Annotated in this window: 44 protein-coding genes; 30 read left to right on the forward strand and 14 right to left on the reverse strand. The window is 71.6% G+C overall.

The genetic code is table 11. From position 1 onward, the window contains the following. The first annotated feature begins 110 nt into the window (after positions 1–110). From E1281_RS06190 to E1281_RS06200, 3 genes are read left to right on the forward strand one after another with little or no spacing between them, the layout of a single operon-like run. Positions 111–731 (forward strand): nucleotidyltransferase, encoded by a 621-nt coding sequence (locus tag E1281_RS06190; RefSeq protein ID WP_243716648.1) that lies wholly within the window; start codon positions 111–113, stop codon positions 729–731. A gap of 17 nt (positions 732–748) precedes the next feature. After that, positions 749–994, forward strand: coding sequence for a BON domain-containing protein (locus E1281_RS06195; RefSeq protein ID WP_131876173.1), 246 nt, complete (start codon positions 749–751; stop codon positions 992–994). Continuing rightward, complete coding sequence (locus tag E1281_RS06200; RefSeq protein WP_131876174.1) at positions 991–1,752, forward strand: metallophosphoesterase; 762 nt, start codon at positions 991–993, stop codon at positions 1,750–1,752. The genes E1281_RS06195 and E1281_RS06200 overlap by 4 nt, the downstream gene beginning before the upstream one ends. A gap of 81 nt (positions 1,753–1,833) precedes the next feature. Here E1281_RS06200 and E1281_RS06205 read toward each other — a convergent pair whose 3' ends face one another. Both E1281_RS06205 and E1281_RS06210 read right to left on the reverse strand, forming a co-directional pair. Further along, positions 1,834–2,853, reverse strand: coding sequence for a DNA topoisomerase IB (locus E1281_RS06205; RefSeq protein ID WP_131876175.1), 1,020 nt, complete (start codon positions 2,851–2,853; stop codon positions 1,834–1,836). A 30-nt stretch (positions 2,854–2,883) separates the two neighbouring features. Beyond that, a complete protein-coding gene (locus E1281_RS06210) occupies positions 2,884–3,732 on the reverse strand; it encodes an SDR family oxidoreductase (RefSeq protein ID WP_131876176.1) in 849 nt (282 codons plus the stop codon). 161 nt (positions 3,733–3,893) lie between these two features. Between E1281_RS06210 and E1281_RS06215 the strand changes: the two genes are divergently transcribed. Next, positions 3,894–4,667, forward strand: coding sequence for an SDR family NAD(P)-dependent oxidoreductase (locus tag E1281_RS06215; protein WP_131876177.1), 774 nt, complete (start codon positions 3,894–3,896; stop codon positions 4,665–4,667). Positions 4,668–4,675: 8 nt separating this feature from the next. Further along, complete coding sequence (locus E1281_RS06220) at positions 4,676–5,488, forward strand: crotonase/enoyl-CoA hydratase family protein (protein ID WP_131876178.1); 813 nt, start codon at positions 4,676–4,678, stop codon at positions 5,486–5,488. Positions 5,489–5,597: 109 nt separating this feature from the next. Here the strand turns inward: E1281_RS06220 and E1281_RS06225 are convergent, their stop codons facing one another. Then, positions 5,598–6,905 carry an FAD-binding oxidoreductase gene (locus E1281_RS06225; protein WP_131876179.1) on the reverse strand — a complete coding sequence of 436 codons (1,308 nt, stop codon included), beginning with the start codon at positions 6,903–6,905 and terminating at the stop codon, positions 5,598–5,600. A 125-nt stretch (positions 6,906–7,030) separates the two neighbouring features. Between E1281_RS06225 and E1281_RS06230 the strand changes: the two genes are divergently transcribed. From E1281_RS06230 to E1281_RS06245, 4 genes are all read left to right on the forward strand, one after another. Further along, the gene (locus tag E1281_RS06230; RefSeq protein WP_131876180.1) at positions 7,031–9,994 is read left to right on the forward strand and encodes an AfsR/SARP family transcriptional regulator; all 2,964 of its coding nucleotides are present in this window, start codon (positions 7,031–7,033) and stop codon (positions 9,992–9,994) included. Between the two features lie 349 nt (positions 9,995–10,343). Continuing rightward, positions 10,344–11,240: an N-acetylmuramoyl-L-alanine amidase gene (locus E1281_RS42795; RefSeq protein WP_207943130.1), complete on the forward strand. Its 897-nt coding sequence runs from the start codon at positions 10,344–10,346 to the stop codon at positions 11,238–11,240. 110 nt (positions 11,241–11,350) lie between these two features. Then, a complete protein-coding gene (locus E1281_RS06240) occupies positions 11,351–11,911 on the forward strand; it encodes a TetR/AcrR family transcriptional regulator (RefSeq protein WP_131876181.1) in 561 nt (186 codons plus the stop codon). Between the two features lie 74 nt (positions 11,912–11,985). Next, positions 11,986–14,139 carry an MMPL family transporter gene (locus tag E1281_RS06245; protein ID WP_131876182.1) on the forward strand — a complete coding sequence of 718 codons (2,154 nt, stop codon included), beginning with the start codon at positions 11,986–11,988 and terminating at the stop codon, positions 14,137–14,139. Positions 14,140–14,150: 11 nt separating this feature from the next. Here E1281_RS06245 and E1281_RS06250 read toward each other — a convergent pair whose 3' ends face one another. Beyond that, on the reverse strand, positions 14,151–15,113 hold the full coding sequence (locus tag E1281_RS06250; RefSeq protein ID WP_207943131.1) for an NADP-dependent oxidoreductase: 963 nt from the start codon (positions 15,111–15,113) through the stop codon (positions 14,151–14,153). An 83-nt stretch (positions 15,114–15,196) separates the two neighbouring features. Between E1281_RS06250 and E1281_RS06255 the strand changes: the two genes are divergently transcribed. Next, entirely contained in the window at positions 15,197–16,264 is a 1,068-nt protein-coding gene (locus tag E1281_RS06255) for an AraC family transcriptional regulator (RefSeq protein ID WP_131876183.1), read from the forward strand. A 214-nt stretch (positions 16,265–16,478) separates the two neighbouring features. Here the strand turns inward: E1281_RS06255 and arfB are convergent, their stop codons facing one another. After that, positions 16,479–16,904, reverse strand: a complete 426-nt coding sequence (arfB, locus tag E1281_RS06260) for an alternative ribosome rescue aminoacyl-tRNA hydrolase ArfB (protein WP_131876184.1) — start codon at positions 16,902–16,904, stop codon at positions 16,479–16,481. Positions 16,905–16,994: 90 nt separating this feature from the next. Between arfB and E1281_RS06265 the strand changes: the two genes are divergently transcribed. Next, positions 16,995–17,822, forward strand: a complete 828-nt coding sequence (locus E1281_RS06265; protein ID WP_131876185.1) for an oxygenase MpaB family protein — start codon at positions 16,995–16,997, stop codon at positions 17,820–17,822. Positions 17,823–18,388: 566 nt separating this feature from the next. Here E1281_RS06265 and E1281_RS06270 read toward each other — a convergent pair. From E1281_RS06270 to E1281_RS06285, 4 genes are all read right to left on the reverse strand, one after another. Next, positions 18,389–19,969 carry a HAMP domain-containing sensor histidine kinase gene (locus E1281_RS06270; protein ID WP_131876186.1) on the reverse strand — a complete coding sequence of 527 codons (1,581 nt, stop codon included), beginning with the start codon at positions 19,967–19,969 and terminating at the stop codon, positions 18,389–18,391. After that, on the reverse strand, positions 19,969–20,700 hold the full coding sequence (locus E1281_RS06275) for a response regulator transcription factor (protein ID WP_131876187.1): 732 nt from the start codon (positions 20,698–20,700) through the stop codon (positions 19,969–19,971). The genes E1281_RS06270 and E1281_RS06275 overlap by 1 nt, the downstream gene beginning before the upstream one ends. 168 nt (positions 20,701–20,868) lie before the next feature. Then, positions 20,869–21,399 (reverse strand): peptide deformylase, encoded by a 531-nt coding sequence (gene def / locus E1281_RS06280; RefSeq protein ID WP_131876188.1) that lies wholly within the window; start codon positions 21,397–21,399, stop codon positions 20,869–20,871. 102 nt (positions 21,400–21,501) lie between these two features. Further along, positions 21,502–22,578 (reverse strand): DivIVA domain-containing protein, encoded by a 1,077-nt coding sequence (locus E1281_RS06285; RefSeq protein ID WP_131876189.1) that lies wholly within the window; start codon positions 22,576–22,578, stop codon positions 21,502–21,504. A gap of 281 nt (positions 22,579–22,859) precedes the next feature. Between E1281_RS06285 and E1281_RS06290 the strand changes: the two genes are divergently transcribed. From E1281_RS06290 to pstB, 10 genes are all read left to right on the forward strand, one after another. After that, on the forward strand, positions 22,860–23,399 hold the full coding sequence (locus tag E1281_RS06290; protein ID WP_131876190.1) for a gamma carbonic anhydrase family protein: 540 nt from the start codon (positions 22,860–22,862) through the stop codon (positions 23,397–23,399). A gap of 72 nt (positions 23,400–23,471) precedes the next feature. Further along, the gene (locus tag E1281_RS42535) at positions 23,472–27,527 is read left to right on the forward strand and encodes an AAA family ATPase (RefSeq protein WP_131876191.1); all 4,056 of its coding nucleotides are present in this window, start codon (positions 23,472–23,474) and stop codon (positions 27,525–27,527) included. A 280-nt stretch (positions 27,528–27,807) separates the two neighbouring features. Then, positions 27,808–27,999: a hypothetical protein gene (locus E1281_RS06300; protein ID WP_347813270.1), complete on the forward strand. Its 192-nt coding sequence runs from the start codon at positions 27,808–27,810 to the stop codon at positions 27,997–27,999. Positions 28,000–28,358: 359 nt separating this feature from the next. After that, complete coding sequence (locus E1281_RS06305; protein ID WP_131876192.1) at positions 28,359–28,976, forward strand: DUF47 family protein; 618 nt, start codon at positions 28,359–28,361, stop codon at positions 28,974–28,976. Continuing rightward, positions 28,973–30,181: an inorganic phosphate transporter gene (locus E1281_RS06310; RefSeq protein ID WP_243716650.1), complete on the forward strand. Its 1,209-nt coding sequence runs from the start codon at positions 28,973–28,975 to the stop codon at positions 30,179–30,181. The genes E1281_RS06305 and E1281_RS06310 overlap by 4 nt, the downstream gene beginning before the upstream one ends. A gap of 189 nt (positions 30,182–30,370) precedes the next feature. Next, entirely contained in the window at positions 30,371–31,246 is an 876-nt protein-coding gene (gene mshD, locus E1281_RS06315) for a mycothiol synthase (protein ID WP_207943132.1), read from the forward strand. Between the two features lie 351 nt (positions 31,247–31,597). Next, a complete protein-coding gene (gene pstS, locus E1281_RS06320) occupies positions 31,598–32,608 on the forward strand; it encodes a phosphate ABC transporter substrate-binding protein PstS (RefSeq protein WP_243716651.1) in 1,011 nt (336 codons plus the stop codon). A 92-nt stretch (positions 32,609–32,700) separates the two neighbouring features. Beyond that, positions 32,701–33,678, forward strand: a complete 978-nt coding sequence (gene pstC, locus E1281_RS06325; protein WP_131876195.1) for a phosphate ABC transporter permease subunit PstC — start codon at positions 32,701–32,703, stop codon at positions 33,676–33,678. After that, positions 33,675–34,583, forward strand: a complete 909-nt coding sequence (gene pstA / locus E1281_RS06330; RefSeq protein WP_131876196.1) for a phosphate ABC transporter permease PstA — start codon at positions 33,675–33,677, stop codon at positions 34,581–34,583. The genes pstC and pstA overlap by 4 nt, the downstream gene beginning before the upstream one ends. Before the next feature lie 20 nt (positions 34,584–34,603). Next, a complete protein-coding gene (gene pstB, locus E1281_RS06335; protein WP_131876197.1) occupies positions 34,604–35,380 on the forward strand; it encodes a phosphate ABC transporter ATP-binding protein PstB in 777 nt (258 codons plus the stop codon). Positions 35,381–35,585: 205 nt separating this feature from the next. Here the strand turns inward: pstB and E1281_RS06340 are convergent, their stop codons facing one another. From E1281_RS06340 to E1281_RS06355, 4 genes are all read right to left on the reverse strand, one after another. Beyond that, a complete protein-coding gene (locus E1281_RS06340) occupies positions 35,586–37,001 on the reverse strand; it encodes an amidase (protein WP_131876198.1) in 1,416 nt (471 codons plus the stop codon). A gap of 12 nt (positions 37,002–37,013) precedes the next feature. Next, a complete protein-coding gene (locus E1281_RS06345) occupies positions 37,014–38,501 on the reverse strand; it encodes an NAD(P)/FAD-dependent oxidoreductase (protein WP_131876199.1) in 1,488 nt (495 codons plus the stop codon). A gap of 123 nt (positions 38,502–38,624) precedes the next feature. Further along, positions 38,625–39,218, reverse strand: a complete 594-nt coding sequence (locus E1281_RS06350; protein ID WP_131876200.1) for a TetR/AcrR family transcriptional regulator — start codon at positions 39,216–39,218, stop codon at positions 38,625–38,627. 54 nt (positions 39,219–39,272) lie between these two features. Next, positions 39,273–39,989 (reverse strand): response regulator transcription factor, encoded by a 717-nt coding sequence (locus tag E1281_RS06355; RefSeq protein ID WP_131876201.1) that lies wholly within the window; start codon positions 39,987–39,989, stop codon positions 39,273–39,275. 218 nt (positions 39,990–40,207) lie between these two features. On the opposite strand from E1281_RS06355, the gene E1281_RS06360 reads away from it, so the two are divergent. The 9 genes from E1281_RS06360 to E1281_RS06400 all read left to right on the forward strand — a co-directional run bounded on the left by E1281_RS06360 (position 40,208) and on the right by E1281_RS06400 (position 46,404). Then, a complete protein-coding gene (locus E1281_RS06360; protein ID WP_131876202.1) occupies positions 40,208–40,468 on the forward strand; it encodes a MoaD/ThiS family protein in 261 nt (86 codons plus the stop codon). Between the two features lie 112 nt (positions 40,469–40,580). Further along, positions 40,581–41,288, forward strand: coding sequence for a DUF2993 domain-containing protein (locus E1281_RS06365; protein WP_131876203.1), 708 nt, complete (start codon positions 40,581–40,583; stop codon positions 41,286–41,288). 61 nt (positions 41,289–41,349) lie between these two features. Beyond that, positions 41,350–41,865, forward strand: coding sequence for a sigma-70 family RNA polymerase sigma factor (locus E1281_RS06370; protein WP_131876204.1), 516 nt, complete (start codon positions 41,350–41,352; stop codon positions 41,863–41,865). Further along, complete coding sequence (locus E1281_RS06375; protein WP_131876205.1) at positions 41,862–42,584, forward strand: zf-HC2 domain-containing protein; 723 nt, start codon at positions 41,862–41,864, stop codon at positions 42,582–42,584. Before E1281_RS06370 ends, E1281_RS06375 begins: the two co-directional genes overlap by 4 nt. A gap of 81 nt (positions 42,585–42,665) precedes the next feature. Beyond that, positions 42,666–43,094 (forward strand): thioredoxin family protein, encoded by a 429-nt coding sequence (locus tag E1281_RS06380; RefSeq protein WP_131876206.1) that lies wholly within the window; start codon positions 42,666–42,668, stop codon positions 43,092–43,094. A 251-nt stretch (positions 43,095–43,345) separates the two neighbouring features. Next, on the forward strand, positions 43,346–43,780 hold the full coding sequence (locus tag E1281_RS06385) for a DUF4395 domain-containing protein (RefSeq protein WP_131876207.1): 435 nt from the start codon (positions 43,346–43,348) through the stop codon (positions 43,778–43,780). Then, a complete protein-coding gene (locus tag E1281_RS06390) occupies positions 43,777–44,616 on the forward strand; it encodes a sulfurtransferase (protein WP_131876208.1) in 840 nt (279 codons plus the stop codon). Before E1281_RS06385 ends, E1281_RS06390 begins: the two co-directional genes overlap by 4 nt. Before the next feature lie 60 nt (positions 44,617–44,676). Next, the gene (locus E1281_RS06395) at positions 44,677–44,985 is read left to right on the forward strand and encodes a DUF1416 domain-containing protein (protein WP_131876209.1); all 309 of its coding nucleotides are present in this window, start codon (positions 44,677–44,679) and stop codon (positions 44,983–44,985) included. A gap of 117 nt (positions 44,986–45,102) precedes the next feature. After that, positions 45,103–46,404: a hypothetical protein gene (locus E1281_RS06400; RefSeq protein ID WP_131876210.1), complete on the forward strand. Its 1,302-nt coding sequence runs from the start codon at positions 45,103–45,105 to the stop codon at positions 46,402–46,404. Here E1281_RS06400 and E1281_RS06405 read toward each other — a convergent pair. After that, entirely contained in the window at positions 46,292–46,888 is a 597-nt protein-coding gene (locus E1281_RS06405; RefSeq protein WP_131876211.1) for a hypothetical protein, read from the reverse strand. The genes E1281_RS06400 and E1281_RS06405 overlap by 113 nt on opposite strands. Between the last annotated feature and the right edge of the window lie 102 nt (positions 46,889–46,990).

Here is a 46,990-nt window from a genome sequence, read left to right on the forward strand (position 1 = left end):
ACCCAGTCCCCGCCTGGCCGGGGCCAGGGGCGGGGAGCGGGGAGGCATGAGCTGCGTGTTGTCGGGTACCGGCGTCGCAACCGTTGTCGACCAGGAATCGCGTGGGGGTTGTGCCGACGGAACCCGAGCTCATGGGCCGCGGGTCCGGTACCGCGGGGCCGGGCCCCGGATCGGGCGGCGTGGCGGCCGGGCTGCTGCTGAGCCTGAAGCGTGCCGCCGCAGCGCTGAGGGACGCCGGCATCGGGTACGCGCTCGCGGGCGGGTTCGCCGCCTACGCGCACGGCGCGGCCGTGTCGACGCACGACGTCGACTTCGTGGTGCGTGAGCGCGACGTCCAGGCGGCACTGGACGCGCTCGAAGGCGTGGGCATGACGCATCTGGAGAGTCCGGAGAACTGGCTGGAGAAGGCGTACGACGGCGAACACCTCGTCGACCTGATCCACACCCCGTCCGGGCGTCCGGTGGACGGGGAACTGCTCGGCCGCGCGGAGGAGATGACGGTCGGGGCGGTGTTCATGCCGGTCCTGCCCGCCACCGATCTGGTGGTCATGCGGCTGCTGGCGTTCACCGAGACCGCCTGCGACTTCAGCGGGTTCCTGCACGTGAGCCGGGCGCTGAGGGAGCAGGTGGACTGGCGGCAGGTCGCCGCGGAGACCGCCCGGTCCCCGTACGCCTACGCCTTCCTGACCCTGCTCACCCGGCTCGGCGTCATCGAGGAGGGTGTCCTGTGACCGAGAGGGGCCATGGCATGACGGATCTGCCCGGGTACGTGTCCGCGCACATCCAGGAGAGGCTCGCGACCGAGGCGTACGAGCTGGGGATCCGCGTCGACGTCCGCGGCGACGTGGTGCATCTTCGCGGCGAGGTGGTGAGCGAGGAGCAGCGGCGGGACGTCGAGGACGCCGCCCGCGCCGCCGCCGAGGGACGTGAGGTCTGCAACGAGGTGCATGTCGTCGCGGTCGGCGAGCCGGACGGGGAAGAGAGGCTTTCATGATCCGCGTGGCCGCGGCGGGGGACCTGCACGTCGGGCCCGAGGTCGCCGGGACGTACCGGCCGCATCTGTCCGCGCTGGCCGACCAGGCGGACGTCTTCCTGGTCGCCGGCGACCTGACCAGGCACGGGACGGTCGAGGAAGGCCGGGTGGCCGCGGGCGAACTGCGCGACGCGGGCGTCCCGGTGGTCGCGGTCCTCGGCAACCACGACTACCACTCCGACGCGGAAGAGGAGATCGCCGACGTGCTGCGCGACGCCGGGGTGACGGTCCTGGAAGGGGACGGGACGGTCCTGGACTGCGGCGGGACGAGGCTCGGCATCGCCGGCGGCAAGGGATTCGGCGGCGGATTCGAGGGCAAGTGCGCCGGCGACTTCGGCGAGCCGGAGATGAAGGCCTTCGTCAAGCCCACCAAGGACTTCGCCGCACGGCTGGGCACGGCGCTCCTCGAACTGGACGCCGACGTCATCATCAGCCTGACCCACTACTCACCCGCCGAGGACACCCTCCAAGGCGAGCCACTGGAGATCTATCCCTTCCTCGGCAGCTACCTGATGGGCGAGGCGATCGACTCGGCCGGTGCCGACCTGGCCGTGCACGGTCACGCGCACAAGGGCACGGAGAAGGGCCTCACACCGGGTGGGGTGCGGGTGAGGAACGTCGCTCTGCCCGTCCTCCAGCACGCCTACGCGCTGTACCACCTGGACAGACCTGAGGTCATCGCCCGGCAACGCGCCAGGGAGAGCGTCTCCGCTTGGTGAAGCCACGATCCCGATACGGGGGCCGGTGGGCCGGCGATCGCGAGATCTCGTGGAGGGGAGGGATCTCGCGATCGTCCACCATCAGCCCGCAGAGCGGAGCATGTCCAGGACGGCCTGCTCGGCGGGCCCCTGTGTGGCGAGTTCCCCCTCCGCGGTCTCCACGCCCAGTTCGCTCAAGGCGGGCGCGATCGTACGGCCGTCCTCGTACAGGTCGATGACGCGCGGGTCGATGTAGGACGCCCGCGCCACGGCCGGGGTGTTGCCCAGATAGGCGGCGACCTCCTTCACGACACGGACGACGGCTCGCTTCCGCGCGGTGTCGCTGCTCCCGGCGCGAACCGACACGGCGAGCCCGACCGCCGCGAGGACGGTCGCGTGCCAGGTGCGGAAGTCCTTGGCGGTGAAGTCGCCGCCGGTGACCTCCCGGATGAAGTCGTTGATGTCGGTGGTCGTGACGTTGTGCCAGCCGCCGCGGGTGCGGTACGCGAGCAGTTCGGGGGAGTCGTCGCGGCGGCGTTTGAGGCCGCTGACGACCTTGCACACGTCCTCCTCCGCGACCGACTGGTATCTCTCCTTCGAGCCCTTGCCCGGGTACTCGAAGGCGACCTCGCGGCGCCGGCAGGTGACATGCTCGCGCAGGACGGTGGCGAGCCCGAACGTGCCGTTCTCCGACGCGTAGGACTCCCCGCCGATCCGGAAGAATCCGAGGTCGATGAGGCGGACGGCGGCGGCGAGGACGCGTTCCCGGGCGTAGCCCCGTCCGGCCAGGTGCTCGGTGAGCGTGGTGCGCACCTTGGGCAGCCGGTCGGCGAGCTCCAGGACGTGTTCGTGCTTCTCCTCGTCGCGCTGCTCGCGCCATGCCTGGTGGTAGAGGTACTGGCGCCGTCCGGCCGCGTCCGTGCCGGTCGCCTGGATGTGGCCGTCCGCGTCGGGGCAGATCCACACGTCCGTCCAGGCGGGCGGGATCACGAGCGACTTGATCCGCTCCTTCTCGGACGGGTCGTCCAAGGGACGGCCGTCGAGACCGAGATACGTGAAGCCCTTGCCGCTTTTCCGCCGTCCGAAGCCGGGCTCGCCAGGGTCACTGCGGCGCAACTTCATCTGGCGCGACTCCATCTCGTGGGACCCGTCTCAACCCGGATGGATCTCGCCGCCTGCGGGCACCAGCGTCTGCCCGGTGTAGTACGACGACAGGCGGTTGGACGCGAAGAACACGTAGGAAGGCGCGACCTCGTCGGGATCGGCGGGCCGCCCCATCGGCGCGTTCTGCCCGAAGCTTTCGACGCGTTCCTCGTCGAACGTGGCGGGGATGAGCGGCGTCCACACGGGGCCTGGGGCGACGCAGTTGACGCGGATCTCACGGTCCATGAGGTTCTGCGCGAGGCACTCCATGAGCGTCATCGCGGCCGCCTTGCTGGCGGAGTAGTCGATGAGCGTCTTGTTGCCGCGCAGCCCGTTGATGGACCCGGTGATGACGATGGACGATCCGGGTCCCAGGTGGTCGAGGGCCTGCTGGACGGTCCAGAACAGCGCGAAGACGTTCACCTCGAACGTCCGGCGGAGCTGCGCGTCGTCGATCTCGCGGACGTCCTTCACCGGCGTCTGCGTGCCGTGGTGCAGGACGAGGACGTCCAGCCCGCCGAGGGCGCGGACGGTGTGCTCGACGACCTCGCGGCAGTGCCGTTCCTCGCCCATGTCGCCGCCGAACGTGGCGCAGCGGCGCCCGGCCGCCTCGACCAGGCGCGCGGTGTGGCGGGCGTCGTCGTCCTCCTCCAGGTACGTGATGGCGACGTCGGCGCCCTCCTTGGCGAACGCGACGGCGGTGGCGCGCCCGATGCCGGAGTCGCCGCCGGTGATAAGTGCGCGGCGGTCCCTCAGCAGGCCGCTTCCCGTGTAGTCGCGCATCTCGTCGCGCGGTTCGGGGGCCATGTCCCCGGTCCGTCCCGGGTACGGCTGGCTCTGTGGCGGTCGTTCGCTCATGGGAGGCGGGTGCCCCGAGGCGGCCGGAGGAAACGTTCCCCTATTGTGACTCTTGGGTAACAACGCGGCTCCGCGATCAGCAGGGGTGTGAGCAGAGCGCGCGGTGACTTCTGGGTAACATCATCCGAACCACATTCGGTCCCTGACGTAAGGTGCTGCTTATGGACCTGAACGGAGTTTCCGCCGTCGTATCCGGTGGTGCGAGCGGCCTCGGCGAGGCCACCGTCCGATCGCTGGCCGCCGAAGGCGCCAAGGTGGTCATCGCCGACCTGAACGAGGACAAGGGCAAGGCACTCGCCGACGAGGTCGGCGGCGTCTTCGTCAAGACGGACGTGTCGGACGAGGGACAGGTGCAGGCCGCCGTCCAGGCCGCCGTCGACACCGGCAAGCCGCTGCGCGTCATCGTCAACAGCGCCGGCATCGGGTGGGCGTCGCGGACCGTGAACCGCGACGGCTCCCCGCACGACCTCGCCTCGTACGAGACCGTCATCCGCATCAACCTGATCGGGACCTTCAACCTGATGCGGATCGGCGCCGCCGCCATTTCCAAGACCGAGCCCGCCGACGCCGACGGCGCCCGCGGCGTGGTGGTCAACACCGCGTCCGTCGCCGGTCTCGAAGGCCAGACCGGGCAGCTCGCCTACTCGGCGTCCAAGGGCGGCATCATCGGCATGACGCTCCCGGCCGCGCGCGACCTCGCCGCGATCGGCGTCCGGGTCAACACCATCTGCCCCGGCATCATCGACACCCCGATCTACGGCGAGGGCGAGGCCGCGGACGCGTTCAAGGCCAAGCTCGCCGCGCCCGTGCCGTTCCCGAAGCGGATGGGCAAGGCGTCGGAGTTCGCGCACCTCGTCAAGTCCCTCATCGAGAACGACTACATGAACGGCGAGACCATCCGTTTCGACGGTGGCATCCGCTTCCAGCCGAAGTGAGGCACTGAATGACCGACGCTGTATCGTCCGAGGGGGGACGACCCCCCACGCCCCCCGGAAACGCGGCTGTTCTTACGGAAGAGGACGGTGCCGTCCTCGTCATCACCATCAACCGTCCCGAGGCCCGCAACGCGGTGAACGGCGCGGTGGCGCAGGGCATCGCGGCGGCCGTCGAGGAGCTCGACTCCCGCAAGGACCTGTCCATCGGCGTCCTCACCGGCGCGGGCGGGACGTTCTGCTCGGGCATGGACCTCAAGGGCTTCCTGACGGGCGACAACCCGATCGTCGAGGGACGCGGGTTCGCCGGCATCACCGAGCGTCCCGCGGCCAAGCCGCTGATCGCCGCCGTCGAGGGCTACGCGCTCGCGGGCGGCTGCGAGGTCGCGCTGTCCTGCGACATGGTCGTGGCCTCCCGGGAGGCCCAGTTCGGGCTGCCCGAGCCGAAGCGCGGCCTGGTGGCGGGGGGCGGCGGCCTGCTGCGACTGCCGAAGCGCATCCCGTTCCACATCGCCATGGAGATCGCCCTCACCGGCGAGAAGTACCCGGCGGAGCGGATGGCCGAGCTCGGGTTCGTCAACCGGCTCACCGAGCCGGGCGGCGCGCTCGCGGCGGCCAAGGAGCTGGCCCTGAAGGTCGCCGAGAACGCTCCGCTGGCGCTCGCGGCCACCAAGAGGATCATCGTCGAGTCCGCGGACTGGACGTCGGCCGAGGCGTGGAAGAAGCAGCAGGAGATCACCATCCCGGTCTTCGGGTCCAAGGACGCCCAGGAGGGACCGGCGGCCTTCGCCGAGAAGCGCAAGCCGAACTGGAAGGGCGAGTAGTCCCGCCGCCCGACCGCCCGAGGCGCCCGGAACCGATCGGTTCCGGGCGCCTCGGCGTCTGTGGCGCAGGCGCCCGGCGGCCGGGTCGTGCCCGCCGGGTGACCGGTCCTCAGGCGAGGACGGGGAAGTTGCTGCGGAGGACGCCGTGCGGGTCGCGGGCGCGCTTCAGCACGCGGAGCCGGTCGAGTACGCCGGGCGTGAAGGCGTTCGCCGCGCGCTCCCCCGGGGCGAGGAGGGTGAACGGCTTGCGGCCGGTCGTGTACGGGACGAGGGTGTTCGCGATCTCGTGCTGGCGGGCGCGCACCGCCGTCCCGCCGTCCTCGCCGGGGACGCCGAACATGTAGAGCGCGAACGGCTCGTCCAGGTGCCCGGCGGGGGTGCCGGAGGGGCGGGCCAGCGCGCCGCCGAGGTGCCGCAGCTGGACGCTGAGCAGCGGATCGACAGGACGTTCCAGCAGCGCGGCGGCCACCTCGCCGGTCAGTTCCGTCAGGAGTTCCGCGCGGGACCGCCCGGGACCGGGGTCGGTCGGCTCGGCGGTGATCGTTCCCAGGTCCGCGACCGGCAGCGCGGCGCGGGAATCGGAGATCCTGCCGGTGATCTTGTCGAGCGGGCGCAGGAGCGCCTCGGCCTCCGCCCCCGCGCCGAGGAAGGCGCTGTCGATCGCCACGAGCGGAGCCGCGCCCGGGAGGTTCAGAAGTTCGTACCAGGCGGTCAGCTCGTCCGGCGCCCCCTCGGTGATCTCGCGGTAGGCGTCAAGGACCGCCGGCGCCTGCTCGGCGGGCCACAGCATCCGGCCGCCGTGGAGGCGCGGCGCCGGGTGCAGGGCGAACTCGACGGCGGTGACGATCGCGAAGTCGCCGCCACCGCCGCGCAGTGCCCAGAACAGATCCCGGTCGGTTTCGGACGTCACCCGTGCGCGGGAGCCGTCGGCGTCCACGACGTCGAACGCGCGGACGGCGGCCGACGCCCATCCGTGCTTGCGGCCGAACCAGCTCAGCCCGCCGCCGAGCGTGTAGCCGGTGACGGTCACCACCGGGCTGCTGCCCGCGAGCCCGGTCAGGCCGTGCGGGCCGGCCACCTCCAGGACGCGTCCCCAGGTGACGCCGGCGCCCGCGCGGGCGATCCGCTCGTCCGGGCGGATCTCCAGCTCGTCCAGGCGGGTGGTGCGGAGCAGGATCACCTCTCCGAGGTCGCCGGACGCGCCGTGGCCGCTCGGCTGCGTCGCGACGGTCAGCCCGGCGAGCCGGGCATGTCGGACGAGCGCGGCCACGTCGTCGGCGTCGGCGGCCTCGACCACCGCCCGGACGGGTTGATCCACCGCGAGGTTCCAGGGCCGTCGTGCCGCCTCGAAGCCACCGTCGCCCGCCGTGAAGACCCGGCCCCTGACCGCGCCGCGCAGTTCGTCCCCGATGTTCATGGCCTCTCCTCTTCGCCGTCGATGGGTCCACGGTGCCCGCAGGCGGCTGGGATCGGGCTGGGATCGAGTTGAGGTGCCCGTAGGCTGAGGATCCGGACGATGCGGAAGGGCGGTCAGGAGGGCGGATGGCGGCGGGACCGGAGTTCCGGCTGTTCGGCCCCTTCGAGGTCGCGGACGGCTCGGGACGAGTGCTCGACCTCGGCACGCGCAAGCAGCGTGAGCTGGCGGCGATGCTGGCGATCGAGACCGGCCGCGTCGTCTCCCTGGACCGGCTGATCGACGAGCTGTGGGCAGGTGAGCCGCCCGCACGCGCGACCCGGACGCTCCAGGCCTACATCGCGCACCTTCGCAAGGTCCTGGAACCCGATCGCGCGCCTCGGACACCGCCGTCGGTCCTGCTCACCCGCGAGCCCGGCTACCAGCTCGCCGTCCCGCCCGGACAGGTCGACCTGTGGCGATTCACGGCCTGGGTGGACGAGGGGCACGCGGCTCTCGCCCTCGGGGCGCACGCGGAGGCCGTCGAGATCCTGGACAGGGCCCTCGGCCTGTGGCGCGGTGACCCTCTCGGCGAGTTCGCCGACCGGGAGTTCGCCCGGCCGGTCCGCACCCGGCTCACCGAACTGCGCGCGGCCGCCCAGGAGGACCGGTTCGACGCGCGGTCGGCACTCGGCGAGTCCGCGTCCCTGATTCCCGGGCTGGAGGCGCTCGTCGAGGACGGGCCCTACCGGGAACGCGCGTGGTCGCTGCTCGTCCTCGCCCTCTACCGGGCCGGGCGCCAGGCCGACGCCCTCGCCGCGCTGCGCCGCGTCCGGGCCCGCCTCTCGGACGACCTCGGGCTACGTCCGGGACCGGAGTTGCAGGACCTGGAACGCTCGGTATTCGACCAGTCGCCCGCCCTTCGGCTCCCATCGCGCGAGCTCCCTCCCGAGCCCCCGCGTGCGGCGGCGGCCCGGCCGGCGGAACCGGTCGGGGACGGCCTCGTCGCGCGGTCGGCGCAGATGGCGCTGATCGAGCGGCGGCTCGGTGAGGTACGGCGTGGCCGCGGCGGCGCCGTCCTGGTGACCGGGGAAGCGGGGATCGGCAAGACCCGGCTCGTCCGGGCCGCCGCCGACCTGGCCGCGGCCCGCGGCTTCCGGCTCGCCTGGGGACGCTGCGCGGACGGCACGGCCCCCGCCTTCTGGCCGTGGCGGCAGATCGTCCGGGAGGCCGGGGACGAGTCCGGCCTGCTCTCGATGGAGACCCTCTCTCCGCGGCAGGATCCCGGCGCCGCGCTGTTCGCCCTGTACGAAGAGGTCTTGGACGTCCTGACGAGCGATGAGACCCCGCTGGCGGTCGTCCTGGACGATCTGCACTGGGCGGACGTGTCGTCGCTGCGCCTCCTGACCTTCGTGGCGGACGCGGCCGCCCGGCACCGGTTGCTCGTCCTCGTCACGAGCCGTCCCGAACCGGGCGACCACCCGGATGCCCTCCGCGACACCCTGGCCGCGCTGTCGCGGTCGGCCGAACGCGTTGATCTCGGCCCGTTCACCGCAGGCGATGTCGCGTCCTACCTGCGCGCCAAGGGCGTCAGCGAGGAGCCCGGCCTTGCGGAGCGGCTGCTGGCGAGGACGGGCGGCAACCCCTTTTACCTCGGCGAGGTCCTGCGCCTGCGCGGCAGCGAGGGGACCGTCCCGAGCGGTGCGCGGGACGTCATCGAACGCCGTGCCGCCCGGCTGCCCGAGGAGACGCGGACCCTCCTGCACGCCGCCGCGGTCGCCGGACGCGACGTCGGCGTCGACCTCCTGGAGGCCGTCACGGACAGCACGCCCGAGCAGGTCATGGCCGCGATGGAGCCGGCCGTCGCGACCGGCCTGCTGGTCGAGCCGCCCGAGGGGTCCGAGCCCGGTGGGTCAACCCCCGCCGGCGCCGAGTACCGGTTCGCGCACGCCCTCGTCCGGGAGGCGCTCTACGCGGGGCTGGGCCGGCTCGAACGGTCCCGGCTGCACCTGCGCGTCGGGGAGGCGCTCGAACCCGTCCTCCCCGAGGCGGAGTCGGCCACGCTGGCGCACCACTTCGCGCAGGCCGCCAAGTTGGGCGGTGCGGACAAGGCCGTCAAGCACGCCTCACGCGCGGCCCGGCACGCGACCGGCCAGCTCGCGCACACCGAGGCCGCCGACCTCTGGGCGCTGGCCCTGTCCGCCCTCCCGCCCGGCAGGGACGCCGAACGGGCCCGGATCCTCACCGAGCTGGGGCAGGCACGCCGCACCGTCGGACGGCCGGAGCAGGCGCGCCGCGACTGGGAGGAGGCGATCCGGATCGCGCGGGACATCGGCGACCGGGACGCGCTGATCCCGGCGGTCGCCGCGATCGGCGGGCCGTCCCTGTGGAACTGGCGACCGTACGGCGTCGTCGACGCGGAGATGGTCGCGACCATCGAGGGCCTGCTGAACGGTCCGCTCCCCGATGCCGGCAGGGCGGCGCTGCTCGGCGCCCTGGCCCTCGAACTCCACTACGGCCCGCGCAGCGCGGAGGGCGAACGCTTCGCCGCCGAGGCCGTCGAGCTGGCCAGGACGACCGGGGACGGCCCGCTCCTCGCCCGCACGCTGAACAACTACCTGCTCGCGGCGTTCCGCCCCGGCCGCAACGCGGCGCGGCGCGCGGCGGCGGAGGAACTGGCGCACCTGCCCGGCCTTCCGGTCAGCGGCGAGGTGATGGCGCGCGTCTTCCTGATGTCGTGCCTGCTGCGCGACGGGGACCTGCCCGGCTGGGACCGCGAGCTGGCACGCTGCGGGACTCTGCTGGACAGGACGCCCCGTCCGGAACTGGAGTCGATGGTCCGGGTCGCGCAGACCGCGCGCAGCACCCTTGACGGCCGGTGGGACGAGGCGGAGGAGCTGCTCGCGCACGACATGCGGTCGGCTCGACGCTCTGGGGCGGCCGGTTCCGGCGCCTGGTCACTACGTTCACGTGCCGCCGCGCCCAGGGCCGTGTCCCGGAGATGCTGGACGAGCTGGTGGCCACCGCCGGGGAACCCGGCCTGGTCCCGCTGCGTCCCGTCGCCGTCCTGGCGACCGTGGAGGCGGACCGCCCCGCGATGGCCCGCGAGCTGATCGCCCGGTGGGGGACCGAAATCCCCGATGACTGGGTCGGGGATTTCCTCATCCCGGTCTGGGGTTTGGTCGCGGCCCGCCTGGGCACCCCGGACCCCCGTGATCTCTATCACCGTCTCGTCCCGTACGCCGACCAGTTCGTCGTCGCCGGCATGGGCACCGCCTGCTGGGGGCTCCACACGCCTTGTCCAGGCGGAACTGGCGCGCCGCCTGGGAGACGGCCCCGCCGCCCAAGCTCATGCCCATGCCGCTCATAAAGCGCACAAAACGCACGGTTTTGGCTACTGGGCGTCGCTTGGCGCTGGAGGCCCGTAGGCTCGTCCACCAAATCGACCCCCCGGGGGAGGCCATGGACATCATCAGCCGGGCGGAATGGGGCGCCCGGGCACCCGGCTCCCGAAGCTCGGTCGGCTGGTCGCAGCGGACCGAGTTCATCGTGCACTACTCCGAAGGCCCGACCAGCCAGTCCGTGCGCGGCATCCAGGACTTCCACATGGACGGCAACGGCTGGTCCGACATCGGGTACAACTTCCTGGTCGACGTCAGCGGCCGTATCTACGAGGGACGCGGATGGCTGGTCGTCGGCGCGCACGCGCCGGACCACAACACCTCGGGCATCGGCGTGTGCATGATCGGCCGCGACGGTGACTCCACCGCCGCCGCCAAGCGGTCCATCCGGTGGCTGTACGACGAGGCGGCCCGCCGCACGGGCCGCGGCCTCGCCAAGCTCGGACACCGCGACGTGTACGCGACGAGCTGCCCCGGGGACGAGCTGTACGCCTGGGTGCGGGCCGGGATGCCCGCCGACATAGAGGAGGACGACATGCCGGACTACGTCTCCGTCGGGATGAGCGCCGCACAGGACCTCCCGCCGAACACATGGGTGACGGTCACCTGGGGCAAGGAGTACTCGGACCAGGAGCACCACCACTGGGACCAGGGCGGCTCGTCCTTCATCGTCGGCCCCGCCAGGTACGCCTTCAACGCCAACGTCAAGATCGACGGGCTCGCCCCCGGCACCGAGGTGCAGGCCCGCGCGATCGAGCACGCCGAGTCAGGCGGCGACTACGACGGAGGCCCGATCGGCGAGTACGTCGCGAGCGGGGGCTCGACCTTCGTCCACTACAACGTCGCCGCGGACACCGTCGGCGACGGGTACCGGGTCCGCTTCCAGGTCATCCACTACGGCACCGAGACCGCCCGCATCAGCTCGGGCTCCGCCAAGGCGTTCGCCTGGCCCACCTGAGCCCCGGCGCGACCCGCACCGGCCCGCCCCGCGGGATGGGTGACGGGTGACACACCCCGATACCTGTCCGAACGGTCAGAACTGACCGTTCGGACAGGTATGTTCGTTTCATGGCTCGCTCGCCCTCCGGTCTGAGAGAACGGCTCCTGGACTCGTCCGTCCAACTGTTCGCCCAGCGGGGTTTCCGCGGGACGTCGCTCGCGGACGTCGCCGCCGACGCCGGCTGCTCCAAGGCGTCGCTGCTGTACCACTTCAGCAGCAAGGAGGCGATCCTGGCCGAACTCCTCCTGCCGATCGGCAAGGAGGTCGTGGCACTCGACCGCCGCCTCGCCCCCCTGGACGACCGGGACGTCGCCGAGGCCGCCGTCACCGGGTTCGTCGATCTCACCCTCCGGTACCGCCGCGAGATCAAGCTGCTGTTCGACAACCTGGCCGACGTCACCTCGCTGCCCGACCTGGGCATCGACGGGGTCGACGGCGTCGACGACCGGCTGGTCGACGCGGTGGCGGGCCGTTCGCCCGGGCCGGAGGCGCGGGTGGCCGCGCACCTGGTGCTGGGCGGCATCTTCGCGGCGGGGGCCGCGGTCGAGCGCCTGCCGTTCGACGACGCGACCCTGCGCGCGTCGTTGACCACCAGCGCGCTCCGCGCCTTAGGGCGCGGCCGCGCCTGACCCGTACCCGCCGACCGCCGCACCCGCGGCCGGTCCGTGCCGCCCTCACCACCGATCTCCAAGGGAGGCTTCCGATGGCGACCCTGCTGTACCGGCTGGGCCGATGGTGCTTCGGGCGCCGCGGCCCGGTCGTTCTCGTCTGGCTGGTCCTGCTGGGCGTGCTGGGCGTGGCGGCGGCCGCGTTCAGCGGCCCGACGTCCGACGAGTTCCGCATGCCCGGCACCGAGTCCCAGCGCGCGATGGACGCCCTGGAGACGCGGTTCCCCCAGGCCACCGGCGCCACCGGTACCGTCGTCATCGCCGCTCCGCAGAACGAGCGGCTGTCTCCGGGCGAGGTCGCGCCCGTCGTCCGGCAGGCCGCCGAGATCCCCGGGGTCGCCGCGGCCATGGACCCCTTCCAGGCCAGGTCGGTCTCGCCAGACGGCCGGTACGCCCTCGTCCAGGTCCAGTTCGCCGGCGAACTCGCCGACATCACCGAGGACCAGCGCACCGCCTACAAGGAGATCGCCGAAGGAGACCACGGCACGCTACGCGTCGAGGTCGGCGGCGAGGTCGTCACCGAACCGCCCGGCGCCGGAGCCGCCGAGGCGATCGGGGTCGGCGTCGCCGCGATCGTCCTGATCGTCACCTTCGGCTCGCTCGTCGCCGCGGGGATGACCCTGCTCAACGCCCTGGTCGGCGTCGGCGTCGGGATGGCCGGGCTGTACGCGCTGACCGGCTCGGTGAGCCTCAACAGCGCCACACCGATCCTCGCGCTCATGCTGGGCCTGGCCGTCGGCATCGACTACTCGCTGTTCATCACGTCCCGCTACCGGCAGCACCTCATGGACGGCCTGGACCGGCGGGAGGCGGCCGGACGCGCCATCGGCACCGCCGGGTCCGCCGTGGTGTTCGCCGGTGCCACCGTGGTCATCGCCCTGGCCGGACTCTCGGTCGTCGGCATCCCGTTCCTGACCGCGATGGGCCTGGCCGCAGCGGGCACCGTGGCCGTCGCCGTGCTCGTCGCCCTGACCCTGCTGCCCGCCGTGCTGGCCTTCGCCGGAGACAGGATCCTTCCTCGCGGGCGCCGCGCCGCCGGGCACCCCGCCAAGGAGGGCTTCGGCTTCCGGTGGGGACGAGGCGTCTCCAGGCTGCGTGTGCCCGTCCTGCTGGCCGGGATCCTGGCCCTGGGGGCGCTGGCCCTCCCCGTCCAGGACATGCGCCTCGCGCTGCCCGACGCCGGGACCGCCTCCACGGACACCTCCGAGCGGCAGGCCTACGACCTGACCAGCGAAGGATTCGGTCCCGGCTTCAACGGACGCCTGATCACCGTGGTCAGCGGCGACAGCCCGGACGCCACCCGTCCGGCGGCCGAGCAGACCGTCCAGCGCGTCAAGGACGTCGAAGGCGTGCAGGCGGTCGTCCCGCCGCAGTTCAACCAGGACGGCACCACCGCGCTCGTCGCCGTCGTCCCCGAGAGCGGCCCCAGCGACGCCGCCACCGAGGACACCGTCCACGCCATCCGCGACGCGGTCGCCGGCGTCCAGGGGGCGGACATCTCGCTCACCGGCACCACCGCGCTCGGCATCGACATCTCCGAGAAGCTCGCCGACGTCCTGCCCGTCTACCTGCTCCTCGTGGTGGGCCTGTCGGTCCTGCTGCTGATGCTGGTCTTCCGCTCCATCCTGGTGCCGCTCAAGGCCGCCGCCGGATTCCTGCTGACCGTCGGCGCGACGTTCGGCCTCACCACCGCGGTCTTCCAGGAGGGCCATCTGGCGTCCCTGGTCGGCGTCGACACCCCGGGCCCGCTGGTCAGCTTCCTGCCCATCATCCTGATCGGCATCCTGTTCGGCCTGGCCATGGACTACGAGGTGTTCCTGGTCTCCAAGATGCGGGAGGACTTCGTCCACGGCGACACCGCGCGCCAGGCCACCATCAACGGCCTCGGCCAGAACGCCCGCGTGGTCACCGCCGCCGCCCTCATCATGTGCGCGGTGTTCGCCGGGTTCGTCCTGACGCCCGACCCCATCATCAAGTCCATCGGCTTCGCGCTGGCGGTCGGTGTCTTCATCGACGCGTTCATCGTCCGCATGACCCTCGTCCCGGCGGTCATGTCCCTGTTCGGACGCGCCGCCTGGTGGCTGCCCCGCCCGCTGGACCGAGCCCTCCCCAACCTGGACATCGAAGGAGAGAACCTCCGCCACACCCTCGCCGAGCCCGCCCACAAGCAACACGCCACCAAACCCTAGACCGGCCTCCTCTACGGGACGATGATGGTCTTGCCGCCGGTGAGACCGGCCTCGGCGTCGCGGTGCACCGCCGCGAGTTCGGCCAGGGGCACGGCCGCGGAGATGTCGACCCGGAGAACGCCGGCGTCCACGAGGGCGACGAGCTCGGCGACCTGCCCGGGATCGTCGCGGGCCACGAAGTGGGTGCTGGTCACCCCGGCGCCGGACGGGGCCTCCACCGGGACGGTGATCGATACGAGCGAACCGCCCGGCCGGATCACCCCGCACAGTTCGGCCGCGTCCCCCGGCGGGATCGCGGCGAGATTGAACACCACGTCCACCGGGGCGTCCAGTGCCTCGTGCACTGGGTAACGGGTGTAGTCGATGATCTGTCCGGCGCCATGGCCCCGGACCCGCTCCGCGCTACGTGGGCCGGCTGTGGCGATCGTGTGCGCTCCGGTGTGCGCCGCGAGCTGGACCGCGAACATGCCCACGCCGCCGCCCGCGCCGTTGATGAGGATCCGGGTGCCCGGTCCGAGGCGCGCGTGCTCGAACAGCCCCTGCCAGGCGGTGAGGCCGGCCACCGGTATCGCCGCGGCGTGGGCGAGCGGGATGGCGCGCGGTGCGGGTGCAAGCCCGGTGGCCGATGCGGTGACATGGCCGGCCGCCGCCCCGCCCCCGTCGAGTCGGCCGATGACCTGGTCGCCGACCAGGAAGCGGTCGACGCCTTCTCCCGTCTCGACGATCGTCCCGGCCGCTTCGGAACCGAGGATGAATGGCAGGTCCATCGGGACGATGTCCTGCATATAGCCGGCCCGGAAACCGATGTCCGAGGGGTTGAAGCCCGCGGCGGCCACTCGCACGAGCACCTCGCCGGGCCCGGGAACCGGACGGGGGACACGCTCGTATCGGATCACGTCCGGCCCGCCGAAGGCGTGGACGCGTGCCGCCATCATCGTTCCCGGCGGCTCGGCCGGTGGGGATTCTTCCGTCATGCGACGACCGTATGGGCCGGGCGGCAGACGTCCAATGATGGATCGTCTTGGATACATACGTTCTCGTCTTCTAAGGTGCCTGGATGGACGTGCTGAGCGATGTGATCGCCGTGATGCGCACCGGTGAGCCGCGATCGGCCCGCGTGGAATGGCGCGCCCCGTGGGGGCAGCGGTTCGGCGGAGTGCCGGGGGCGGCGGGTTTCCAGGTCGTCCTGCGCGGATCCTGCTGGTTGATCCCCGCGGACGCCGATCCGGTCCCGCTCACCGCCGGTGACGTGGTGTTCCTGCCGCACGCGGGCGAGCACGCGCTCGCCGACGCGCCGTCCACACCGCTGGCCGAGTACGCCTGCCATCCCCGCGACGACTCCAGGTTCGAACGCAGGTACGCCGCCGCATCGGTCGGGCGCCTGGACGGTGCCGCGCCGACCACGGTGACGTTGTGCGGCGCCTACCAGCTCGACACCGGCCGGGGTCACCCGCTGCTGGACGACCTGCCTCCGGTCCTGCACCTGCCCGCCCGGTCCGGACACCACCCACGGCTGCGCGCCGCGGTCGACCTGCTCGGCGCGGAACTGGAGGAACCGCAGCCGGGGATCGATGCCATCGTGCCGGCCCTCCTGGACACGCTCCTGCTCTACATTCTGCGCGCGTGGCTCGCCGAGCAGCCGGGGGGACGTGAAGGCGCGGGTTGGGCGGCGGCGTTCCGCGATCCGGCGATCAGCGCGGCCCTGGAAGCCATCCACCGGGACCCGGCGCACCCCTGGACCGTCGCCGGGCTCGGAACGCACGCCGGGCTGTCGCGGGCCGCCTTCTCCCGGCGCTTCACGTCCCTGGTCGGGCGACCGCCCCCCTGGTGGCGGCTTACGACCGCGATGCGGCTCCTGCGCGACTCGGACGCCCCGCTGAGCGTGGTGGCGGGGCAGATCGGTTACGGCTCGGAGTTCGCCTTCGCCAACGCCTTCAAACGCGAATTCGGCGTCGCCCCGGGACGCTACCGGCGCGACGCCCGCTCACCGACCCCGCCGCGACGACTCGGAAATCGACACCGTGACCCAACCCTGATGCCGGAAAAGGAAAGCCCCGGCGTCGGCCGGGTCCAGGGGTGGGGTTCAGAGATCGAGTTCGTCGCGCTTAACCCCGGGACCTGGTAGTCCCAGTGGGCTAGTCGTCGCCTTCGTAGGGCAGGAACGCGCTGCTGTCGATGACGTAGCCGCCCGCGTTGACCTCGTCCCCGAACACGTAGTCGTGCCGTGCGCGGTAACGCGTCCCTTCCGAAGCGGGACCGGGGTCACTGTTTTGGTGCTAGCGATCCGCTACGTCGCAACGATGCCAGCTTAAGGGATGGAGGCCGAGCTTCCTGCCTGGTCAGTCCCAGCGGCTGGAGCGTTGGCGTTTGATGGCGGAGCGGCGTTTCTTGTTCTCCAGGCGGCGTTCGTTGATGCCGCGGGGCATCTTCTTGGGGACGCGCTTCTTCGGGGGAGGGGCCGTGGCGTCGGCCAGCAGGGTGGCCAGGCGGGTGCGGGCCGCGTCGCGGTTGCGGAGCTGGGAGCGGTACTCCTCGGCGCGGACCGTCAGCACGCCGCGGACCAGGCGGCCGGACAGGCGTTCCAGGGCCCTTGTCTTCAAAGCGTCCGGGAGGGACGGGGAGTTCGCGACGTCGAAGGAGAGTTCGGCGGCGGTGGCGCTGGTGTTGACGTGCTGCCCGCCCGGTCCCGAGGAGCGGGAGAAACGCCAGCTCAGCTCGGACTCCGGGATGGAGACCGAGCCGCGGACGTGGATCTGCTCGGGCATGTCCACATTGTCGCAAAACAGGGGTGATCTTGTCGCCCGAGTATCACTCGGGTGGACAACGACTGCAAGTACTTACTTACAATGATCGGTATGGCTGACGGAGTGTTCAAGGACGGCGATCTCATCCGCGTCATCGGGCGGGAGGGCGTGCTGATCGCGGCCGGAGGGGCCGCGTCGTTGCTGCAGACCGCGCATCCCAAGGTGGCGCAGGGAGTGTGGGACCACAGCTACACGGCCGACGACCCGACACGGCGCCTGCGGAACACCATGGGGTGGGTCTACACGGTCCAGTTCGGGACGCGGGAGGAGGCCGAGGCGCTCAGCGCCCTGGTCACGAAGGGGCACGAGGCCATCACCGGGCCCGACTACGAGGCGAACGACCCGGAGTTGCAGGTGTGGGTCGCGTCCACGCTGTTCGCGGTGGCGGCGCAGTTCTACCAGCTGCTCTTCCGGCGGCACCTGGACCAGGCGGAGCTTGAGGAGTTCTACCAGCAGAGCAAGGTCTACGCGACGATCCTGGGATGCCCGGAGGAGCGGATGCCGGGGACGTATCCGGAGTTCCGCGAGTACTACGCGGACATGCTCCAGAACCTGAAGATCAGTGACGCCTCGCGGGGCGTCGCCGACGAGGTGCTGTATCCGAAGCTGCCGGGAGGCGTGTCGAACGCACCCGGGCTCGCGATGATCCGGCTGCTGACCGCCGGGCTGATGCCGGCGCCGATCCGTGAGCAGTACGGGTGGCGGTGGGACGCCGGGCGGGAGCGGCGGTTCCGGCTGCTGGTCGGGGCGCTGGCGGCGGTGTATCCGCGGCTGCCGCTGCGGGTGCGGACGCTGCCCAGGGACGCCTACCTGGCCTCGACGCGGAAGATGCTGGCCAAGGTGAGGCGGCCGCCCGCGATCTCGGTCAGGTCGAGCTGAGCGGACGCCGGGGTGAGGGAGCCGCCGGGGTGAGGGAGCCGCCGGGGTGAGGGAGCCGCCGGGGTGAGGGAGCAGGGTGCGGCCGCGTGACCCACAGGGTAGTCACGCGGCCGCTCTCCCTTGCTCGGCCCCTCCCGCCCGGCCCGGCTGGGAAGGACCTTCTGGCCCGGTTCCGCCGTCCGTCCGCCCGCTCCCCCCAGAGCCTGGCCGGACGGCGTCCCGGGTCAGTCCGGGGCGCCGGCGGAGGTTCCGGGCTCCGACGGCTGCTGCGGCCGTTCGGCGTTCATGAAACGGATCCCCCTGCCGGTCGCTCACTTCGAGCGTGCGGCCCGGGGCTGTAACCCGCCTGGATCCTGCCTGAAAGTGTGCTGAATGCTGACAAGTCATGAGAAACCGCGACCGAGCGGGCGTGCGGCGTCCGTCGTCCCTCGGCCGCGGTGGCGCGAGCTGCGCCGAAGCTGGCCAGGGCGCGTACTCCCGTTCCCTGTCGAGCCCGGGGCGCGCCCTGTGGCGTCCACCTAAGCGCACGTACCTGAACGTTGCCTGAACGGGCCGGAGAAGGGCGTTCAGGTTCCGTCGAGCGGCAGGACGACCCTGAACGTGGCCCCCTCGCCCGGTTCGGAGTCGGCCTCCACCCGGCCTTCGTGGGCGGCCACCAGCGCGGCGACGATGGCGAGGCCGAGGCCCGCGCCGCCCCCCTCCCGGGAGCGCGCCTCGTCCGCGCGGTAGAAGCGCTCGAACACCCGCTCCGCGTGCTCCGGAGAGAGGCCGGGACCCTGGTCGGCGACCTCGACGGCCGCCGCCGGGGCGTCGCGCAGCGTGCCCGGGGCGAGGCGCACCTCGACCGGTGTGCCTTCGGGGGTGTGCACGATCGCGTTGGTCAGCAGGTTCCCGAGCACCTGGCGCAGCCGCGGCTCGTCCCCCAGCACCTGGTAGGCCAGCCCTCCCTCGACCGATAGATCGATCGTGCGATCGGGTGCGAGAACTCTCGCCTCCTGGACAGAGTCGGCGGCGACGGCGAGCAGGTCCACCGGACGCCGCTCGATCGGGCGCTGCCGGTCCAGGCGCGCGAGCAGCAGCAGGTCCTCGACCAGCAGTCCCATCCGGGACGCGGTCTCCTCGATGCGGCCGATCAGCCGGTCGAGCTCCTCGGGGCTGCGGGCGGCGCCCTGCCGGTAGAACTCGGCGAACCCGCGGATCGCGGTGAGCGGCGTGCGCAGCTCGTGGCTGGCGTCGGCGACGAACCGGCGCATCCGCTCCTCCGACCGCAGCGCGGTCCGCTCCGACCGCCGTGCCCCCGCCTCCGACTCGGCGCGGGCCTGGAACGCCGCCTCGATCTGCGCGAGCATCGCGTTCAGCGACTCGCCGAGGCGCCCCATCTCGGTGCGCGGGTCGGCCCGCGGGACCCGGCGCGACAGGTCGCCGGCCGCGATCGCGCCCGCGGTCTCCTCGACCTCTTCGAGCGGGCGCAGGCTCGCCCGGACGACCCACACGCCGAGGCCGACCAGGCCGGCCAGCACCACCAGCCCCACGATCGCGTCGATCACCATGAGCCGCCGGACGGTCCGGTCGACCTCGTCCAGGCTGAACGCCAGGACGAGGATCGCTCCGCCGCCGCCCGGGATCGGCTGGGCGAGGATCCGCCACGACGAGCCCGAGCCGCCGGTCCCGGAGACCGTGAACGGCTCGTCGATCCGCCCGGACAGGTCGTCGGGGAGGCGCGGATGGCCGGGATCGCTCCACGCCGGGTTCCGCCCGACCGTGCGGCCGTCGGTGGCGCGGACCTGCCCGTACACCTCGCTCGGGATCCGGTAGGTGATCCAGGTCTTCCCGTCCTCCAGCTCGTCCAGCTGCTGGACGACCTGGCTCATCGACCGGCCGACGGCGCCGCGCAGCTGGTCGTCGGCCCGTCCGACCAGGTACTGCCGCAGTACCGACGTCCCCGCCGCGCCCATGACCGTCATCCCGAGGGTGGCCAGGACGAGCATCCCGGCGACCAGCTTGACGCGCAGCGACGTCCGGGCCCATACGCGGGTCAGGACGTACCGCGGCCACCCCGGCGGGCCCTGCCCCCGGGCATGCGGCGGCTCCGGCGGGCCCCCCGGTGGATGAGCGCCGGTGGGGGACGCCGGTACGTGCGCGGACATCAGCCGGGTCTCGCCGGCTCGCGCAGGACGTAGCCCACACCGCGCAGCGTGTGGATGAGGCGCGGCTCGGCGTTGTCGACCTTGCGGCGCAGCGCCGACACGTACGACTCGACGATCCCCGCGTCGCCCCGGAAGTCGTAGTTCCACACGTGGTCGAGGATCTGCGCCTTCGACACGACACGTCCCGCGTTGGCCATGAAGTACCGCAGCAGCTTGAACTCGGTCGGCGAGAGCTGGATCGCGCGCCCGCCCCGCCACACCTCGTGGCTGTCCTCGTCGAGCTCGACGTCGGCGAACACCATCCGCGGCGTCGGCTCGGCCATCCCGCCGCGGAACCGCCGCAGGACGGCGCGGATGCGGGCGATGACCTCCTCAAGGCTGAACGGCTTGGTGACGTAGTCGTCCCCGCCGATCGTCAGCCCCTTGATGCGGTCCTGCACGGCGTCCCGCGCGGTCAGGAACAGCACGGGAGTGTGGTCGCCGCCGGACCGCAGCCGCCGCGCGACGTCGAACCCGTCGATGTCGGGCAGCATCACGTCCAGGACGATCAGGTCCGGGCGGTGGCGCCGCGCCGACTGGACGGCGTCGGCCCCGTTGGTGGCGGTGACCACGTCGAAACCGGTGAAGCGCAGGCTGCCGGCGAGCAGTTCCAGGATGTTCGGTTCGTCCTCGACGACGAGCAGTGTCGCCTCCGCCGCCCTGCCTCCGCCGTTCGCCGTTCGTTCAACCATTCCGTCCACCAATGGCACAGTCCCCCTCCACGATTACGGCAGAGGTTCCCATCTCAACCTGAATGTCCCCTGAATGCTCCCAGAGGATCGGTTGAGCGCGCCGCCCCCTCCTGCCTGCTGCGACGCCCGTGTTCGCGTGGCGGCCGGTCGGCGCTCGTGGTCACCGCACTAGCCGCGGAGGTCCCGGATGGCCCGCATGGCTTCGCGGCGGGCCTCGCCGGACAGGACGTCGAGGTAGACGCCGCCGCCCAGATGGCCGCACTCGTGCTGAAGGCAGCGGGCGAAGTAGCCGGTGCCCTCCACGCGGGCGGGTCTGCCCTTCACGTCCATGCCCTCGACGACGGCGTGCGCGTGGCGGGGCGTCTCGAAGCGCAGGCCGGGGACGGACAGGCAGCCTTCCGGCTCGACCAGCGTCCCGCCGTCGGCGGCCACGAGCCTCGGGTTCACGACGTGCCCGATGTGGCGGCGTCCCTTGTCGTCCTCGCAGTCGTAGACGAACACCTGGAGGCCGACGCCCACCTGGTTGGCGGCCAGCCCGGCGCCGTCCTCCTCGTACATGGTGACGAACATGTCGTCGACGAGGCGTTCCAGCGCGGCGTCGAACGTCCGGACGGGATCGCATTCGGTGCGCAGGACCGGATCTCCGAGGAGCCGGATCGGACGGGTGGTTCCGCGGCGCGTGTGGGTCCTCTTGCTCACCCCGTGGATCCTATAAAAGGCGACACGGTCAAAACGCAACGCGGTGCGCCCGGCCGGGTGGCCGGACGCACCGCGCGACCGCCTGACGTTTCCGGGTCGGAGCTACAGCTCGATCGGGCCGCGGGGCTGCTCCGGCCCGCGGGGCTGCTCCGGCGGGACGGGTGCGCCCGGCTCGTCGGCCGGGGGCTTGGGCTGCTGCTGCGACGGCGCGGCCGGCGCGTCGGCCGCCGGAGCCGGCTGCTCGGGCTTCTTCACGGACGGCAAGCCCTGCGGGGCGGCCGGCGTGGAGGCCGGGGGCTGGGCCTGGGCCGGCTTGGGCGCCGCCGGCATCGGCTTCGCGCCGCCGCCGCTCCCGGACTGCGGACCGGAGGGCGACGCGGGCGCGGACTGCGCGGGCTTGGCCTGCGCGGGCTTGGCCTGCGGACCGGTCTGGCCGGACGGGGGCTGGCCCTGGGCGGGCTGCTGCTTGCGCGGCGCACCCTGCCGGACGGCGTCCTCGACCATCTTCTCCAGCGGGCCCGCCTCGTTCTCGGCGGTCAGCAACCGGTGCAGCGTCTCGCTGATCTCGGTGAGGCGCTGCAGGGCCTGGGTGTGGTTCTTGGTGAGCGAGGTCAGCCGCTGCGTCGCCCCCTCGTTGATCACGCTGGCGCGGCGCTCGGAGGCGGTCAGGGTGCGCTCGGCCTCCAGCCGCGCGCTGCTGACGGTCTGCTCCGCCTCCTGCTGGGCGGCCGACAGCACGCTGTCGGACTCCTTCTGGGCCGAGTTGATCACGTTGTCGGCCTTCTCCTGCGCCTGCGAGAGGTTCTTCTCGGCGTGCGCGCGGGCCTCGTCGATGATCCGCTTGGACTCCATCTCGGCGTCCTTGCGGATCTCGGACCCCTTGGTCTCGGCCTGGGCGACCTTGTCCTGGGCCTCGTCCTCGGCGAGGTTGATGATCTGACGGAGCCGGTCGCTCAGGTCGTCGCCGGTCGGCTTGCGCGCCTCCCGGAGCTCGGCCATCTCGCGGCGGAGGCGTTCGCCGTCGTCCTGGGCGCGGGCGAGCCGGGCCTCGAGTTCGCGGTGCTTCTGCTGGGCGCGGGCGATGAAGTCGTCGACCTGGCGGCGGTTGTAGCCGCGCATGACGATCTCGAAGGACTCTTCTTGGAGGAGGTTCGGCAGGATTTCGGCTTCGTTGCTCATGATGCCTTGGGGGGTCGTTGGCGGGGGTCATCACCCCGTCAGGGTCGGTTGTGACAACATCCTCACCCGCCGGTTGAGCGGGCCCACGTGTGGAAACGTCAGGACGACTCTTGTCCGGTCCACCCCATTCGCGCAACCGGAACGCACTTCTCGCTGCCGTTTCTTCACCCGGGTAGGCCCGACAAACTATCCAATCCTCGCAAACTACGCGGCTCGGGGGTGCCGGACGCCGCCGGGGGCGCCGTCCGGGACGCGGCGGGACGCGTCCTAGCATCGGCGGCATGAGCTACCTGGGATCATTGGGCGAGGACCGGCCGAACATCGACCCCGAGGCGTGGGTGGCGCCCGGCGCGGTCGTCGTCGGCCGGGTGACGCTGGGCCGGGCGTCGAGCGTCTGGTACGGCTCGGTCCTGCGCGGGGACGACGCGGAGATCGTGGTCGGCGACGAGTGCAACATCCAGGATCTCTGCTGCATGCACTCCGACCCGGGGATGCCTGCGGTCCTGGAGGACCGCGTCAGCCTCGGCCACAAGGCGATGGTGCACGGCGCGCACGTCGAGACCGGCTCGCTCATCGGGATCGGTGCGATCGTGCTGAACGGAGCCCGGATCGGCTCCGGGACGCTGATCGCGGCCGGCGCTCTGGTCCCGCCCGGCAAGAAGATCCCCTCCGGCGTGCTCGTCGCCGGGACGCCGGGCAGGATCGTCCGGGAGCTGACCGACGATGACCGGCTCACGCTGGAGCACACGCCCGCGGTGTACGTGGACAAGGCGCGGCGGCACCGCACGGCCGATTGGCGCACACCGTCAAGCTCCGATTGATAATGCTCTGACCTGCACTTATGTGGTGAATACGGCGGTGACGGGCACACTGATCGAGTTCTGCTGACTACGATGACGGTCGTGGTGTGGGGACCGGGCTATGGCAGTGCTCCGCCGCCCAGCCCCCAAATGGGGCAGGATCCGTTCGCGGAGGCAGAGCGGGACACGAGGGCGATGGTGGCGGCCGCGTGGTGGCCGGCCTCGGCGCCGCAGCAGCGCCATCACGCCATCGGCGGGCGCATGCTCGTCCTGCCGGACGGCACCTGGTGGCTGTTCGGCGCGTGGGCCCGCTGGTACCGGCTGCACCCGTCCGACGGCCAGTGGTACCTGTGCCCGCCGCCCCGCACGCCCGCCGTCCGGATGGCGGCGAGGCCGGCGCAGCAGATGGCGGGACGGTTGCCCAACCTGCCGCCGCACGTGATCCCGGCCGGGCCGGACTTCTCCTACGACCCGCCGGCGGGGCTGCCGTTCGTCGGGCACGGCTTCGCGACCGACGTGACCTCGCGCGTGCGGTCGACGGTCGAGTCGGCCGCCGCGCTGCCCACGCCGGAGTACCCGCACTGGTGGTCCGAGTTCTCCAGCGGCACGCCCTCCACGGTCGTCGCCGCGTACGGCGTGATGCTGTGGTGCGCGGGCGCGCCCGCGTTCGACTCGCGGCTCGACCCGCAGATGCTCGACCTGTGGAAGCCCTACCGCGCCAAACCGCTCCCGGAGGTGGACGGCCCGCGCTGGCTCACCCCGCCCGCCCTGGAGACGCTGGTCGGGCTCTACGCGGAACGGCTGCGGGCGAGCCGGGTGGACGCGGCGGTCGTCATCCTGCGCACGATGTGGGCCGTGGCCAGCGCACTGCGCGAGGACGTCCGGTACCAGGCGCGGGCGGACGCGCTGCTCGCCATCCTGGGCCCCACGCTCGCGAACCCGACCGTCGACTATGGGGCGCTGCCGTACGGCGACCAGGCGATCGTCCAGCAGTGGCTTACCCGCTGCCCGGCGAACCTGGTCCCCGCGCTGAGGAACGAGAGCTCGCCAGGGGACAACTTCCGGCACGCCTTCTACACGCTCAGCGAGCTGATAGCCGACCTCTCCGGGGACCCCGCCGAGCCGGCCTACGTCGAGCCCCGCCTGGTGGCCGCCGCGTTGCTCGCCGCCGACCTGGACGTCGTCCGCAAGGACATGGTGGGCACGATCGTCCCTTGGCTGGACCCGGAGATCCGCTACACGGTGCAGGCGGTGTCGGAGCAGCAGGGCCACCCGCTGCGCCGGCTGTGGCCGCAGGACCTGCGCCTTCCCGAGCCGCTGCGGTCCGCGGCCGGGTCCGGCTCGGGCGCGGAGTCGCTGCTCGCCGCGATGTACGAGGTGGACCTGGCCTGGTGCCGGCTCGGCGGGATGCCCGCGCGTCCCCGCGGCTTCCCCGTCCCGACGGCGATCATCGCCGGGATCATCGGCCGCAACCGCGCCCGCGCGACGACGGTCACCTCCACGAGCACGCCGGCGCCCGATCCGGAGCACTCGCAGCCGTCCCCGGTCGGCATGCAGAGCCAGCCGGGGATCGCCCCCGGCACGCCGCCGCCCGCGCAGGGGCAGCCGTCCGAGCCCGACCGCCCCTTCGTCCAGCCGCCCGCGCACCAGGAATGGGAGAACGAGCAGCCCGGTCCCGGCGGGCAGGCGCACGGGCAGGGGCCCGGCCAGGGGCAGCAGGCCGCGTTCGCCGCGCCCGCGCCCCCGGCCGCCGAGGAGGACGGGGACGACGGCGATATCGCGCCGCCCTACACCGAACTCGGATTCCAGCGTCAGGGGGCCGCCCAGCCTGCCCCGGTGCAGAGCCCGGCGCCCATGCAGAGCGGTGCTCCGCCGCCGCCCCAGCCGCCCGCGCCCATGCAGAGCCCGGCGCCTATGCAGAGCCCCTCACCACCGCAGCCGGCGCCCGCACAACCGTCGCCGCCCCAGCCCTCGTCTCCGCAGCCGGCGCCCGAGCAGCAGGCCGCCGCGTCCCCGCAGCTCGGCGGCTTCTCCCCGCCCGAGGAGGAGCAGGACGACAACTTCGTCCCGCCGTACACCCAGCTCGGCTACCAGCCGGCGGGCGCCCCGCCTCCGCAGCACGGGCCTCCCCAGCACGGGCACCCGCAGAACCCGGTGCAGCCTCCGGAACCGCAGCAGCGGCAACCACCGCAGCAGCAGCAACAGCCGCCGGCGCCCGCGGCGTTCGACCCGTACTCCACCCGCGTGGAGGACCAGGGCGCGTCCGGGACGCCGATGCAGCAGCCTCCGGCCCAGCAGGGGCCGCCCGGAACGCGCATCCTCGGGCTTGGCGAACTGGAGGACGACCTCGGGGACGTCCCCGGCGACGGCATGGCCCAGCCCCCGGCCGGTGGCCCGGGGACGAAGGTCATGTCCAAGACGATGGTCGGCGACTTCGACTTCCTGGACGACACGCCCTCGCCGGAGCAGCCCGTCCACGAGATCCCGCCGCCCCAGGACCGCAGCACGCGCCGCGTCCTGGAGCGGTTCGGCTTCGGCTTCGTGTACGGGGACCACGACGTGAACCCGCTCCTGGCCGACGTGCGCAAGCAGGCCCAGGAGTGGAACGCGCCCGCCGGCGGCGACATCGAGCAGACCAGGGTGGACGGCGCGCCCAGCTCGATCGGCTCGGGGCTGCCCGGCGTGCTGCTGGTGGGCGGCCCGCACTCGGGGCAGCGCCGGCTGGCCCGGATGCTCGCGCTGACGCTCGCGAACGCCGGCATCGGCGACGGGACGATCCGCGCGCACAACGCGGAGGACGTCCGCGACGCGCCCTCGGAGCGGATCGGGCAGATCCTCGCCCAGCCGGGCCCCGTGATCCTGTTCGAGCGGCTGGACGCGGCGATCGACGGCGCGCCCGAGCCCGCGGCGGTCGTCGGCGCGGTCCGCCGGGCCCGCCGCGACCCGGTGATCACGGCGCCGGTGATCGCGACCTGCGAGCCGCACGCCTACAAGCGCCTCCTCCAGGAGCATCCGAAGCTCGTCCAGGCCTTCCGCGTCCACCGGCTGCCCGACTTCAGCGACCTCGACAACCGGATGACGCTGCTGCACCTGCTGGCCGACGAGCGGCGGGTCACCATCGGCGCGTCGGCGCTGGAGGTCGTCCGGGAGGACCTGAACCGCCTGCGCGGGCCGGGCGACCTGGTCAACGCGCGGCTCGTCGAGGCCTACCTGGACCAGGCGGCCCAGCGGAACATGGAACGGGCCGGGGCGTCGCACGACCGGCTCGTGCTGACCCCGGACGACCTCGCGGGCGTCGCGGAGGGGATCGAGCCCGCGCTGCGCCCGGCCGGCGACATCGACGGCTACCTGCACCAGCTCGACCAGCTCACGGGGCTGGACGACGTCAAGGCGGCCGTGCACGAGATGGCCGACCAGGCGGGACTCGCGGCCGACCGCGCCCGGTACGGGGTGGGCGGCGGCGACACGCACCATCTGATCTTCGTGGGGCCGCCCGGCACCGGCAAGACGACCGTGGCCGGCCTCGTCGGCGGCATCTACGCGGCGCTCGGGCTGCTCGGCTCCGGGCACGTGGTGGCCTGCCGTCCCGTCCACCTGGCGGGCCGCGACCGGCTGGACACCGAGCGCCGGGTCGCGGGCATGGTCGAGCAGGCGCTCGGCGGGGTGCTGCTCGTGCAGGAGGCGCACCTGCTCGACCGGAGCCCGGCCGTGGTCGCCGAGCTGCTGCGCAGCATGAACCGGAGCGGGGCCCGGCTCATGGTCGTCTGCTCCGGCGGGCAGGCCGAGATGGAGGGCTTCATCGCGGGCAACCCCGCGTTCCGCGCCGAGTTCGGCCGGGTCCTGGAGTTCACCGGGATGGGCGACCGCGACATGGTCCAGCTCTTCCAGAGCTACGCCGAGCGCGACCTCTACATGCTGGACGAGGAACTGCGCGTCGAACTGCTGAGCCGGTTCGAGCGGCTGCGCGGCGACCCGCAGTTCGCCTACGCCCGGACGGTCCGCGCGCTGTTCGAGCAGACGGTGGCCCGGCAGGCCGCCCGGCTCGCGGGCGCCGACGTCAACGCCGCGACCGTGGCCCGGCTGACGGCCCGGGACCTGCCCGAGACGCCGCTGGAGCAGATGCTCGGCGGCTTCCGCCCCGGGCAGTGAGACCCCTCGGCCCGCCCGTCCGGCGGTCCGCCGAACCGGACACAGGTATCAGATGGGCATCACCCGGGAAGGCTAGGAAGGCAACCAGGGTGACCGAGCCTTTCCCATCTGGCCCCTTCCGGGGCGCGTGACCTGCGAGGACACGTCCGATGGCGGGAGTGGTCACCGTCAGGGCGCCCGGATGGCCGGGACCGGGTGGCCCTCGAATGGCCCGCTTGGGTCATGTGCCCGACGGGGCCGGACGCGTAGCCTCGACTTCGGGTGTGGGGAACGAACGGAGGTGGACGCGGTGCGCCAGAATCTTGATCTGCGCGTCCACGACCGTGTTGCGCTGGACGAGATCGAACTCTATGCCGAGATGCTCAGCGCGGTGGCGGCGGCGGAGCGTCCGCTCACCATCGCGGAGATCGACATGGTGCTCGGGGTGCGGTCCGGCGAAGCCGGTCGTCGCGAGCTGACTCCACAGGACTAGGCGGGTCCGGGGACGCCCCGGGCCGGCCGCGGACGCAGCCCGCAATGTGCCGGGGACGCCGATCGAGGCGTCCCCGGTCCGTTTTTTTCGGACCGCGGGCACGACGGCCCTGGGCTGGGCCGCTGTAACGAATCTCACGCGTGTTCCGCGTCGCCGTCCAGGTGAACGCCCCCGTACGTCCGAGGCCGCGCCACGCCGGGCAACACGGGCATGCCCGGCAGGTATGCACCTGGTGATCTGGGGCAATCCTGTAGGTGAGAGGATGGCGGACACCAGCCAAAGCTGGGGCAAAGGTTCTTTTTACGGCTGGTTGCGCCTACGATCCTCTGCGGACTGTTCCGGCACTTCAGGAGAACGACGTGCGCTTGCGTCTCACGCCGCGTGAGGACAGCTTTTACGACATGTTCGCCGACTCGGCGAACAACCTGGTCACCGGCGCCAGGCTGCTCGTGGAGCTCATCAGCGACGGCACGGATCGGGCAGCGATCGCCGAGAAGATGCGCGCCTGCGAACACGCAGGTGACGAATGCACTCACGCGATCATGCGCCGGCTGAACGAAACCTTCATCACGCCCTTCGACCGCGAGGACATCTACCGGCTGGCCTCGACGATCGACGACGTGATGGACGAGATGGAAGAGGCAGCCGACCTCGTCGTCCTCTACGAGATCGACGAGTTCCCCAAAGGCATCGTCGCCATGGTGGAGGTACTGGAACGCGCGGCCGAACTGACCGCCGAGGCGATGCCGCGGCTGCGCTCGATGAAGGAGCTCAACGAGTACTGGATCGAGATCAACCGGCTTGAGAACCAGGGCGACCAGGTCTACCGCAAGCTGCTGGCCCAGCTGTTCAGCGGCGAGTACGACACCCTGACGGTGCTGAAGCTGAAGGAGGTCATCGACCGGCTGGAGGGCGCGGCGGACGCGTTCGAGCACGTCGCCAACACGGTCGAGACGATCGCGGTCAAGGAATCATGAGCGCGCAGGACGATCCGCCCGAATCCGGCGGCCCCGCCGACCCCGCCAAGGGCGGGACGGTCGGGGCGGTACTCACCAAGGAGTCCGAGCCGCCCGGCGCCGACCCGACGCTCTCCGAGCAGGTCCGCCGGGGCCCGGTCCGGTTCTGGCCCGTCCTCGCGCTGGGCCTGCTCGCCGTGGTGCTCGCCGGGGCGTTCGGGCTGCGCCAGGACCAGCAGACCGCCGTCCTGATCCTGGTCGTGGTCATCGCCCTGGGCTTCGACTACACCAACGGCTTCCACGACGCCGCCAACGCCATCGCCACATCGGTGTCGACCCGCGCGCTCACACCGCGGGCGGCGCTGCTGATGGCGGCCGTCATGAACCTGATCGGCGCGCTGCTCGGCGTCGAGGTCGCCAAGACCGTCAGCGAGGTCATCACCCCGCCCACCGGGCTGCACGGCCTCACCGTGGTCGCGGCCGGCGTGCTGGGCGCGATCACCTGGAACATGATCACGTGGTACTTCGGGCTGCCGTCCTCGTCCTCGCACGCCCTGATCGGCGGCGTGGTGGGGGCCGGGGTCGCGTCGGCGTCCTCGGTGAGCTGGAGCACCGTGGTGGACAAGGTCGCGATCCCGATGGTGATCTCGCCGGTCGCCGGGTTCGGGCTCGCCTACATGGTGATGATCGCCATCCTGTGGATCTTCCGCAACGCCAACCCGGGACGGGTCGGACGCCGGTTCCGGATCGCGCAGTCGCTGTCGGCGGCGTCGATGGCGCTGGGCCACGGCCTCCAGGACGCGCAGAAGACGATGGGGATCATCGTCCTGGCCCTGGTCACCACCGGGCACTCCGACGGCCAGGACGTCCCGCTGTGGGTCATCATCTCGTGTGCGGGGGCCCTGGCCCTCGGCACCTACGCGGGCGGCTGGCGGATCATGCGGACGCTCGGCCGCAAGGTGATCGAACTGGACCCGCCGAAGGGCTTCGCCGCCGAATCGACGGCCTCGGCGATCCTGTACGCCACCGCCTACATCTGGCACGCTCCAATCTCCACCACGCACACGATCACGTCCTGCATCATGGGCGTCGGCGCGACCAAGCGGCTCTCCGCGGTCCGCTGGGGCGTCGCGGGCAACATCGTCACGGCGTGGGTCCTCACGATGCCGATGGCCGCGGCGGTGGCCGCCGTCGTCTACTTCATCGTCCACCTCTTCGGCGCCTGACCACGGGGGCCTGACCACGGGGGCCTGACCACGGGGGACGGCCTGCCCTCCCGTGCGGGGCGGCAGGCCGTTCCACGTGCGGGGCCACTGGCCGGAGACGCGGTCGAGGGGCGGGGGCGCAGTGGCGCCCTGCGCCTTGAAGTAGGCGACAGGTGTCGTGCGCCGTGACTCGGCGTTAGAGTGATGATCATGGGTGAGCTGCGGGGGCGCGGGACGCTGGACGGCGGCGAGATCGCTGAGGTGTCCGAGCTGGCAGAGGCGGCGGCGGACGCCGACGGGGTCGGGCCCCTCTCCGAGCACGCGGTGCTCGCGCTCCGCGGAGGCCGCACCGGGCCGGCGATCTCCGACGGCGGGATCGTCGCGTACGCGCACCTCGACCCGGCGGCCGGCGAGGAGCCCGCGGCCGGGGAACTGGTCGTCCACCCGAAGCACCGCCGCCGGGGCCACGGACGCGCGCTGCTGCGCGCACTCCGCGCCGAGGCCGGCGGCCCCCTCCGGGTGTGGGCCCACGGCGATCTTCCCGCAGCGGCGGCGCTGGCCGCCTCCGAGGGCATGGCCCGCGTCCGCGTCCTGCTCCAGATGCGCCGCCCGGCGGCGGCCCCGCCGCCGGAGACGCCGGCCGCGCCGGGCGTGTCGCTCCGCACCTTCGAGCCGGGCCGGGACGAGCGGGCGTGGCTCGACGTGAACTCCCGCGCGTTCGCCGACCACCCCGAGCAGGGCGCCTGGACCATCGAGGACGTCCGCGACCGGGAGCGCGAGGACTGGTTCGACCCGTCCGGCTTCTTCCTCGCCGAGCGGGACGGACGCCTCGCCGGCTTCCACTGGACCAAGATCCACCCAGGCGGCGTCGGCGAGGTCTACGTGGTGGGTGTCGCGCCCGACGCCCAGGGCCTCGGCCTCGGCCGCACCCTCACGCTGAGGGGGCTGCACCACCTGCGCGACGCGGGCGTCGATCAGATCATGCTCTACGTGGACGAATCCAACACCGCCGCCGTCCGCCTCTACGAGTCCTTGGGCTTCACCCGCCACGCCGTGGACGTCATGTACGAGACCGGCGCGTCCTAGCAGCGCCTTCGCTCCCGCATGACCCGGTTTCGACCGGGTCTTTGACGTGCTGAGCTGCGTTGTTAACCCGGTGTACACGGCAAATCGGGGCATTCTTCGCGGGCGTGGCCATCCTCGTTCATCTGCCGTTCACCTGGATCAGGGCGGCTGGTCACCTCGCCTGCTTAGCGTCGCTGTCGACGGTGACCCCGGCGCCTGGCGGAGCGGGCCAGGACCGGCCCCGGGGGCCCGCACACGAATCCAAGAGGAGACCCTCCGGTGAAGAACGGTTCCCGACTTGCCGCGCTGAGCGGCGTTATCGTCGCAGGGGCGCTGGCCCTCTCCGCCTGCGGGAGCGACGAAAACCCGACGGTGGGCGCCAGTAGCGCGCCGACGGCGGACATCGACTGCGCCACGGGCAACATCAACGCTGCCGGTTCCAGCGCCCAGAAGAACGCGGTCGAGGAGTGGATCAAGATCTACGCCAGCCAGTGCGCCGGCGCGAACCTCAACTACAACCCGACCGGCTCGGGGGCCGGCATCCAGGCGTTCAACGAGGGCCAGGTGGCGTTCGCGGGTTCGGACTCGGCGCTGGACGACGAGGAGAAGACCGCGGCGAAGCAGCGGTGCCAGGGCGGCAACGCGCTCAACCTGCCGATGGTCGTCGGCCCGGTCGCCGTCGTCTACAACGTCCCCGGCGCGGACGACCTGAAGCTCTCCCCGGAGACGATCGCGAACATCTTCTCCGGCAAGGTCAAGAACTGGAACGATCCGGCGATCGCCAAGGAGAACGAGGGCGCGAACCTGCCGTCCTCGCCGATCAAGCCGATCTACCGCGCCGACGAGTCCGGCACCACGGACAACTTCACGGACTACCTGAACACCGTCGCGCCGGACATCTGGACGTGGGAGGCCGACAAGAAGTGGCCGAACTCCACCGGCCAGGGCGCCAACAAGTCCGACGGCGTGACGACGCAGGTGAAGAACACCGAGGGCGCGATCTCCTACGTGGAGATGTCCTACGCCGAGAACAACAAGCTGCAGACCGCGCACGTCAAGAACGGTGCCGGCGAGTACACGGAGCTCTCGCCGGAGAGCGCCTCCAAGGCCGTCGCCGGGGCGAAGGTCGTCGGCACCGGCAACGACGTGGAGCTGGAGATCGACTACGCGACCAAGGAGGCGGGTGCCTACCCGATCGTCCTGGTCACCTACGAGATCGCCTGTGAGAAGGGGCTTCCCGAGGAGCAGGCCAAGTTCGTCAAGTCCTTCCTCACCTACACCTCCAGCGCCGACGGGCAGAAGATCCTGACCGAGGCCGGGTACGCACCGATCCCGCAGGCCGTTCTGACCAAGGTCCAGGCGTCCGTGAAGGCACTGTCCTGACGGCCGACAAGGACACCAGCAGCCCCGCCGCCGAGCACATCGGCGGCGGGGCCGCCCTGGGTTCGGACGACGTGATCCAAGGGGGTCTCTCCATGACCAGCAGCACCGGCGTCGAGGCGCACGCCGGAACACGCGACAGCGCCATCGGCCCGCCGAAGAGCACCGGGCGGACCGGGGACCGGCTGTTCGCCGGCGCGGCCCGGGGCTCCAGCCTCACGGTGCTGGCGATCGTGGCCGCGATCGCCGCCTTCCTCGTCTGGAAGGCGATCCCGGCCCTCCAGGACAACGAGGCGAGCTTCCTCACCAGCCAGGAGTGGAATCCCAACGCGTCCCCGCCGCGCTTCGGCATCGCGCAGCTGGCCTTCGGCACCGTGATGTCGTCGCTGCTGGCGATGATCATCGCGACACCCGTCGCGATCGGGATCGCGCTGTTCATCTCGTTCTACTCGCCCCGGCGCCTGGCGTCCGGGCTCGGCTACATCGTCGACCTGCTCGCCGCGGTCCCCAGCATCGTCTACGGGCTCTGGGGCCTGATCTTCCTCTCCCAGCACATGGGCACCATCAGCAGCGCGCTCAACGCGGTGTTCGGCTGGATCCCGCTGTTCGGCGGCAGCCCCGGCAAGAACTCGATCTTCACCGCCGGGGTGGTGCTGGCCATCATGATCCTGCCGATCATCTCGTCCATCTCGCGGGAGGTGTTCCTCCAGGTCCCCCAGGCCAACGTGGAGGCGTCCCTGGCGCTCGGCGCCACCCGCTGGGAGATGATCCGGATGTCGGTGCTGCCGTACGGGCGGTCCGGCATGATCGGCGCCTCGATGCTCGGCCTCGGCCGCGCGATGGGCGAGACGATCGCCGTCGCCATGGTGCTGACCTTCGTCCCCGGCATCAACTGGCAGCTCCTGGAGAACGGCGGCGCGACGTTCGCCGCGAACATCGCCAACAGCTTCGCCGAGGCGACCGTCACCGGCCGCGGCGCCCTGATCGCCTCCGGCCTCGTCCTCTTCGTGATCACCCTGGTCGTCAACATGGCCGCCCGCGCGGTCGTCGCGCGCAGGAAGGAGTTCGTGTGACCACGGTCTCCGCCCGCAAGGGCACGCCGCCGCCTCCCAGCCTCTCCTCGATCTCGCTTGGCCGGAAGGTCAAGGACCGGGGGGTCCAGGCGCTGGTCTACCTGGCGTTCGCGCTGGCCGTCATTCCGCTGGTGTCGGTGCTGTGGACGGTCGTCGTGAACGGCATCGAGCGGCTCGACGCCTCGTTCTTCCAGTACTCGATGAACGCGGTCAGCGGCAGCGACGTGGGCGGCGGCGCCTACCACGCGATCATCGGGACCCTGATGCAGGTCGCGATCTGCAGCCTGATCGCCGTCCCGCTGTCCATCATGACCGCGATCTACCTGGTGGAGTACGCCGGGAACGGGCGGCTCGGCAAGATCATCAGCTTCACGGTGGACGTCATGATGGGCATCCCGTCCATCGTGGCGGGCCTGTTCGTCCTGGCGCTGTGGCTGCTGACCCTCGGGTTCGACTACTCGGGGTTCGCCGGCGCGCTGGCGCTGACGATCCTGATGATCCCGACCGTGACGCGGTCGGCCGAGGAGATGCTCAAGCTCGTCCCGAACGACCTGCGCGAGGCGTCCTACGCCCTCGGTGTGCCGCGCTGGCGGACGATCTGCTCCGTCGTGCTGCCGACCGCGCTGACCGGGATGGTGACCGGCGTGATGCTGGCCGTCGCCCGCGTCATGGGCGAGACCGCGCCGCTGCTGCTCACGATCTTCTTCACCAAGGCGATCAACAACGACCCGTTCAACGGACCGCAGGCGTCACTGCCCACCTTCATCTGGGAGCAGGCCGCCGACCCCAGCCAGAACTCGATCGACCGCGCCTGGACGGGCGCCCTCGTCCTGATCGGGATCATCATGCTGCTCAACCTGGTCGCCCGGCTCATCGCCCGGCGCGCCGCGGCGAAGAGCCGCTGACAGAAAGGAAGCCTTTCCTCATGGCCAAGCGCATCGAGGTCTCCGGGCTGCACGCCTACTACGGCGGCGTCCACGCCATCGAGGACATCTCGATGACGGTCGAGCCGCGGTCGGTGACGGCGTTCATCGGACCGTCCGGCTGCGGCAAGTCCACGTTCCTCCGCACGCTCAACCGGATGCACGAGGTCATCCCGGGCGCCCGCGTCGAAGGCAAGGTCATGCTGGACGACGAGGACCTGTACGACCCGTCCGTCGACCCGGTCGCGGTCCGCCGCGTCGTCGGCATGGTCTTCCAGCGGCCCAACCCGTTCCCCACGATGTCCATCTACGACAACGTGGCGGCCGGTCTGAAGCTGAACGGCGTGCGCCGCAAGAGCCAGCTGGACGACGTCGTCGAGGAGTCCCTGCAGGGCGCCAACCTGTGGAACGAGGTCAAGGACCGGCTGAGCAAGCCCGGCGCGGGCCTGTCCGGCGGGCAGCAGCAGCGGCTCTGCATCGCCCGTGCCATCGCCGTCCAGCCGCAGGTCCTCCTGATGGACGAGCCCTGCTCGGCGCTCGACCCGATCTCCACCCTCGCCATCGAGGACCTCATCGAGAAGCTGAAGACGCAGTACACGATCGTCATCGTCACGCACAACATGCAGCAGGCCGCCCGCGTCAGCGACCGCACCGCGTTCTTCACCATCGCCGGAACCGGCAAGCCCGGCAAGCTCATCGAGATCGACGACACCAGCAAGATCTTCACCAACCCCGAGGAGAAGGCCACCGAGGACTACATCACCGGCCGCTTCGGGTAGCGGTGTTTGCTTGCAGTGCCCTTGGCGGTCGGGCCCTGGAGGGCCCTTCCTTCGGCGGGCACTGCGTGTGATCGCTGCATCGCTTCGAACTCGCCTTGGCGGCTCGCTTCGCGATCAGGTTTCTCGCTTCGCTCGAAACCTGCCTTCGGACGCGATCGCAGGCGTTGAGGTCGTTGCGTGGTCTAGGTGGTGGCTGGGCGCCCGGTCAGTCGGGTGGGGAGAGTTCCGAGGCCGGAAACGTCGGTGGGCTGTGCCGATGCCAGGCTCGCGCCGTCTCGAGTTGCGCCGCCAGCGAGATCAGCAGCGGTTCGCCGCCCGCGGGGCCGAGCAGCGTGGCCCCGACCGGGAGCCGGTCGCCGACGACTCCGGCGGGGACGTTGACGGCCGGCCAGCCGACGACGTTCCACGGCCATGCGTAGGGGCACGCGGCGATGATCAGTTTGTCGGTCGCGCGGGTGCCGAGGCCGTCGATCGAGCCGACCCTGGGAGCCGGCTGCGCCGTCGTGGGCGCCAGCACGACGTCGTGGCGTTCGAAGATCCGGCCGATTCGCCTTTGCAGTGGCCTTTCGATCGCCCGCGCCATGCGGAGCACGGGGCCGCCGAGCACGCGGGCGCTGGTGACCTTGGCGCGGGTGCGGCGGTCGAGGGTGCTGGGCCGGGGCATGTGCCGGGTCCAGTCGCGCACCCCGCCTGTGGCGCGTGGCAGGAAGCTGAGCCCCGCGAGGCCGTAGTCGGGATCGGCGTACGCGACGTGGTGGCCGAGGGATTCGAGGGTGGCGGCCAGGCTGTCGACCGCGTCGCCGATCCGGGGATCGAGGCGGGCGGGGTGGCCACTGAACGGGATGCGGAGTGAGACGGCGATCCGCAAGCGGCCGGGGTCGCGTTCGGCGCAGGCGGCGAATGATCGGGGTGGGTGGGGCGGTCCGCCGGGCGCGGGACGGTCGCCGATGATCGCGTCGAGGAGCAGAGCCGCGTCGGCCACCGTTCGAGCCAGTGGCCCCAACGCGGTCAGGCCATGGCAGGCGGACACGTCCGGCCAGGTCGGGATGCGCCCTCGCTGCGGCTTGATGCCGACCAGGTGCGTCCAGGCGGCGGGGATGCGGATCGATCCGGCGGCGTCGGAGCCGAGGGCGACCGGCACGATTCCGGCGGCCACGGCGGCGGCCGCTCCGCCGCTGGAACCTCCAGGGGTGTGATCGAGGTTCCACGGGTTGCGGGTCGTCCCGAAGGCGGGGCCTTCAGTGATCGGCCACTGGCCGATCTCCGGGGTGGTGGTCTTGCCGACGATGATCGCGCCGGCCGCCTTCAGCCGGCGGACGGCCTCGCAGTCGTCGTCCTTGCGCGGGAACGCGCCCGCGCATCCGAAGGTGGTGGGCGCTCCGGCAAGGTCGATGTCGTCCTTGATCGCGACGGGCACGCCGAGCAGGGGAGCCTGCTCACCGGCCGCCCGGCGGCGATCCGCCTCGTCGGCTTCGGCCAGAGCGGCGTCGGCGCGGACGTGGCGGAAGGCGTTCAGGTCGGCCTGGGTGGAGGTGATCGCGTCGAGTGTGCGCTGGACGAGGTCGCGGGCGCTGACCTGGCCCGTTTCGAGGGCGGTGAGTTGCCGGCGGAGATGGGACATGGGCGCGGCCTCTCACACGGACCGGGACGGCCGTGGCGCTGCGGTGCCGGGTGTGAAGGCGATCCCCGCATCGTCGAGGCGGCCGTACCGGTAGAGCAGCCGGTCCCGCAGGTAGTTGCCGTGTATGCGCCAGGGACGCTTGGTCCCCTGCCGGGGGAGCAGGCGGAGGGAGCGCTGGATGTAACCGGAGGTGAGTTCCACGAAGGGCACGGTCGGCTGTGAGCGGTCCGGTGCCAACGGCGTGCATTGCCGGTGGCCGTGGGCGTCCATATGGTTGATCAGGCGGCACAGGTAGCGGGCGACCAGATCGCATTTCAGCGTCCATGAGGCGTTGGTGTAGCCGATCGCGAACGACAGGTTCGGCACGCCCGACAGCATCATCGCCTTGTAGCCGATCGCCTGTGCGGGGTCGATCGGTCGGCCGTCGACGACGATCCGCGCGCCGCCGAGGAGCCGCACGTTCAGTCCGGTGGCGGCGACGATCACGTCCGCGTGCAGTTCGGTGCCGGATGCAAGCCGTATCCCGCGTTCGGTGAACGTCTCGATCCGGTCGGTGACGATCGACGCGCGCCGCTCGCGCAGTGCCGTGAACAGGTCGCCGTCGGGCACGAAGCACACGCGTTGTTCCCACGGGGCGTAGCGCGGGGTGAAGTGCCGGTCGACGTCGTAGTCGGAGGGAAGCAGGCGGGCCGCGCGCGCTTTGATCACCGCTCTGGTCAGCCGCGGAGCATATCGGGCGGCGCGATAGGCCAGCGTGATCAGCGACACGTTCTTCCCGCGCACGACCGCGTGCGCCAGCCGGGATGGAAGGGCGCGCGACAGCACCGCCGCGATCGCGTCGTCCCCCGGGATCGACACGACATAGCTCGGGGATCGCTGGAGCATCGTCACGTGCGCGGCTGTTTCGGCCATCGCCGGAACGAGCGTGACGGCGGTCGCGCCGCTGCCGATCACGATCACCTGCCTGCCGGTGTGATCGAGGTCCGCGGGCCAGTGCTGCGGGTGGACGAGGCGTCCGGCGAACCGCTCGACTCCTGGCCACTGCGGCAGATACCCCTTGTCGTATCGGTAGTAGCCCGTGCACAGATGCAGGAAGCCGCACGTCATCCGGGTCGGCTCGGTTCCCGGCGCGGTCTCGACGTCCACCTGCCAGCGGGCCTCGGCGCTCGACCATTCGGCGCGCACGACGCGGTGGCCGAACCGGATGAGCTGCTCCAGGCCGTGCTCGCGCGCGGTGGCGGCGATGTACCGCCGGATCGATTCCCCGTCGGCCAGGGCACGTGACCGCCTCCACGGCCGGAAGTCGTAGCCGAGGGTCTGCATGTCCGAGTCCGAGCGGACGCCCGGGTAGCGGAACTGGTCCCACGTGCCGCCGACGCGCTCGCGGGCCTCAAGGACCACCACCGACTTGCCCGGGCAGTCGGCCCGCAGCCGGCAGGCGGCGCCGACGCCCGCGAGGCCCGCCCCGACGATCAGCACGTCGACATGTTCGTCCGGCATATATCCACCTCAGGTCGCCAGGTACCGGGCGATACTCGCGAGTACTTTCACTGCTCGAGCGGCAGTACTCGCGAGTACTCCCCATTGCCGGGAGACGATACTCGTGAGTACTCTCTGGCGCAATCAGGCCGGGGCGAGCATTCCCATGACCGCCCGCTCGGCCGTCGGCAGAAGCTCGCCGATGGGCTCGCCGCGGTCGATCGCCCGCGCGACCATCGTGTTGATGCCCGCGATCAGGAGCACCGCCGCGTGCATCGACAGCGGGCGTACACCGGCGCGTCGCAGCCGGGAGCCTCGTGTGAGCCGGCACAGCAGCTCGGCATACCGCTCGATCCCCTCCTGCTGCACGGTGATGCCCCTCGTGCCCAGCGAGGCGAGGTCGCGGGTGACCGCGACGGCGATCGCCGGCTCGGCGGTCAGGGCGTCGAAGTACGCCCGTACGCCGTCGGCCACCTGCCGCTCCCACGGTGCCGCGGGGTCGACCGCGTTCTCGACCGCCTCCAGCCCGACCGTGGTCGTGACGCGGACGAGCTCGATGAAACAGGATTCCTTGTCCGCGAAGCACTTGTAGAACGTGGTCCGCGACGCTCGCGCATGCCGGACGATGTCCGTGACCTGCGTGCGCGCCAGCCCCTGTTCCCGTATCGACGCCGCCAGCCCTTCGAGCATCCGCTCGCGGTGGCGGTCCATCGTTGACGTCTCCGGAACGATGGCCATGCCGCGAGCCTATCCCGCACCGCGGGATGTGCTCCGCAGCTCACGCCCGGTCGATCACGTACGTGCCGGGGTCTTCTCCTCGGTGTCGCCGCCGGGGCGGTGGTCGGGGACGAAGCGGTAGCCGACGTTGCGGACGGTCCCGATGAGGGACTCGTACTCGGCGCCGAGCTTGGCGCGCAGGCGGCGGACGTGGACGTCCACGGTGCGGGTGCCCCCGAAGTAGTCGTAGCCCCAGACCTCCTGGAGGAGCTGGGCGCGGGTGAAGACCCGGCCCGGGTGCTGGGCGAGGTACTTCAGCAGCTCGAACTCCTTGAAGGTCAGGTCGAGGACCCGTCCCCGGAGGCGGGCGGTGTAGGTCGCCTCGTCGATCGTGAGGTCGCCGCTGCGGATCTCTCCGGGGACCTCCTCGGCGTCGGCGACGGCGGCGCGTCCCACCGCGAGGCGCAGCCGGGCCTCGACCTCGGCGGGGCCCGCGCCCTGGAGCAGCATGTCGTCCAGGCCCCATTCGGGGCTGAGGGCGGCCAGGCCGCCTTCGGTGACGATGGCCAGCAGCGGGCAGTCGAGCCCGGTCGTCCGCAGGAGCCGGCACAGGCTCTTGGCCTGCACCAGGTCGCGGCGCGCGTCGACCAGCACGATGTCGGCGGGTGGCGCGTCGATGAGGGCGGACGCCTCCGCGGGGGCAACGCGCACCGAGTGCAGCAGGAGCCCGAGCGCGGGCAGGACCTCGTCGGAGGGCTCCAGCGCGTTGGTCAGCAAGAGCAGGTTGCTCAAGTGACGCCTCCCGTCCAGAAACGCGTAGATCCAGGCGGCTCACCCTTGAGCCCGGCGTGGCCGTCGGCTCAAGGACGAGGCGGCCATGAAGGGCTTGTCGGATGAACTCCATGGCCTCGTCGCCCGGATCCCTCCCATGAGCATAACCGAGTGCGGTGGCCGGACAATGGAGTGGCCACCTCGGGACGGTCACGCGCCGGAAATGAGAGTCTGGATCCATGGCCAAGGGGACGATGCGGTACTGGGCGGCGGCGAAGGCCGCGGCGGGGACGCACGAGGAGCCGTACGACGCCGCCACGCTGGCCGAGGCGATCACCGCCGCCGCGTCGAGGGACGGCCGCGGGACCGAGTTCCGGCGCGTCGTCGGGCGCAGCTCGTTCCTCATCGACGGGGACCCGGTGGGGAGCCGTCCGCACGAGTCGGTGGAGCTGCCGGAGGGCGGGGTCGTCGAGGTTCTGCCGCCGTTCGCCGGTGGTTGACGTCATATTTGGGTGATTTTTCGAGCTTCGAGGTCATTCTCCGATGTGACGCGTTGTGCCGCGCCTGCGCATTAGTGTGTGGCGATCGCATGCCGACGCACGGAGGAGAGACATGCGGAAAGTACTCGTGGTGCTGTTGATCCTCGTGATCGTGGGCGTGATCGCCGCGGACAGGATCGGCGTGCGGGTCGCGGAGGACAGGATCGCCCAGGAGGTCGCGGCGCAGTCCGACCTGACGCAGCGGCCGGACGTCACCATCCACGGCATCCCGTTCCTCACCCAGGTGATCGGCGGCGAGTACGACCACATCGAGCTGGGCATCGGCGACTGGACGCAGCAGGGCGTGACCGTCACCGACGTCAAGGTCGACATGCGGGGCGTGGAGGCGGCGCTGTCGCAGGTGGCCGGGGGCAACACCGCGAACGTCACCGCGCGGACGGCGACCGTGTCCGCCGTCGCCCCCTACGAGCTGATCAAGAAGAACGCGCCCCGCGAGGTGCGGCGGATCGAGCCGAAGGGCGACGACCTGGCGGTGGACGTCCAGACCAGCGTCCTGGGCATCCAGGTGAACGGCACCGGCGTCCTGCAGCTCAAGCCGACCGACCGCGGCATCGCGGTCAGCCCCGTCTCGATCGAGACGGAGGGCGGCCCGCGGATCCCGCTGTCGGCGCTGAAGCAGCAGCTCACCTGGGTCGTCCGGGTTCCCGCGCTGCCGCTCGGAGCCAAGATCAGCCAGATCCAGCCGACGCCCGAGGGGGTGCGGGTCGGCGCCACCGCCCAGAACGTCAAGCTGAACGACCTCCAGCGGGTCCAGAGGTGACCGGTGCGCAAAATGATCCGGTCCTTGTGAACCGGTCCGCCTAGGCGTACGTGTCAGTGGTGTGGGTCCCACCGCGGATGACAGATTGCTGCGCGCCCTGTACAGCGAGCATGGAGGTCCCCTATTCGGCTATGTCCTGCGGCTGACCGGTGGGGACCGAACCCAGGCCGAGGACGTCGTACAGGAGACGCTGCTACGTGCCTGGAAACATCCTGAGGCGCTGTCGGGACGGCCTGTCCGTCCGTGGCTGTTCACCGTCGCGCGCAACCTGGTGGTGGACGCGCATCGCGCCAAGCGTGCGCGGCCCCCGGAGACGGGCATCGACGAGCACGTCCTGACGACCGCGTCCGGCTCCGACGACATCGACCGGGCCCTGGAGTCCTGGACGGTCGCCGAGGCGCTTGCCGGGCTGAGCCCGCCGCACCGGGCCGTCCTGGTGGAGACCTACTACAAAGGCCGGTCGGTGGCGGAGACGGCGAAGACGCTGGGCATCCCGCCCGGCACGGTGAAGTCCCGCACCTACTACGCGCTGCGGGCGCTCAAACTCGCACTGGAGGAGCGGGGGCTGGCGCCATGAACGACTGCATCGACGTGCGCACCTCACTCGGGGTGTACGTGCTCGGCTCGCTCGACCCCGCCGAGCGTTCCCAGGTGGAGACCCACCTGGCGAGCTGCCCCGCCTGCCGGGACGAGCTCGCCGGGCTGGCCGGCCTGCCCGCGATGCTGGGCCGGGTCGAGGAGAGGCAGCTCGACCAGATGGCCGGGCCGCCGCCCGAGCTGCTGGACGGGCTGCTGGCCAGAGCGACCGAGCGACGGAGGGGATGGCTCGGACCGCTGGGGCGGCGGGCCGGCGGGCGGGGCACCGGATGGGCCCCGCTCGCCGCCGCGGCATGCCTGCTGCTGGTCGTCGGTGCGCTGTTCGGCGGCCTCCTGCTCCCGTTCGGGTCGGAGGACACCGCGTCGCCGCCGCCGTCGGCATCGCCGTCGCCCACGGCGGACGTCGAGCGGATCGCCGCCGAGAACCCGAGCGCCAACATCAAGGGCTATGTGCTGCTGAAGAAGAAGCAGTGGGGCACGGAGGTCGAGCTGCACCTGGCGGGTGTCCCGAAAGGCTCGCACTGCAGGCTCCAGGTCATCGCGCGGGACGGCCGGCGCGACGCCCTCGGCAGCTGGTACGTGCCGTACGACGAGGGCTACGGTGAGTACCGCGGCTCCACGATGTTCCCGCGCGGGCAGCTGTTCTCGTTCGAGATCGTCGGCCTGGACGGCCGGCCGCTCCTCACGATCCCGACCTGACCCCGACCTGATCCCGCCCCCGGCTCCCGTGGAGGTGGCTCCCGTGGAAGAACTCGCGGCCTCGCGCGGTTGTCGCCGACGATGACCGGTGCATTGATCGCGGCGGCGGTGCTCGCCGCCGCCACGGTGTTCGGCCTGCTGCGGCGGCGCCGTGACGGCGTCCTGCGCGCACGCCGGGGGAGTGGGGACGACGAGATGAGCGACATCCTCCGGCCGGAGGACCTGGGCGCCGAACTCGGCGAGAAGGCCACCCTGCTCCAGTTCTCCAGCGCGTTCTGCGCGCCCTGCCGCACCACCCGCCGGGTCCTCGGCGAGGTGGCCGGGATGGTGGACGGCGTCGCCCACGTCGAACTCGACGCGGAGGCGCATCTGGACCTCGTCCGCCGCCTGAACGTGCTCCGCACCCCGACCGTCTTCGTCCTGGACGAGGCGGGTCGCATCGTCCGCAGCGCGGCGGGCGCACCCCGCAAGCCCGACGTCATCGCGGCCTTGGGGGAGGCGATCCGGTGAGTCCCACCGGGACGACCTGCGAGAAGACTGTCTCGGAAGGCGAGACGGATGTGACAGGGCGTGGATTGTCGGATTACCATTGCGTCCGTGCGTGACCGGACAGAGCAGATGCTCACGAAGCGCCGCGCGGTCGACTTCTGCCGCGTGGCCGCCTCGCTCTGTCGTCAGGCCTGAGGCATCCGAGCCCCGCCGCCCTCCGAGCCCTTCCGCTTCCAGCTCGTACGCACGCTTCCTCCGCCAGGAGCACCCCGATGCAGGTCGATCCGCGTGGGCCGCGCTTCGGTGCGGCCGTCACGACAGTGGTCCTCGTCGCGGTGCTGGTGACCGGAAGCTGGGCGCTGCTCGCCGCTCAGGCCGTCGTCTTCGCCATCGCGGCGCTCCTCGGCCTCCGGTACGCCCCGTACGGGCTGGTGTTCAGGGTGCTGGTCCGTCCCCGGCTCGGTCCGCCCAGGGAATCGGAGGACGCGGCCGCGCCCCGCTTCGCGCAGGGAGTCGGCTTGGCGTTCGCCCTGGCGGGCACGATCGGGTACGTGACAGGGACCACCTGGCTCGGCACCGGTGCCACCGCCCTCGCCCTGGCGGCGGCGTTCCTGAACGCGGCGTTCGGGCTCTGCCTCGGGTGCGAGATGTATCTCATAATCCGGCGTATCACCACAAAAAGTTCCGAGAGGGAGGTTCCCGTATGAGCCGCTCAGACGTCCTGGTGGACACCGACTGGGTTGAGTCCAACCTGGACGCGCCCGGTCTGGTCCTCGTCGAGGTCGACGAGGACGTGTCCGCCTACGACAAGGGCCACATCCGTGGCGCCGTGAAGATCGACTGGAAGACCGAGCTGCAGGACCCGGTCCGCCGCGACTTCGTGGACAAGACCGGGTTCGAGCAGCTGCTGTCCGCCAAGGGCATCGCCAACGACGACACGGTGATCCTCTACGGCGGCAACAACAACTGGTTCGCGGCCTACGCGTACTGGTACTTCAAGCTGTACGGCCACGACAAGGTGAAGCTGCTCGACGGCGGCCGCAAGAAGTGGGAGCTGGAGTCCCGCGAGCTCGTCACCGACGTCCCGTCCCGTCCGGCGACCGAGTACAAGGCCAAGGACCAGGACCGGTCGATCCGCGCCTTCCGCGACGAGGTCGTGGAGGCGATCGGCAAGCAGAACCTCGTCGACGTCCGTTCCCCGGACGAGTTCAGCGGCAAGCTGCTCGCCCCCGCGCACCTGCCGCAGGAGCAGTCGCAGCGGGGCGGTCACATCCCGACCGCGTCGAGCGTTCCGTGGTCGAAGGCGGCCAACGACGACGGCACGTTCAAGTCCGACGAGGAGCTCCGGGAGATCTACACCGAGGCCGGTCTCGACCCGGAGAAGGACACCATCGCCTACTGCCGCATCGGCGAGCGTTCCTCGCACACCTGGTTCGCGCTGAGCGAGCTGCTGGGCCTGAAGAACGTGAAGAACTACGACGGTTCCTGGACCGAGTACGGCTCGCTCATCGGCGTCCCGATCGAGCTGGGCGCGCCCAAGTAACCCACGTCCGGCGGAAGATTCCCCGGTGCACGGAGAGTCGTGCACGGAGATGGAGGAGCAATGACCCAGGGCTGCGCAGCGCCCGAGCAGACGGCGCACCTGCCGGCGACCGTCGACCTCACCAACGAGGCCGTCATCCAGGGCACCGTCACCCGTGACGGCACCCCGGTGTCCAGCGCCTACGCCCGCCTGCTCGACTCGACCGGCGAGTTCACCGCCGAGGTGGTCACCGGCGACGAGGGCGTGTTCCGGTTCTTCGCCGCCGACGGCGACTGGACCGTGCGCGTGCTGGCGGCCGGCGGTGTCAGCGTCGACAACACCATCACGGCGAAGACCGGCGAGGTCGCGGGACTCGAAGTCGCGATCTGATCCGGCACGAGACACCGACCCCGTCGCCCGCAACGCATGCGGGCGACGGGGTCCGTCGTTGGTGGGACATAGGGGGATTTGCCCGGTCAACCGTCCGGGCTCGATACCATCGGCGCGATGCTGAGTCTGTCCGCCCGGTCGCCGCTGACACTCCCGTGGGCCACGCTGAAGCTCGCGGGACGTTTCGTGCTGCCGCTCACCCTGTGGTTCACGGTCGGCGAGCTGCTGCGCTACGGCGTGATGTACGGCGGGTACCGGCTCGGCTCGATGAAGGGGCCGGCGGCGACGATCGCGCCGATCGTCACCGTCGGCCTGCTGGTCGTGATCACGCTGGTGGTCACGGTGCTGATGGTGCACAGCGTCCGCGAGGGCCTGGACGTGGTGCACGCCCGCGAGTCCGGCGGCGAGCTGATGCCGTGGGCGGTCGGCAACGAGGAGTCGGTGATCGGCGCCATGGGCCGTGCCGCGCTCCCGTTCGTGATCTTCTATCTGGCGTGGGGGAAGCAGGGCGAGGACGCCCGCGAGTTCGCGAGCCAGGCGGCGAGCCGGGGCTTCACCGAGGGCGGCATCCAGGGGCAGATCGACGCGCTCGGGCTGCTCACGTCGATGGACAAGCACCTCGGGCTTGCGATCGGGCTCACCGCGGGGCTGTTCCTGATGAAGGTCTCGGCGGAGTGGAGCCTGGAGGAGCGGCTGCCCCGCGCCATCGGTGCGCTCGTCGCGTTCCTTGAGGTCCAGTTCGCGCTGTTCGGCATCTTCACCATCGACCACCTGCGCAACAAGGGGGCCGAATGGCTCACCGGCCGGCAGGTGTGGGAGTGGGTGACGGGCGCCGCGGGCCCCGCCCTCGACCTGTGGGGGCCGTTCAAGGACGCGGTGCTCGGCGCGCTGATCATGCTGGTGATCGCGGGCGTGATCCTCGGGCTGGACGCCGGGGACGAGCGGGTCGTGCTCGGCCGGAGCCGCGCGGCGCAGCGGCTGGCGAGGGCCGGCGGGGTCGAGCGGACCAACAGCCCCCGGGAGATCCTCACGCGCGGTTTCCGGGAGATGTGGCTGCCCGCCTGGTACGGGCTCCGGCTCGTCCGCCGTTCGGGGATGATGCCGTTCGCGACGTTCTGCCTGCTGTTCGCGAGCCTGGGCGTGGGCGAGGAGGCCGCGCGCCGCTTCGTCTACGAGGTGATCGGCCCGCACGAGGTGATGTGGTGGATCCCGGCGCTGCCGTTCGTCGGGTACGGGTCGGCGCTGGTCTTCGAGATCCTGCGGGTCTGCCTGCTGGCGGCGGCGTTCAACCTCGTCGTGGCGAGGGTCAGTGGTCGAACCGCAGCGAAGCCAGTGGCTCCCCCTTCTTCCGCGCCGATTTCGGCGCCTGGATCTCAAGCTCCACCGAGTCGGCCTTGGAGCGAGGCACCGTCGCCCTGACGGTGACCAGCATCGCGACGCCCGCCCGCGCCGTCGCGCCGGCCGTCCCGGTGGCCGACCACACGCGGCCGTCGCCGTCGACGAGCCGGTAGACGAGGCCGTACGCCCCGACCGTCTTCGCGGAGGCGGCGTCCCCGGGCCGGACGCCGACCGATAGCCGCAGTTCGGTCACGTCGCCGGCCCCCTTCTGCGCGCCGGTCGCCAGGGGCTGGGCCTTCTCGCGCTTCATGACCTTCCACCGCGCCCCGAGGAACTCGCCGATCGCCCCCGCCGGGACGGTGGTGACCTTCTCCGGGGGCTTCAGGTTCTTCTCGACGTTGTTCGTCTCGTCCAGCCACTGCACGCCGAGCAGCGCGGACACGGCGCACAGGAGCGCGATGGCCTGGACGATCCGCCGGTCCCGGGGACGCATCCGGGGCTCGCGCGACTCCTCGGTCTCCGGGGGGATCACGGGGAGGTCGGGATGGGTGTCCTCGGTCGTCATGGGCTGTCCGCCTTGATCTCGAAGCGCTCGGGGGCGCCCTTGATCAGTTCGTCCGCGCGCTTCCCGGTGATGCCGAGGTCGATGTCCGCCTCGGCCGACAGC

Origin of the sequence: Actinomadura sp. KC345 (assembly GCF_004348515.1) — a bacterium.
Taxonomy (GTDB): domain Bacteria; phylum Actinomycetota; class Actinomycetes; order Streptosporangiales; family Streptosporangiaceae; genus Spirillospora.

Bases quoted from the DNA above. Each gene is read 5' to 3' on its own strand.
- E1281_RS06195 (WP_131876173.1), top strand. From the start codon at position 749: ATGACGGATCTGCCCGGGTACGTGTCCGCGCACATCCAGGAGAGGCTC.
- E1281_RS06200 (WP_131876174.1), top strand. From the start codon at position 991: ATGATCCGCGTGGCCGCGGCGGGGGACCTGCACGTCGGGCCCGAGGTC.
- E1281_RS06205 (WP_131876175.1), bottom strand. From the start codon at position 2,853: ATGAAGTTGCGCCGCAGTGACCCTGGCGAGCCCGGCTTCGGACGGCGG.
- E1281_RS06210 (WP_131876176.1), bottom strand. From the start codon at position 3,732: ATGAGCGAACGACCGCCACAGAGCCAGCCGTACCCGGGACGGACCGGG.
- E1281_RS06215 (WP_131876177.1), top strand. From the start codon at position 3,894: ATGGACCTGAACGGAGTTTCCGCCGTCGTATCCGGTGGTGCGAGCGGC.
- E1281_RS06220 (WP_131876178.1), top strand. From the start codon at position 4,676: ATGACCGACGCTGTATCGTCCGAGGGGGGACGACCCCCCACGCCCCCC.
- E1281_RS06225 (WP_131876179.1), bottom strand. From the start codon at position 6,905: ATGAACATCGGGGACGAACTGCGCGGCGCGGTCAGGGGCCGGGTCTTC.
- E1281_RS06230 (WP_131876180.1), top strand. From the start codon at position 7,031: ATGGCGGCGGGACCGGAGTTCCGGCTGTTCGGCCCCTTCGAGGTCGCG.
- E1281_RS42795 (WP_207943130.1), top strand. From the start codon at position 10,344: ATGGACATCATCAGCCGGGCGGAATGGGGCGCCCGGGCACCCGGCTCC.
- E1281_RS06240 (WP_131876181.1), top strand. From the start codon at position 11,351: ATGGCTCGCTCGCCCTCCGGTCTGAGAGAACGGCTCCTGGACTCGTCC.
- E1281_RS06245 (WP_131876182.1), top strand. From the start codon at position 11,986: ATGGCGACCCTGCTGTACCGGCTGGGCCGATGGTGCTTCGGGCGCCGC.
- E1281_RS06250 (WP_207943131.1), bottom strand. From the start codon at position 15,113: ATGACGGAAGAATCCCCACCGGCCGAGCCGCCGGGAACGATGATGGCG.
- E1281_RS06255 (WP_131876183.1), top strand. From the start codon at position 15,197: ATGGACGTGCTGAGCGATGTGATCGCCGTGATGCGCACCGGTGAGCCG.
- arfB (WP_131876184.1), bottom strand. From the start codon at position 16,904: ATGCCCGAGCAGATCCACGTCCGCGGCTCGGTCTCCATCCCGGAGTCC.
- E1281_RS06265 (WP_131876185.1), top strand. From the start codon at position 16,995: ATGGCTGACGGAGTGTTCAAGGACGGCGATCTCATCCGCGTCATCGGG.
- E1281_RS06270 (WP_131876186.1), bottom strand. From the start codon at position 19,969: ATGTCCGCGCACGTACCGGCGTCCCCCACCGGCGCTCATCCACCGGGG.
- E1281_RS06275 (WP_131876187.1), bottom strand. From the start codon at position 20,700: ATGGTTGAACGAACGGCGAACGGCGGAGGCAGGGCGGCGGAGGCGACA.
- E1281_RS06285 (WP_131876189.1), bottom strand. From the start codon at position 22,578: ATGAGCAACGAAGCCGAAATCCTGCCGAACCTCCTCCAAGAAGAGTCC.
- E1281_RS06290 (WP_131876190.1), top strand. From the start codon at position 22,860: ATGAGCTACCTGGGATCATTGGGCGAGGACCGGCCGAACATCGACCCC.
- E1281_RS42535 (WP_131876191.1), top strand. From the start codon at position 23,472: ATGACGGTCGTGGTGTGGGGACCGGGCTATGGCAGTGCTCCGCCGCCC.
- E1281_RS06310 (WP_243716650.1), top strand. From the start codon at position 28,973: ATGAGCGCGCAGGACGATCCGCCCGAATCCGGCGGCCCCGCCGACCCC.
- mshD (WP_207943132.1), top strand. From the start codon at position 30,371: ATGGGTGAGCTGCGGGGGCGCGGGACGCTGGACGGCGGCGAGATCGCT.
- pstC (WP_131876195.1), top strand. From the start codon at position 32,701: ATGACCAGCAGCACCGGCGTCGAGGCGCACGCCGGAACACGCGACAGC.
- pstB (WP_131876197.1), top strand. From the start codon at position 34,604: ATGGCCAAGCGCATCGAGGTCTCCGGGCTGCACGCCTACTACGGCGGC.
- E1281_RS06340 (WP_131876198.1), bottom strand. From the start codon at position 37,001: ATGTCCCATCTCCGCCGGCAACTCACCGCCCTCGAAACGGGCCAGGTC.
- E1281_RS06345 (WP_131876199.1), bottom strand. From the start codon at position 38,501: ATGCCGGACGAACATGTCGACGTGCTGATCGTCGGGGCGGGCCTCGCG.
- E1281_RS06350 (WP_131876200.1), bottom strand. From the start codon at position 39,218: ATGGCCATCGTTCCGGAGACGTCAACGATGGACCGCCACCGCGAGCGG.
- E1281_RS06360 (WP_131876202.1), top strand. From the start codon at position 40,208: ATGGCCAAGGGGACGATGCGGTACTGGGCGGCGGCGAAGGCCGCGGCG.
- E1281_RS06365 (WP_131876203.1), top strand. From the start codon at position 40,581: ATGCGGAAAGTACTCGTGGTGCTGTTGATCCTCGTGATCGTGGGCGTG.
- E1281_RS06375 (WP_131876205.1), top strand. From the start codon at position 41,862: ATGAACGACTGCATCGACGTGCGCACCTCACTCGGGGTGTACGTGCTC.
- E1281_RS06380 (WP_131876206.1), top strand. From the start codon at position 42,666: ATGACCGGTGCATTGATCGCGGCGGCGGTGCTCGCCGCCGCCACGGTG.
- E1281_RS06385 (WP_131876207.1), top strand. From the start codon at position 43,346: ATGCAGGTCGATCCGCGTGGGCCGCGCTTCGGTGCGGCCGTCACGACA.
- E1281_RS06390 (WP_131876208.1), top strand. From the start codon at position 43,777: ATGAGCCGCTCAGACGTCCTGGTGGACACCGACTGGGTTGAGTCCAAC.
- E1281_RS06395 (WP_131876209.1), top strand. From the start codon at position 44,677: ATGACCCAGGGCTGCGCAGCGCCCGAGCAGACGGCGCACCTGCCGGCG.
- E1281_RS06400 (WP_131876210.1), top strand. From the start codon at position 45,103: ATGCTGAGTCTGTCCGCCCGGTCGCCGCTGACACTCCCGTGGGCCACG.
- E1281_RS06405 (WP_131876211.1), bottom strand. From the start codon at position 46,888: ATGACGACCGAGGACACCCATCCCGACCTCCCCGTGATCCCCCCGGAG.